55 protein-coding genes, 1 rRNA gene and 1 pseudogene (1 of these 57 running past the window's edge) are annotated in these 57,671 nt (G+C 45.1%); 26 read left to right on the top strand and 31 right to left on the bottom strand.

Annotation, left to right across the window (positions count from 1 at the left end; all coding sequences use genetic code 11):
- The 8 genes from atpE to mioC all read right to left on the bottom strand — a co-directional run.
- Window positions 1-105, bottom strand: partial view of a F0F1 ATP synthase subunit C gene (atpE, locus tag L5L77_RS15265; RefSeq protein WP_006083840.1) — the 5' end (the start) only. It extends 147 nt beyond the left edge of the window; only the first 105 of its 252 coding nucleotides appear in the window; the start codon lies at window positions 103-105; its stop codon lies beyond the left edge, outside the window.
- 64 nt (window positions 106-169) lie between these two features.
- Window positions 170-964, bottom strand: a complete 795-nt coding sequence (atpB, locus tag L5L77_RS15260; RefSeq protein WP_105250793.1) for a F0F1 ATP synthase subunit A — start codon at window positions 962-964, stop codon at window positions 170-172.
- A 12-nt stretch (window positions 965-976) separates the two neighbouring features.
- Window positions 977-1,360 carry an ATP synthase subunit I gene (locus L5L77_RS15255; protein WP_263186053.1) on the bottom strand — a complete coding sequence of 128 codons (384 nt, stop codon included), beginning with the start codon at window positions 1,358-1,360 and terminating at the stop codon, window positions 977-979.
- A 225-nt stretch (window positions 1,361-1,585) separates the two neighbouring features.
- Entirely contained in the window at window positions 1,586-2,464 is an 879-nt protein-coding gene (locus L5L77_RS15250) for a ParB/RepB/Spo0J family partition protein (protein WP_105250795.1), read from the bottom strand.
- Between the two features lie 9 nt (window positions 2,465-2,473).
- Complete coding sequence (locus L5L77_RS15245) at window positions 2,474-3,262, bottom strand: ParA family protein (protein WP_263186050.1); 789 nt, start codon at window positions 3,260-3,262, stop codon at window positions 2,474-2,476.
- Between the two features lie 73 nt (window positions 3,263-3,335).
- Window positions 3,336-3,956, bottom strand: coding sequence for a 16S rRNA (guanine(527)-N(7))-methyltransferase RsmG (rsmG, locus tag L5L77_RS15240; RefSeq protein ID WP_263186049.1), 621 nt, complete (start codon window positions 3,954-3,956; stop codon window positions 3,336-3,338).
- 117 nt (window positions 3,957-4,073) lie between these two features.
- A complete protein-coding gene (gene mnmG, locus L5L77_RS15235; protein WP_113941417.1) occupies window positions 4,074-5,963 on the bottom strand; it encodes a tRNA uridine-5-carboxymethylaminomethyl(34) synthesis enzyme MnmG in 1,890 nt (629 codons plus the stop codon).
- 439 nt (window positions 5,964-6,402) lie between these two features.
- Window positions 6,403-6,843, bottom strand: coding sequence for an FMN-binding protein MioC (gene mioC, locus L5L77_RS15230; protein ID WP_263223039.1), 441 nt, complete (start codon window positions 6,841-6,843; stop codon window positions 6,403-6,405).
- A 250-nt stretch (window positions 6,844-7,093) separates the two neighbouring features.
- Here mioC and L5L77_RS15225 point away from each other — a divergent pair, with 250 nt between their 5' ends.
- Complete coding sequence (locus L5L77_RS15225) at window positions 7,094-8,647, top strand: oligopeptide:H+ symporter (RefSeq protein ID WP_263186047.1); 1,554 nt, start codon at window positions 7,094-7,096, stop codon at window positions 8,645-8,647.
- 90 nt (window positions 8,648-8,737) lie between these two features.
- On the opposite strand, the gene mnmE is transcribed toward L5L77_RS15225, so the two are convergent.
- From mnmE to rpmH, 5 genes are all read right to left on the bottom strand, one after another.
- Entirely contained in the window at window positions 8,738-10,099 is a 1,362-nt protein-coding gene (gene mnmE / locus L5L77_RS15220) for a tRNA uridine-5-carboxymethylaminomethyl(34) synthesis GTPase MnmE (protein WP_263169512.1), read from the bottom strand.
- A 106-nt stretch (window positions 10,100-10,205) separates the two neighbouring features.
- A complete protein-coding gene (gene yidC / locus L5L77_RS15215) occupies window positions 10,206-11,834 on the bottom strand; it encodes a membrane protein insertase YidC (RefSeq protein WP_105250801.1) in 1,629 nt (542 codons plus the stop codon).
- A gap of 3 nt (window positions 11,835-11,837) precedes the next feature.
- Complete coding sequence (yidD, locus tag L5L77_RS15210) at window positions 11,838-12,092, bottom strand: membrane protein insertion efficiency factor YidD (protein WP_006083829.1); 255 nt, start codon at window positions 12,090-12,092, stop codon at window positions 11,838-11,840.
- Window positions 12,059-12,415, bottom strand: coding sequence for a ribonuclease P protein component (gene rnpA / locus L5L77_RS15205; RefSeq protein WP_105250802.1), 357 nt, complete (start codon window positions 12,413-12,415; stop codon window positions 12,059-12,061). The genes yidD and rnpA overlap by 34 nt, the downstream gene beginning before the upstream one ends.
- 15 nt (window positions 12,416-12,430) lie before the next feature.
- On the bottom strand, window positions 12,431-12,568 hold the full coding sequence (gene rpmH, locus L5L77_RS15200; RefSeq protein WP_006083827.1) for a 50S ribosomal protein L34: 138 nt from the start codon (window positions 12,566-12,568) through the stop codon (window positions 12,431-12,433).
- A gap of 445 nt (window positions 12,569-13,013) precedes the next feature.
- Here rpmH and dnaA point away from each other — a divergent pair, with 445 nt between their 5' ends.
- From dnaA to gyrB, 5 genes are read left to right on the top strand one after another with little or no spacing between them, the layout of a single operon-like run.
- The gene (gene dnaA, locus L5L77_RS15195; RefSeq protein ID WP_006083826.1) at window positions 13,014-14,402 is read left to right on the top strand and encodes a chromosomal replication initiator protein DnaA; all 1,389 of its coding nucleotides are present in this window, start codon (window positions 13,014-13,016) and stop codon (window positions 14,400-14,402) included.
- Between the two features lie 19 nt (window positions 14,403-14,421).
- Entirely contained in the window at window positions 14,422-15,522 is a 1,101-nt protein-coding gene (dnaN, locus tag L5L77_RS15190; RefSeq protein ID WP_105250803.1) for a DNA polymerase III subunit beta, read from the top strand.
- Complete coding sequence (locus tag L5L77_RS15185) at window positions 15,497-15,727, top strand: hypothetical protein (protein ID WP_263169510.1); 231 nt, start codon at window positions 15,497-15,499, stop codon at window positions 15,725-15,727. Before dnaN ends, L5L77_RS15185 begins: the two co-directional genes overlap by 26 nt.
- The gene (recF, locus tag L5L77_RS15180) at window positions 15,724-16,806 is read left to right on the top strand and encodes a DNA replication/repair protein RecF (protein ID WP_263169508.1); all 1,083 of its coding nucleotides are present in this window, start codon (window positions 15,724-15,726) and stop codon (window positions 16,804-16,806) included. The genes L5L77_RS15185 and recF overlap by 4 nt, the downstream gene beginning before the upstream one ends.
- A gap of 16 nt (window positions 16,807-16,822) precedes the next feature.
- Entirely contained in the window at window positions 16,823-19,240 is a 2,418-nt protein-coding gene (gyrB, locus tag L5L77_RS15175; RefSeq protein ID WP_263223038.1) for a DNA topoisomerase (ATP-hydrolyzing) subunit B, read from the top strand.
- A gap of 112 nt (window positions 19,241-19,352) precedes the next feature.
- Here the strand turns inward: gyrB and L5L77_RS15170 are convergent.
- Window positions 19,353-20,011 (bottom strand): annotated as a pseudogene (locus tag L5L77_RS15170) (glutathione S-transferase family protein).
- Between the two features lie 238 nt (window positions 20,012-20,249).
- Between L5L77_RS15170 and L5L77_RS15165 the strand changes: the two are divergent.
- From L5L77_RS15165 to L5L77_RS15150, 4 genes are read left to right on the top strand one after another with little or no spacing between them, the layout of a single operon-like run.
- A complete protein-coding gene (locus L5L77_RS15165) occupies window positions 20,250-20,552 on the top strand; it encodes a c-type cytochrome (RefSeq protein ID WP_212601140.1) in 303 nt (100 codons plus the stop codon).
- A gap of 1 nt (window position 20,553) precedes the next feature.
- A complete protein-coding gene (locus tag L5L77_RS15160; protein WP_263223036.1) occupies window positions 20,554-21,780 on the top strand; it encodes a sulfite oxidase in 1,227 nt (408 codons plus the stop codon).
- Window positions 21,780-22,163 (top strand): cytochrome C, encoded by a 384-nt coding sequence (locus tag L5L77_RS15155; protein ID WP_263203835.1) that lies wholly within the window; start codon window positions 21,780-21,782, stop codon window positions 22,161-22,163. The genes L5L77_RS15160 and L5L77_RS15155 overlap by 1 nt, the downstream gene beginning before the upstream one ends.
- Window positions 22,160-22,495 carry a c-type cytochrome gene (locus tag L5L77_RS15150; RefSeq protein ID WP_263223035.1) on the top strand — a complete coding sequence of 112 codons (336 nt, stop codon included), beginning with the start codon at window positions 22,160-22,162 and terminating at the stop codon, window positions 22,493-22,495. The genes L5L77_RS15155 and L5L77_RS15150 overlap by 4 nt, the downstream gene beginning before the upstream one ends.
- Window positions 22,496-22,588: 93 nt before the next feature.
- On the opposite strand, the gene L5L77_RS15145 is transcribed toward L5L77_RS15150, so the two are convergent.
- Window positions 22,589-23,509 carry a biotin-dependent carboxyltransferase family protein gene (locus L5L77_RS15145; protein WP_263223033.1) on the bottom strand — a complete coding sequence of 307 codons (921 nt, stop codon included), beginning with the start codon at window positions 23,507-23,509 and terminating at the stop codon, window positions 22,589-22,591.
- Window positions 23,510-23,842: 333 nt separating this feature from the next.
- Between L5L77_RS15145 and L5L77_RS15140 the strand changes: the two genes are divergently transcribed.
- Complete coding sequence (locus L5L77_RS15140; RefSeq protein WP_263223031.1) at window positions 23,843-24,883, top strand: HDOD domain-containing protein; 1,041 nt, start codon at window positions 23,843-23,845, stop codon at window positions 24,881-24,883.
- Window positions 24,884-24,970: 87 nt separating this feature from the next.
- Here L5L77_RS15140 and glyS read toward each other — a convergent pair whose 3' ends face one another.
- Window positions 24,971-27,040 (bottom strand): glycine--tRNA ligase subunit beta, encoded by a 2,070-nt coding sequence (gene glyS / locus L5L77_RS15135; protein WP_263186040.1) that lies wholly within the window; start codon window positions 27,038-27,040, stop codon window positions 24,971-24,973.
- A gap of 10 nt (window positions 27,041-27,050) precedes the next feature.
- Window positions 27,051-27,956, bottom strand: coding sequence for a glycine--tRNA ligase subunit alpha (gene glyQ / locus L5L77_RS15130; RefSeq protein WP_263169494.1), 906 nt, complete (start codon window positions 27,954-27,956; stop codon window positions 27,051-27,053).
- A gap of 117 nt (window positions 27,957-28,073) precedes the next feature.
- Here glyQ and L5L77_RS15125 point away from each other — a divergent pair, with 117 nt between their 5' ends.
- Window positions 28,074-28,664 carry a DNA-3-methyladenine glycosylase I gene (locus tag L5L77_RS15125; RefSeq protein ID WP_263169493.1) on the top strand — a complete coding sequence of 197 codons (591 nt, stop codon included), beginning with the start codon at window positions 28,074-28,076 and terminating at the stop codon, window positions 28,662-28,664.
- Between the two features lie 171 nt (window positions 28,665-28,835).
- Here L5L77_RS15125 and L5L77_RS15120 read toward each other — a convergent pair whose 3' ends face one another.
- From L5L77_RS15120 to fadB, 6 genes are all read right to left on the bottom strand, one after another.
- Window positions 28,836-32,024 carry an amidohydrolase family protein gene (locus L5L77_RS15120; protein ID WP_263192911.1) on the bottom strand — a complete coding sequence of 1,063 codons (3,189 nt, stop codon included), beginning with the start codon at window positions 32,022-32,024 and terminating at the stop codon, window positions 28,836-28,838.
- A gap of 244 nt (window positions 32,025-32,268) precedes the next feature.
- The gene (locus L5L77_RS15115; RefSeq protein WP_168827597.1) at window positions 32,269-32,715 is read right to left on the bottom strand and encodes an MOSC domain-containing protein; all 447 of its coding nucleotides are present in this window, start codon (window positions 32,713-32,715) and stop codon (window positions 32,269-32,271) included.
- A 48-nt stretch (window positions 32,716-32,763) separates the two neighbouring features.
- Window positions 32,764-33,009 (bottom strand): sulfurtransferase TusA, encoded by a 246-nt coding sequence (gene tusA, locus L5L77_RS15110; protein WP_168827595.1) that lies wholly within the window; start codon window positions 33,007-33,009, stop codon window positions 32,764-32,766.
- Between the two features lie 175 nt (window positions 33,010-33,184).
- Window positions 33,185-34,351 (bottom strand): diguanylate cyclase domain-containing protein, encoded by a 1,167-nt coding sequence (locus L5L77_RS15105; protein ID WP_131524506.1) that lies wholly within the window; start codon window positions 34,349-34,351, stop codon window positions 33,185-33,187.
- A gap of 243 nt (window positions 34,352-34,594) precedes the next feature.
- Complete coding sequence (fadA, locus tag L5L77_RS15100) at window positions 34,595-35,758, bottom strand: acetyl-CoA C-acyltransferase FadA (RefSeq protein WP_014609502.1); 1,164 nt, start codon at window positions 35,756-35,758, stop codon at window positions 34,595-34,597.
- 22 nt (window positions 35,759-35,780) lie between these two features.
- Entirely contained in the window at window positions 35,781-37,931 is a 2,151-nt protein-coding gene (gene fadB, locus L5L77_RS15095; RefSeq protein ID WP_263186036.1) for a fatty acid oxidation complex subunit alpha FadB, read from the bottom strand.
- 490 nt (window positions 37,932-38,421) lie between these two features.
- Between fadB and pepQ the strand changes: the two genes are divergently transcribed.
- The 4 genes from pepQ (at window position 38,422) to hemG (L5L77_RS15075) (ending at window position 42,448) form a co-directional block, all read left to right on the top strand.
- Window positions 38,422-39,744, top strand: coding sequence for a Xaa-Pro dipeptidase (pepQ, locus tag L5L77_RS15090; RefSeq protein WP_263186034.1), 1,323 nt, complete (start codon window positions 38,422-38,424; stop codon window positions 39,742-39,744).
- 27 nt (window positions 39,745-39,771) lie between these two features.
- Complete coding sequence (locus L5L77_RS15085; protein WP_263186032.1) at window positions 39,772-40,386, top strand: YigZ family protein; 615 nt, start codon at window positions 39,772-39,774, stop codon at window positions 40,384-40,386.
- Between the two features lie 77 nt (window positions 40,387-40,463).
- Window positions 40,464-41,921 (top strand): TrkH family potassium uptake protein, encoded by a 1,458-nt coding sequence (locus tag L5L77_RS15080; protein ID WP_105250821.1) that lies wholly within the window; start codon window positions 40,464-40,466, stop codon window positions 41,919-41,921.
- Window positions 41,922-41,923: 2 nt separating this feature from the next.
- A complete protein-coding gene (gene hemG, locus L5L77_RS15075) occupies window positions 41,924-42,448 on the top strand; it encodes a menaquinone-dependent protoporphyrinogen IX dehydrogenase (protein WP_263186030.1) in 525 nt (174 codons plus the stop codon).
- A gap of 63 nt (window positions 42,449-42,511) precedes the next feature.
- On the opposite strand, the gene L5L77_RS15070 is transcribed toward hemG (L5L77_RS15075), so the two are convergent.
- Entirely contained in the window at window positions 42,512-42,820 is a 309-nt protein-coding gene (locus L5L77_RS15070; RefSeq protein WP_105250823.1) for an ArsR/SmtB family transcription factor, read from the bottom strand.
- 199 nt (window positions 42,821-43,019) lie between these two features.
- Here L5L77_RS15070 and hemG (L5L77_RS15065) point away from each other — a divergent pair, with 199 nt between their 5' ends.
- Complete coding sequence (gene hemG, locus L5L77_RS15065; protein ID WP_263186028.1) at window positions 43,020-43,571, top strand: menaquinone-dependent protoporphyrinogen IX dehydrogenase; 552 nt, start codon at window positions 43,020-43,022, stop codon at window positions 43,569-43,571.
- Window positions 43,572-43,641: 70 nt separating this feature from the next.
- Here the strand turns inward: hemG (L5L77_RS15065) and L5L77_RS15060 are convergent, their stop codons facing one another.
- The 5 genes from L5L77_RS15060 to def are packed head-to-tail and all read right to left on the bottom strand — an operon-like array spanning window position 43,642 to window position 49,295.
- Complete coding sequence (locus L5L77_RS15060) at window positions 43,642-45,084, bottom strand: TrkH family potassium uptake protein (RefSeq protein WP_113941395.1); 1,443 nt, start codon at window positions 45,082-45,084, stop codon at window positions 43,642-43,644.
- 20 nt (window positions 45,085-45,104) lie between these two features.
- Complete coding sequence (trkA, locus tag L5L77_RS15055) at window positions 45,105-46,514, bottom strand: Trk system potassium transporter TrkA (RefSeq protein ID WP_105250826.1); 1,410 nt, start codon at window positions 46,512-46,514, stop codon at window positions 45,105-45,107.
- Window positions 46,515-46,529: 15 nt separating this feature from the next.
- Entirely contained in the window at window positions 46,530-47,816 is a 1,287-nt protein-coding gene (gene rsmB / locus L5L77_RS15050) for a 16S rRNA (cytosine(967)-C(5))-methyltransferase RsmB (protein WP_113941394.1), read from the bottom strand.
- Window position 47,817: 1 nt separating this feature from the next.
- On the bottom strand, window positions 47,818-48,774 hold the full coding sequence (gene fmt / locus L5L77_RS15045; protein WP_131524501.1) for a methionyl-tRNA formyltransferase: 957 nt from the start codon (window positions 48,772-48,774) through the stop codon (window positions 47,818-47,820).
- An 8-nt stretch (window positions 48,775-48,782) separates the two neighbouring features.
- Window positions 48,783-49,295, bottom strand: a complete 513-nt coding sequence (gene def, locus L5L77_RS15040; RefSeq protein ID WP_263223029.1) for a peptide deformylase — start codon at window positions 49,293-49,295, stop codon at window positions 48,783-48,785.
- 125 nt (window positions 49,296-49,420) lie between these two features.
- Between def and L5L77_RS15035 the strand changes: the two genes are divergently transcribed.
- From L5L77_RS15035 to hemF, 6 genes are all read left to right on the top strand, one after another.
- A complete protein-coding gene (locus L5L77_RS15035) occupies window positions 49,421-50,551 on the top strand; it encodes a LysM peptidoglycan-binding domain-containing protein (RefSeq protein ID WP_131524499.1) in 1,131 nt (376 codons plus the stop codon).
- Between the two features lie 83 nt (window positions 50,552-50,634).
- Complete coding sequence (gene dprA, locus L5L77_RS15030; protein ID WP_263180059.1) at window positions 50,635-51,651, top strand: DNA-processing protein DprA; 1,017 nt, start codon at window positions 50,635-50,637, stop codon at window positions 51,649-51,651.
- Between the two features lie 2 nt (window positions 51,652-51,653).
- Window positions 51,654-52,127: a DUF494 family protein gene (locus L5L77_RS15025; protein ID WP_006083793.1), complete on the top strand. Its 474-nt coding sequence runs from the start codon at window positions 51,654-51,656 to the stop codon at window positions 52,125-52,127.
- Window positions 52,128-52,246: 119 nt separating this feature from the next.
- Complete coding sequence (locus L5L77_RS15020) at window positions 52,247-52,810, top strand: type I DNA topoisomerase (protein ID WP_105253028.1); 564 nt, start codon at window positions 52,247-52,249, stop codon at window positions 52,808-52,810.
- A 147-nt stretch (window positions 52,811-52,957) separates the two neighbouring features.
- Complete coding sequence (locus L5L77_RS15015) at window positions 52,958-53,524, top strand: L-threonylcarbamoyladenylate synthase (RefSeq protein WP_105250832.1); 567 nt, start codon at window positions 52,958-52,960, stop codon at window positions 53,522-53,524.
- Between the two features lie 25 nt (window positions 53,525-53,549).
- Window positions 53,550-54,458 carry an oxygen-dependent coproporphyrinogen oxidase gene (gene hemF / locus L5L77_RS15010; RefSeq protein WP_263186024.1) on the top strand — a complete coding sequence of 303 codons (909 nt, stop codon included), beginning with the start codon at window positions 53,550-53,552 and terminating at the stop codon, window positions 54,456-54,458.
- 34 nt (window positions 54,459-54,492) lie between these two features.
- On the opposite strand, the gene L5L77_RS15005 is transcribed toward hemF, so the two are convergent.
- Complete coding sequence (locus tag L5L77_RS15005) at window positions 54,493-54,930, bottom strand: group II truncated hemoglobin (RefSeq protein WP_263186023.1); 438 nt, start codon at window positions 54,928-54,930, stop codon at window positions 54,493-54,495.
- 153 nt (window positions 54,931-55,083) lie between these two features.
- Between L5L77_RS15005 and aroE the strand changes: the two genes are divergently transcribed.
- Window positions 55,084-55,932, top strand: a complete 849-nt coding sequence (aroE, locus tag L5L77_RS15000; protein WP_113941388.1) for a shikimate dehydrogenase — start codon at window positions 55,084-55,086, stop codon at window positions 55,930-55,932.
- Window positions 55,933-55,937: 5 nt separating this feature from the next.
- The gene (locus L5L77_RS14995) at window positions 55,938-56,213 is read left to right on the top strand and encodes a DUF1488 domain-containing protein (protein WP_113941387.1); all 276 of its coding nucleotides are present in this window, start codon (window positions 55,938-55,940) and stop codon (window positions 56,211-56,213) included.
- A 134-nt stretch (window positions 56,214-56,347) separates the two neighbouring features.
- Here L5L77_RS14995 and L5L77_RS14990 read toward each other — a convergent pair whose 3' ends face one another.
- A complete protein-coding gene (locus tag L5L77_RS14990; protein WP_263186021.1) occupies window positions 56,348-56,896 on the bottom strand; it encodes a gamma carbonic anhydrase family protein in 549 nt (182 codons plus the stop codon).
- Window positions 56,897-57,443: 547 nt separating this feature from the next.
- On the opposite strand from L5L77_RS14990, the gene L5L77_RS14985 reads away from it, so the two are divergent.
- Window positions 57,444-57,671: ribosomal RNA gene (locus L5L77_RS14985) — 16S ribosomal RNA — on the top strand; the annotation flags it as partial.

Below are 57,671 nucleotides of genomic sequence, written 5' to 3'. Positions count from 1 at the left end.
CAAGAACTTACCGCCTAATAAGCCGAAACCGATTGCAGTACCAAGAGCACCCATACCAATCAGCAGAGCAACAGCGATAGCTGTCATGCCTAAAATCGTTTCCATCTGTATCTCCAGTATCTAAATCTATATTAGTTGATGATTTAGTTTAAAATTTCTTCAGCAATCCTTAATGATCTTCATGCGCCATGCTTAAATAAACAATGGTCAACATCATGAAGATAAACGCCTGCAGCGTGATAACCAAAATGTGGAATATTAACCAGCCCAGTTGCAGAGTCACACCTAGGGTAGATAATAACAAGTTGGTACCATACATCAGCGCAATAAGGATGAAGATCAACTCACCTGCGTACAAGTTACCAAAGAGTCGCAATGCCAATGAAATTGGCTTAGCAATCAAAGTAACAGTCTCTAATAGGAGGTTGACGGGTATCATTGCCTTATGGTTAAAGGGCTGTAGTGTCAATTCTTTAACAAACCCAGACACACCTTTGACCTTAATGCTGTAAAAAATAATCAGCACGAACACACCAATAGCTAAGCTAAAGGTAATGTTAACGTCAGTCGTCGGAACCGCTTTTAGATAGGGAATACCCATTAAACTTGCTGCGTGAGGCAGCCAATCTACAGGGATCATATCCATGAAGTTCATCATGAATACCCATACAAAAATGGTCAGAGCTAAAGGCGCGATCAGAGCATTGCGACCATGAAAACTTTCTTTCACGCTGTTATTTACGAACTCGACGATAATCTCAACAAAACATTGCAGTTTGCCAGGAACACCGGAAGTCGCTTTTTTACCAACGCTGCGGAAAATCCACAGGAACAGAACACCAAGACCAACCGAAAAGAACAACGAATCAATGTGCCATGTCCAAAAGCCTTCACCAACACTTAAGTTGGTAAGGTGATGTTGGATATAGCCCTGCGGTGTTAACGCTTCACCAGTTGCAGCCATGATTCATCCCACTTAACTTTGCTTGAAGTATAAAGGAGCTGTCCAATGCACGATTAGCGTCAGCACATAACAAACAAAAAGCGGCATAAAAGCGACCTTAAGATTGATAAACACAAACGAAAACATTGCGATGGTTAACAGCAACTTTACCGCTTCCCCCCAGTAAAAAGTCTTTATGACTTTTGCAGCTGAACTTGCTCCCGTGTGGGAGAAAGCGAGGGTTGCGAATACAAAATTAGGGAGCACAGCGATTGAACCACCTGCTAATGCAGAATAGCCAAACTGAGCTCCCCACACGGCGAAAAAGAGAATTGAAGCACCCCCAGCGACCGCCGCCTGCATCATCACCAATTTATAGGCTGACCACCGGCCACGACGCGCTAAAACTTTACTCAATTCATCCTCTCCGCATTCATACTTTTTGTTTCGATGACCGGATGACAAATACCCGTATTTATGTCGATGCACAAAAAGCTTGCGAAAGTATACCTTTTCACGCCTTCATTGCAACTTTGAGATAAGGAAAAACAACACTTTTAACGTGATCTCGCGCCAAACGAGTTAAAATGTAAGATTAGCATCTGTCACAAATTTACATTAAAAACTGTTAATCTACAGACATTAATGAATTTTACTAAGAATTCCGTCTAATTCAGCCAGATTCTGATAGTTAATTACAATTTTACCCGTGCCCTTACTGCTATGAGCGATCGAAACCTTGGCACCTAATCTTTCAATTAACTGCTGCTCTAAACGACAAACATCTTGATCTTTAGTCGTAGTTTCGGCTTGTTTAGGCGGATTTAAGGTTTGATTAATTAATCGTTCAGTTTCGCGAACGGTTAATTCCTTAGCGGCCACTAATCTCGCAAGATTTGTTTGTTCTTCTCCCTCAATTGCCAACAAAGCGCGAGCATGACCCATATCAATGTCGCCATACTCGAGTAGACGCTTAACAGGCTCATTTAAGCCGTTTAAACGTAACAAGTTAGATACACTCGCTCTGGATTTTCCCACAACATCGGCAACCTGTTGGTGAGTCAGTTCAAACTCTTGCATTAAACGTTGCAATGCAATGGCTTCTTCCATGGCATTTAAGTCTTCACGCTGGATGTTTTCAATCAAAGCAATAGCAACAGCGGCTTCATCAGCTACTTGCTTTACTATGCAGGGGATTTTATTCAAGCCAGCAAGTTGCGCAGCACGCCAACGACGTTCACCCGCAATGATCTCATACATGTTATTCGTTACTTGTCTCACAACGATAGGCTGAATAATGCCTTGGTTGCGGATAGAGTGTGCCAGTTCCTCCAACGCTTCGGGGGACATGTCTTTACGAGGTTGATACTTACCTGGCTGTAATAAGTCTAAATCGAGATGGATAAGCTCTTCTTTTTTATCGACAACATCAGCTTCGTCAGTGTGCTTTTTACTGGCGGCATGGCTGTTACTCAGTAGGGCATCTAACCCTTTGCCTAATCCTCTTTTCTTTAACGTCATGATGATCCTTTACGCTTGCTTAGCCTGAGTTTGTTGTTCTGAACGACGGATCATTTCACCCGCAAGCGCTAGATACGCCTTAGCGCCAGCACTCGATTTATCGTAATACATAGCAGGCGCTCCAAAACTTGGTGCTTCTGCCAGCCTCACATTACGTGGGATAACGGTACGATAGACTTTGTCACCAAAATGCTGTTTTAGCTGATCGGACACATCATTAGACAAACGATTACGCGGATCATACATAGTACGTAAAATGCCTTCGATGCCAAGTCCAGGATTAACCATAGCAGCAAGCTTAGTGATGGTATCAATCAGCGCAGTTAAGCCTTCGAGGGCATAATATTCACACTGCATAGGCACGAGTACAGAGTCGGCCGCAGACATAGCATTTACGGTCAACATGTTCAATGAAGGAGGGCAGTCGATGAAGATATAATCATATTGATCTTTGATCAGTGCGAGCGCGTTACGCAAACGAACCTCACGGGCAAAAAACTCCATCAATTTGATTTCTGCCGCAGTGACATCGCCATTACTGGCGATCAGATCATACTTACCTGCAGTGTTTTTAATGACGATCTCGTCGAAAGATTTTTCTTCAACCAATAATTCATAGGCTGTATTAGCTACGTCATACTTATCGACACCGCTCCCCATGGTGGCATTACCTTGAGGATCGAGATCGATCAATAATACTTTACGTTTTGTTGCTGCTAACGAAGCGGCGAGGTTAACGCAAGTAGTTGTTTTTCCTACGCCACCTTTCTGGTTAGCCACGGCAATCACTTTACCCACAATATCACCCTGTATGTAAATGCTGGTTTATTGCCCTTGCTTATAAATGATTTATTTATCACTTTTAAGCCTGTTATTCTTTGATTATCTTTAATAAATGTCTTTTTTCATCGAGTTTAGGCACCTTAAGCTCGATAACTTCTTTCACCACAAATCCACTGGGAATATGTTGCATCTCTTCATCATTCAACTGGCCTTTAAGTGCATAAAACTGTCCATGTTCGGCGGTGAGATGATGGCACCAAGTCAGCATATCTTGGATTGAGGCAAATGCACGACTTAATACGCCGTCGAATTTATCCTCCGGTTGATAAGCTTCTACGCGGCTTTCAACTGAACTGATGTTATGTATGCCTAATTCAAAGGACACTTGTTTTTGAAAACGAATACGTTTACCTAAGCTGTCCAATAACACAAATTGTTTATCGGGGTTCATAATGGCTAACGGGATCCCAGGTAAACCCGGTCCAGTGCCTACATCGATAAAACATTCACCTTGCAGGTGTTTTGAAACTACTAAACTGTCCATGATATGACGGATCAGCATAGCTTCGGGATCTCTCACCGATGTCAGGTTATAGGCTTTATTCCATTTGTTGAGCATGCCAACAAAATCAATTAGTTGTTTTTTCTGCTCGGCGGTGGCGGGCAAATTAATTTCGGCTAAATAAGCCTCTAACTGGGCAGATAACACTGAGCAACCTCAACAAATATACGATTATGAACGCGAAGGCTATTATGAAGCCCGAAAACGATGAAGGGAAGCCTGAATGCTTCCCTTCTATGACCTAAGCTGCGATTAAGCTAGCTTTTACGCACTCTTACGTAATAAGCCACGCTTTTTGAGGTGAACTAACAAAATTGAAATAGCCGCAGGCGTAATACCAGAGATCCGTGAGGCTTGGCCTATGGTTTCTGGTTTGTGGTTATTTAACTTAGCAATCACTTCGTTCGACAAGCCCGGTACCTCTTTGTAATCGAGCGTCAAAGGTAAACCTGTGTTCTCATTACGCACAGCTTTGTTGATCTCTTCCTGCTGACGTTGAATATAACCAGAATACTTAACTTGGATCTGAACTTGCTCAGCCGCCTGTGGATCTTCAAGCCCTGGACCAAAACCTTCGATCTGCATCAACTTACTGTAATCCATTTCTGGACGACGCAGTAATTCTTCAAATGATGCTTCGCGAGAGATCGGCGTATTCAAGTGTGGGTTTAACGCATGGATCAAAGGTGAATTTGGATGTACCCATTGAGCGCGCAAACGTTGTAACTCAAGTTCGATCGATTCTAACTTCTCACTAAATGCCGCCCAGCGAGTGTCGTCAACTAAACCTAATTCGCGACCTTTTGCCGTTAAGCGAATATCAGCGTTATCTTCACGGAGTAACAAACGGTATTCGGCACGGCTAGTAAACATGCGATACGGTTCTTTGGTACCCAGAGTCGATAAATCATCAACTAGTACTCCAAGATAAGCTTCGTCACGGCGTGGACACCAGGCTTCTTTGCCTTGCACTTGCAGTGAGGCATTCATGCCCGCTAACAAGCCTTGAGCACCTGCTTCTTCATAACCTGTAGTGCCGTTTATTTGGCCAGCGAAGAATAAACCGTTGATCGCTTTGGTTTCTAATGAGTTTTTCAGATCTCTTGGATCGAAATAATCGTATTCGATCGCATAACCTGGACGCATGATTTCTGCGTTTTCCATGCCTTTGATCGAACGTACTAAATTCAACTGTACATCGAAAGGTAAACTAGTAGAGATCCCGTTAGGATAGATCTCATTTGTATTTAAACCTTCTGGTTCGATGAAGATCTGATGCGAAGATTTATCCGCAAAGCGGTGGATCTTGTCTTCAATCGATGGGCAATAACGTGGACCAATACCTTCGATGACGCCTGAATACATAGGGCTTCTGTCTAAACCACCACGAATAATTTCATGGGTTTTTTCATTGGTGTGAGTGATCCAGCAAGAAATTTGCTTTGGATGGTGACTGACATCGCCCATAAACGACATCACAGGCAATGGAGAATCGCCTTTCTGTTCAGCCATTTGAGAAAAATCAATCGTGTTTGCATCGATACGTGGTGGGGTACCTGTTTTTAAACGGCCGACTCGGATCGGTAATTCACGTAATCGATTTGCTAAAGCAATCGCTGGTGGATCGCCTGCACGACCACCGCTGTAGTTTTCTAAGCCTATATGAATTTTGCCGCTTAAGAATGTACCTGTTGTTAATACAACAGCTGGAGATTCAAAAGCTAAACCCATTTGGGTAACTACACCAACTACTTGATGATTTTCAACAATTAAGTCATCTACTGCTTGTTGGAAAATACGTAAGTTAGGTTGGTTTTGTAATATATTTTGGATTTTTTGACGATACAGTGCACGGTCAGCTTGTGCACGTGTTGCTCGTACTGCTGGGCCTTTACTTGAATTTAAGGTTCTAAATTGGATCCCTGCATAATCGGTTGCGATTGCCATTGCACCACCTAAGGCGTCAATTTCTTTCACTAAATGGCCTTTGCCTATGCCACCGATCGCTGGATTACATGACATTTGTCCTAACGTATCGATATTGTGCGTTAGTAATAATGTTTTTGATCCCATTCTTGCTGCTGCCAACGCGGCTTCAGTTCCGGCATGACCACCACCAACAACAATAACATCAAACCGTTCATGAAAATGCATGCCACTACCTTCAATTGCTAAGAGACTCAGTACGAGCCGAGTATTTTAGCATTTGCTTCGTCTTAGGTGAATGATCATTTTACGCTGTTCGATCGAGATGATCCGGACTAATAGATCTTAAGATCTTTATATAGATCTTCTTATTATGTTTACTATTAGGATCGCGTTTTTCTGTGCATAACCCAAATTCATTATATAAATCATTAATTAGCGCGATCTTGATCCTGTGATCTGATCGCGATCTAATGTCATTAAACATGGGGATAGATCGCCTACTTATCCACAAGGCGGATCATTAAGCAGATCGGACTGTGAATAGTACAGAGGTTGATCAGATCTAAATAATAGCTTATCCACATGTTTATACTTTAAATAAGTAAATTGTGGATAAATAGGATCTAAACTGTACATAGATAGGGACCTTATCCAATAAGCGATCTTAAATATCCTGTTGCCATTGTGCTAACCATGCAAGGGCTGGGTCTTCCGGCACAGGATCAAGCTGTACATCGATCTGGATCTTATCCACAAAGGTTTTTGCATCGCAGTCTTGAATGGCCGAAATTAATTTTTCTGGGCCTTGGCAAAAGGTATCGTAACTTGAGTCACCAATTGCACATAAGGCAAAGTTTACTTGGCTGAGATCCGGTTTTTGCTCGGTAATTTCGTTGAAAAAAGGCTGAATATTATCTGGAAGATCACCAGCTCCATGAGTTGATGACACGATAATCCACAGTGCATGGGTGTCTATTTCGCACAATGTTGGGGTTAAATGAACTTGAACTTGGTGTCCTTGCTCCGTTAATTGGGCCATCATTTCGTCGGCAACATACTCTGCACTGCCCAATGTTGTACCAACGATTACTTCAATCTTTGCCATTATGATTTCTCAGTGTGTTGTTGTTTTTAAAACTAATTTCAATTAAATAGATAGCTGAATGGCTATTATTATGTTCATCATAAAGGAAATGTGGATAGGACCACAGAAGCAATATATGATTTTTGCAGTTTTTGCATCCTTTATATAAGGTTGGTTTCGCTTACATGTTACCTTTAGCTTCTTGATACATAATTAATATATTTAAATAGTTAATTTCATTTAAAATCAAATGATTATAATAGGATGATCCATGACAACACCCGTAAATGCGCCCCAGTGGCCACGGCAAATTCCTTACATCATAGCCAGTGAAGCTTGTGAACGTTTTAGCTTTTACGGTATGCGGAATATTCTTACCCCATTCTTGATGACAGCACTTTTGTTGTCTATTCCAGAAGAACTGCGCGGAACTATGGCTAAGGATGTGTTCCATTCCTTTGTCATTGGAGTGTACTTTTTCCCGTTACTCGGTGGTTGGATTGCCGATCGTTTTTTCGGTAAATACAATACTATCTTATGGTTAAGTTTAATTTATTGTGTTGGCCATGCATTTCTCGCTATTTTTGAACACAGTATTCAAGGGTTTTATACGGGATTATTTTTAATTGCGCTCGGATCGGGTGGGATTAAGCCCTTGGTTTCTTCCTTTATGGGAGATCAATTTGATCAAACCAATAAAACATTGGCGCAGAAAGCGTTTGATCTGTTTTATTTTACGATTAACTTTGGCTCCTTCTTTGCCTCGTTATCTATGCCATTACTATTGAAATATTATGGTGCTGCGGTCGCATTTGGGATCCCTGGTGTCTTAATGTTTATTGCAACTGTGTTCTTCTGGTTAGGTCGAAAACGTTATGTGCATATGCCACCCGAGCCGAAAAATCCCCATGGTTTTTTACCCGTTATTCGTACCGCATTGCTCACTAAAATCGCTGGTCAAGCCAACATAGGTTTAGTGTTAGCTTTAGTTGGGATAATTTCTGCAGCGTATGCCTTAGTGAATATTCCAACCTTAGGTATCGTTGCTGGTTTGTGTTGTGCGTTAGTGCTAGTGATGGGATTTGTTGGCGCTGGGGCTTCATTGCAACTCGAACGCGCTAGGGGGATCCATCCGGATATCGCCGTTGATGGGGTGCGTTCAGTACTACGGATCTTAATCTTATTTGCGTTAGTGACTCCTTTTTGGTCTTTGTTCGATCAGAAAGCGTCCACTTGGATATTGCAAGCCAATGACATGTCTAAACCGGAATGGTTTGAACCCGCTATGATGCAAGCTTTAAACCCATTATTAGTTATGTTACTGATCCCATTTAATAACTTTGTGTTATATCCGGCGATTGAGCGCATGGGTATAAAGTTAACTGCTTTGCGTAAAATGGGGGCTGGGATTGCCATCACGGGCGTGAGTTGGATAGTCGTTGGTAGCATTCAATTGGTGATGGATGGCGGCTCGGTATTATCAATATTTTGGCAGATAGTGCCCTATGCTTTGCTCACCTTTGGTGAAGTATTAGTCTCTGCCACTGGGCTAGAGTTTGCCTACAGCCAAGCGCCTAAAGCCATGAAAGGCACTATTATGAGTTTTTGGACCTTATCGGTGACCGTCGGTAACTTATGGGTGCTACTAGCGAACGTCAGTGTGAAAAGTCCGGCTGTGACCGAACAAATTGCCCAGACGGGGATCAGTATTACTGCATTTCAGATGTTTTTCTTCGCAGGTTTTGCCATCTTGGCGGCATTGATATTCGCGCTTTATGCAAGATCCTATCAAATGCAAGATCATTACCGCCACGTCGAATCATGAGTTAGTCGATGAGTGGAAATATTCAGTTGTAGATAAAAAATCAGCCCATATTGTATGGGCTGATTTATATGGAAATAATATTAAGGTTAGTTATTTTCCGATACAGAAAGAGCTGAAAATCTTGCCGAGTAAATCGTCAGAAGTGAAGCGGCCAGTGATTTCTGATAGTGCTAATTGGCACATGCGTAACTCTTCTGCCAGCAGTTCTCCTGCTAGATACACTTCTAATTGTTCTTTACCCAATTGCAGATGGCTTGCGGCGAGTTCAAGGGCTTCTAAGTGACGACGCCGGGCGATAAAGCCACCTTCGAGGTTACTCTGGTAGCCCATGAGTGATTTTAAATGCTGCTTTAACTGTTCAACACCTAAGCCCGTTTTAGCCGAGATCCGGTAAACACTATAACCTTGTTCTTCGGTCATCATTAAGTCTTCGCCAGTGAGATCGGCTTTATTGCGGATCACTGTCACACCTAAATTTGAGGGCAGGCGATCGACAAAGTCAGGCCAAATATCATGGGGATTAACGGCGGCTGTGGTGGTGCCATCAACCATAAATAACACCCGATCGGCATTGTTTATTTCATTCCAAGCGCGTTCTATGCCAATTTGTTCAACGGTATCTGTCGTATCACGTAGGCCTGCGGTATCGATAATGTGCAGCGGCATGCCATCTAAGTGGATGTGCTCACGTAATACATCCCGTGTTGTACCAGCAATTTCGGTAACAATAGCCGATTCTTTACCGGCTAAGGCGTTTAATAAGCTGGATTTTCCGGCGTTAGGACGACCCGCGATCACGACTTTCATGCCTTCGCGGATGATAGAACCTTGTTTAGCACTGGCTTGCACTAGGTCAAGTTTGTCGATGATTTTATAGAGTGCATTGGCAATTTTGCCATCACTTAAAAAGTCGACTTCTTCATCGGGGAAATCAATCGCAGCTTCTACATATAAACGTAGGTTAGTGACTTGATCCACCAGCTCATGGACTTCCTTAGAAAATTCACCCTGGAGTGATTGCAGCGCACTTTTAGCCGCTTGCTCACTGGTGGCATCGATAAGATCGGCAATCGCTTCGGCTTGGGTCAAGTCTAGCTTATCGTTCATAAAGGCTTGTTCGCTGAACTCACCGGGTTTGGCTATTCGAATACCACCGACTTCCATTACACGTTTGATCAGCATGTCTAGAACGATTTGGCCGCCGTGGCCTTGAAGTTCCAATACATCTTCGCCAGTAAAGGAATTGGGGCCTTTAAAAAACAGCGCTATGCCTTGGTCGATTACTTGGCCTGTTGCACTTTTAAAGTCGCAATAATCGGCATATCTCGTTTTAGGAAGATGACCCAATACGGCCATAGCCACATCACTGGCCTTGTTGCCTGAAATTCGGATGATGCCAACGCCGCCACGTCCGGGCGCGGTGGCTTGAGCCACGATAGTGTCAGTTGTCACGGAAATACCCACCAAACTAATATCTACCAAATCATGTAAAGGAAAAGGCGGCTAATTAAGCCGCCTTTAGTATTATTTTCACTTTATGCTTTGCTAAAGGTAGGGCTTATTTTAAGCCTTTTTTCTCAAGACCTGCATAAATAATCTTCTGCTGCGTGATGGCAACTATGTTACCTACTAACCAGTACAGTACTAGACCCGATGGGAACCACAGGAAGAATACGGTAAAGATTACTGGCATCCATTGCATCATTTTCACTTGCATTGGATCCATTGTCGGCGCAATTGGTTGCATCTTCTGCATTACAAACATAGAGACGCCCATCAGCAGCGGCAGTATGTAGTAAGGATCTTGTACTGATAAATCGTGGATCCACAGCATAAATGGTGCATGACGTAATTCGAAGCTTTCTAGCAATACCCAGTATAAGGCAATGAAGATTGGCATCTGTAAAATAATAGGTAAACAGCCACCCATAGGGTTAACTTTTTCTTTCTTATACAGTTCCATCATGGCTTGACCCATCTTTTGACGGTCATCACCAAAGCGTTCTTTCAAATCTGTCAGCTTAGGTTGCAGGTTACGCATCTTAGCCATTGAGGTGTACTGCGCTTTTGTCAGCGGGAACAGTAAACCACGAACGGTTAATGTGATCAGAATAATTGCCACACCCCAGTTACCGACGAATGATTGATAGAACATCAATAACCAGTGAATAGGAACCGCTAACCACCATAAGAAACCGTAATCGACCACTAGATTTAGGGTTTCAGAAATCGCTGACAGTGCCGCTTGATCCTTAGGACCTACATAGAACTGTGAGCTAATTTCTTGGCTGGCACCAGGTGCAATATCGTATACCGCGCCGCGGAAACCAATATTAGCTAGACCGCCAGCACTGACACTAGAAAAAATGGTGTTACTGTCAGTTGCGGGTGGCACCCAAGCTGAAACGAAATAGTGTTGTAACATGGCTGCCCAACCGCCTAAAGTGGCTTGGTTCAGGTTACTTTTGGCCATGTCGTCAAAGTTGTATTTTTCATAGCGCACATCATTCGTTGAGAACGCACCACCACGATAGGTAGGCATCATCATGCTGCTTTCAGATGGCTTGATCGTTTGTTTAATCTGACCGTACATCTGAACTTGCAGCGGTGCTGCTGAAGTGTTGTTGATTTTATAGTCAACATCTATGTTGAACTTACCGCGATGGAATACGAACACTTTAGTGTAAGTCACACCATTGTCAGCGATATAAGTTAACGGTACTTCTAAGGTATCTTGGCCTTCGGCTAAGGTATATTCAGTTGCCGTTGTGCTAAATGCGGCACGGCCTTTTGCGCTGCTATCGATACCATCGCGACCAATTAGGCCGCTTTGAGCGATATAAGTGAAATCATTCGTTTGCTCAAGCAATACGAATGGTTGATCTTTCTCTAGTTCTTTTTTGTGCGAAACTAACGCAGCAAAAACGATGTCACCACCCACTGGATTGATCTGAATGTCTAACTGATCTGTTTTTACCGTAATCAGTTTGCTGTTTGCAGTAACTGCAGCAGCAGGAACACCTGTATCAGCTTCTGGAACATCGGCACTGTGCGAGCTTGCCGCGTTCGCCACTAAGGACGATTCGGTTGCAACGGGTTTAGGAGCTTTGTCTGCTTGCCACTGTTGCCACAGCAAAAAGCTGACAAACAGTAGTCCTATGAGCAATATATTGCGTTGAGATTCCATAGCCTATTTATTACACCTATCATTTTTAGGGGGGACGGGATCACTACCGCCGGGATGTAAAGGGTGACATTTTAATATGCGTTTCAATGCAAACCAACAACCTTTCGCGGTTCCATGCACTTTTATTGCTTCAATAGCGTAGTGAGAGCAGGTGGGATTGAAACGGCATCGAGGGCCCAGTATAGGGCTTATGAATACTTGATAGCCACGAATTAACGTGGTCGCTAGCCATTGTAGCGGCGACTGAGTTTGCGCCATAGCTTTTCTATCAATTTGTTGATTTCAGCGTTTTCCATTTCCATCACGCCATTTCTGACAAGCACAACAATATCAAGATGAGGAATGTCGTGTTGATTTAAGCGAAAACTATCTCTGATCACGCGCTTAATACGGTTACGTTGATTGGCGCGTTTTACATAGCGTTTAGCAACAGTAAGGCCCATACGCGGATGTTGTTCCGTGTTAGGAATAGCGAGCAAGGTAATTTCAGCAGAAGATGCTTTGATGGGATTGGAAAATACAGATTTAAATTGCGCGGGAGTTAACAAACGTAACTCCCGCGAAAAGGTATAGCTAGTCAACTAGTTACCCACTTATTAAGCAGATAAACGAGCGCGACCTTTCGCACGACGACGTGCAAGCACCTTACGGCCGCCTACAGTAGCCATACGAGCGCGGAAGCCGTGAGAACGCTTGCGCTTCAGGTTGCTAGGTTGAAAAGTACGTTTACTCATGATGGCAATCCGTCTTTGTTATTAGTGAACATATCCTTATCTCTAGGATAGAGGTAAGGGCAAAAAAGAGGCCGAATTGTAATCACAATACTTAGTCACGTCAACAACGAAAGTAAGTAAGTGCTTTATTTCTGCCAGCGTATCCTTAGATCAACCCCCAGAATACACCATAAGATGTGGATAACTCTGTGTACGGACACTACATGTAGTAGTGCAGGGGATCTTCGAGCCGATCGAAGGGGCGCCATTATAGATCAATGTGGATCGCTTAATAAAGCAGGATTTGCGGTTAGTGCTGAATAAAAGGATCGTTTTGGATCTTTGATGATCGAGGATATCCACATAGAATGATCTCGCTGGGGATAAATATTTTTTAAGGATAGCGATCCTTGAGATCTCGCTATAGAATACACCTCTTTTTTGATGATCTTTTGGGGATAACTAAGTGGCTGTTTCACTTTGGCAACAATGTATCGGACGACTGCAAGATGAGCTTTCTGCTCAGCAGTTCAGTATGTGGATCAGACCGTTACAAGCCGAAATGGATGGAGATACTCTGGTGCTTTATGCGCCCAACCGCTTCGTGCTTGATTGGGTCAGAGATAAGTACATCAATATCATTAATCAGTTCTTTACTGAGCAAATGGGTAGCGACGCGCCTAAATTGCGTTTCGATATAGGTAGTCGTCCTTCGGCGAAAAAGCCTAGTGTTCCAGCACCGATTGCGCCAACTCGTGTAGCGAATACCCAAACTAAAGCGACGGTAGGCACGACGTTTAATGTCCAAGCCGAGCCTATGGCGAACGCGAATCACCGCAGTAACATTAATCCGAGCTACCAGTTTGATAACTTCGTAGAAGGTAAGTCTAACCAATTAGGTAAAGCTGCGGCGTTACAAGTGGCTGAAAATCCGGGTGGTGCTTATAACCCACTATTTTTATATGGCGGAACAGGTCTAGGTAAGACTCACTTGTTGCACGCTGTTGGTAACGGGATCATTAAAAATAATCCTAATGCCAAAGTGGTTTACATGCATTCCGAGCGTTTTGTCCAGGACATGGTTAAAGCGCTGCAAAACAATGCGATCGAAGAATTTAAACGTTACTACCGTAGCGTCGATGCCTTGTTTATTGATGATATTCAATTTTTTGCCAATAAAGACAGATCCCAAGAAGAATTCTTTCATACCTTCAATGCGTTACTTGAAGGGAATCACCAAATTATTTTGACTTCAGATCGTTATCCAAAAGAGATCGACGGTGTTGAAGACAGATTGAAATCGCGTTTCGGTTGGGGTTTAACTGTGGCTATTGAGCCACCAGAGTTAGAGACCCGCGTAGCGATCTTGATGCGTAAAGCTCAAGAGAGCGGCATTAATTTGCCCGATGAAGTGGCTTTCTTTATTGCTAAGCGTTTACGTTCAAACGTGCGTGAGCTCGAAGGGGCGTTAAACCGCGTTATCGCCAACGCTAACTTCACTGGTCGGCCAATTACTATTGATTTTGTTCGTGAAGCCTTACGTGACCTCTTGGCACTTCAAGAAAAATTAGTCACTATAGACAATATTCAGAAAACCGTAGCTGAATACTACAAGATCAAGATGGCTGATATGTTGTCTAAGCGTCGTTCACGCAGTGTCGCGCGCCCAAGGCAAGTGGCAATGGCGTTATCCAAAGAATTAACTAACCAAAGCTTGCCGGAAATTGGTGATGCTTTTGGTGGTAGAGATCACACCACAGTGTTGCATGCCTGTCGTAAGATTGCTCAGCTACGGGAAGAGAGCCACGACATTAAAGAAGATTATGCTAATTTGATTAGAACCTTATCTTCTTAAAACAAGGAATTTGGACACGATGAAATTCTCAATTGATAGGGATGCCCTATTAAAGCCGTTGCAATTGGTGTGTGGTGCGGTAGAAAGACGCCATAACTTGCCCATTTTGTCTAACCTCCTTGTAGAAGTAAGTGGTCACTCACTTAAGCTGACTGGTACAGATTTAGAAGTCGAACTCGTGGGCCAAGCTGTGGTTCACGGTGATATCGAAGAAGGTCGTACTACGGTTCCAGCGAAGAAACTGCTCGATATTGTTAAGTCTTTGCCAGAACAAAGCGAACTGAAAGTCGAACAACAAGATAATAAATGGTTGCTGCGCTCAGGCCGTAGCCGTTTTTCCTTAGCGACTTTGCCCGCAGAAGAATACCCTAACGTTGAAGCCTTCCAAGCTGAGATTGAATTTAGCTTGAAGCAGGGCGTGTTGAAGTCGATTATCGACTCGACGCAGTTTTCGATGGCTAACCAAGATGTACGCTATTACCTCAACGGTTTATTGTTTGAAACTGAAGGTAATGTGTTGCGTGCGATAGCGACCGACGGCCATCGTTTAGCCTTAAGTCATCGTACGATTGAAGCACAATTACCAGAAAAACAAGTCATTGTGCCCCGTAAAGGCGTAATTGAAATGGCGCGCTTATTGGAGTCTGACGATCTCGATATCACCATTGCTATTGGTGATAATGCTATTCGTGCCACCACGGCTAACACAGTATTTACCAGTAAATTAGTCGATGGTCGCTTCCCTGATTATCGCCGTGTATTGCCAAAGGGCGGTGATAAAATTGTGATTGCGAGTCGTAATCACTTGAAGCAAGCGCTGACGCGGGCTTCTATTTTATCCAATGAAAAATTCCGTGGTGTGCGTATTCAACTCGAAAATGGTTTGCTCAAGATCACCGCTAATAATCCTGAACAGGAAGAAGCGGAAGAAATCATTGATGTGGAATACAACAATCAGGCCTTAGAAATTGGTTTTAACGTCAGTTACTTACTGGACGTGCTCAACAACCTTAAGTCCGATGATGTGCGTATCACGCTCATTGATGGTAACTCCAGCGCCCTAATCGAAAACCATTTGGAAGAAGATTCCATGTATGTGGTTATGCCGATGCGCTTATAAACCATCGATTTTTACGTTACCCGTGTCTGTACCTCTGTCTTCGATGTCTATGCCGCTTAACGGCGGCACAGTGTTAAATGCACAGCATTGGCCATTCTTTCACTCATTTACCGATAGTCTTAGCCTGTGGCAGCGATTGAGTTGCTCGTTAAGTGCTATGAATCCTTGCCTACGCCGTTTACGCGGCTTAATGAGTAATGCATGAGCCTGACCCGTCTCAATATCGAAGCGTTTCGCAACATTCAGTCCGCACAGTTAATCCCCGCACCTGGGATTAACGTGATTTATGGTCAAAATGGCAGCGGAAAAACCAGTATTTTAGAGGCCATTTATTTCCTCGGTATGGGGCGCTCGTTTCGAAGCCATTTATCCCAACGAGTGATTAATCACGATGACGATAAATTAACGCTATTTGCGACTTTAAATTTAGCGCGCGGTGACAGTAAAATTGGTTTACGCCGATTTCGCAATGGTGAGACGGAAGTGAAAATCGACGGCGAAAAAGTCAAACGTCTGTCGACCTTAGCCGAAGCTTTACCTATTCAAGTGATCACACCTGAAAGCTTTTCTTTACTGTTTGAAGGCCCAAAATCCCGTCGACAATTTATCGATTGGGGCGCATTTCATGCTGACCCACAGTTTTATGGCGCTTGGACGAATGTTCGTCGCATTCTTAAGCAAAGAAATCAATTACTTAGGAACGGCTCAGCTTACAGTCATATTCAATTTTGGGACCAAGAGTTTGTGCGCTATGCCGAGCAGGTCACCGAAATACGAAACCATTATGTAGACTCGTTAAATGAGCTACTTAAGGGTATAATCGGGGAGTTTTTACCGAGTGTAGATGTGAAGGTTTCATTTACGCGCGGCTGGGATAGTAAAACGGATTTTGCAGAACTACTCGAAAACCAATATTCCAGAGATTTGGCCACAGGTCATACCGTCAGCGGTCCCCATAAAGCTGACCTTAGACTTCGTGTAGGCACTTTGCCGGCGCAGGATGCCCTGTCCCGTGGTCAATTGAAATTATTAGTCTGTGCACTGCGTATTGCACAGGGAAAGTTGCTCAAACAACAAATAGATAAAAACAGTATTTATCTTGTGGACGATCTTCCGTCCGAGTTGGATGCACAGCATAGGCAGCTATTGCTTAAGCAGTTAACGGATACCGGAGCACAAGTTTTTGTGACCGCCATTGATCCTGCTGCAATAGTCGATTCGTTACACACGCCTCCCAGTAGGATGTTTCATGTGGAACAGGGACGTGTAACGGTAATTGAATAACCATTGAGAGAATAATATGTCAGAGAATAGTTACGATTCTTCGAGTATTAAGGTCCTTAAGGGCCTTGATGCAGTACGTAAGAGACCTGGGATGTATATTGGTGACACCGACGACGGTACGGGTCTACATCATATGGTGTTCGAAGTAGTCGATAACTCTATCGATGAAGCCTTAGCCGGCCACTGTAGCGATATTACGATTACTATCCATGTAGATGGTTCGGTTTCTGTTAAGGATGACGGCCGTGGTATTCCGGTCTCTATCCATGAGGAAGAAGGCGTATCGGCGGCAGAAGTTATTATGACGGTATTGCATGCCGGCGGTAAGTTCGACGATAACTCCTATAAAGTGTCTGGCGGTCTCCACGGCGTGGGTGTATCGGTTGTAAACGCTTTATCTAAAAAGCTGCAAATGACCATTCGTCGTGCTGGCAAAGTATACGAGCAGTTTTATACTCACGGTGTGCCTGATGCGCCGATCAAAGAGATTGGTGATGCAACCAAAACCGGTACTGAAATCCGTTTTTGGCCAAGTGAAGATACCTTCAGCGATGTTGAGTTTCACTTTGAAATTCTGGCAAAGCGTGTGCGTGAACTGTCTTTCCTTAACTCAGGCGTGGGTATTCGTCTGGTTGATGAACGCGACAATAAAAATGAATTTTTCAAATACGAAGGCGGTATTAGCGCATTCGTCGATTACCTGAACCGTAATAAAACGCCAGTCAACAAAGATGTATTCCACTTTATGCAAGAGCGTGAAGATGGCATTACCGTTGAAGTGGCTATGCAGTGGAATGACGGTTATCAGGAAAATATTTTCTGTTTTACCAACAACATCCCACAGCGTGATGGTGGTACTCACTTAGTCGGTTTCCGTAGTGCGTTGACACGTAACCTCAACAGCTACATGGAAAACGAAGGCTATAACAAGAAAGGTAAAACCAGCGCGACTGGCGACGATGCCCGCGAAGGCTTGACTGCTGTTATCTCTGTTAAAGTGCCAGATCCTAAGTTCAGCTCGCAAACCAAAGACAAACTGGTTTCTAGTGAAGTGAAAACCGCGGTTGAACAAACCATGGGTGAGAAGCTGAACGATTATCTGCTGGAAAACCCAGCTGATGCGAAGTTGATCGTCGGGAAGATTGTCGATGCGGCCCGTGCCCGTGAAGCGGCGCGTAAAGCCCGTGAAATGACCCGTCGTAAAGGCGCACTGGATTTAGGTGGTTTGCCAGGTAAGCTGGCCGATTGCCAAGAAAAAGATCCTGGTCTTTCAGAAATTTACATAGTGGAAGGTGACTCTGCTGGCGGTAGCGCTAAGCAGGGACGTAACCGTAAGAACCAAGCGATTCTGCCACTGAAAGGTAAAATTCTAAACGTTGAGAAGGCCCGCTTCGATAAGATGTTGTCTTCTCAAGAAGTGGCCACACTGATCACGGCACTTGGCTGTGGTATTGGTCGCGACGAATATAACCCAGATAAAACCCGTTATCACAACATCATCATCATGACGGATGCTGACGTCGACGGCTCGCACATTCGTACTTTGCTGTTGACCTTCTTCTTCCGTCAAATGCCTGAATTGATTGAGCGTGGTTATGTGTATATTGCTCAACCGCCTTTATTTAAAGTGAAAAAGGGCAAGCAAGAACAGTATTTGAAAGATGAGCCAGCATTGACTCAATATCTAACGACTCAAGCATTGGATGGCACTATTGTGTACCCAACGCAAGGTGCGATTGGTATGTCAGGTGAGCCGTTAGAGCGTTTAGTGACTCAGTATCGTGAAGTGGAAGCCATTGTGGCTCGTTTAGAGCAGCGCTATCCAACGCATATTACTAACCGTATGCTTTACCACCCAATGATCACCAACGAGATGTTGGCCGATGAAGGCAAGATGAAAGAGTGGATCGATGCCTTTATCCATGAGCTGGTGGAAATGGAAAACAGCGGTGTACTGTATTCTGCTGAGCCGATTCTCGATCCTGAGCGTAAAGTGTATCTGCCTAAGATCACTATTCGTAAACACGGTATCGATACTAACTATCTGTTTACTTATGACTTCTTCCAATCAAGCGATTATCAACGTATCGGTAAGTTAGGTGCGGCGTTAGATGGCATGATTGAAGAAGGCGGCTATGTACAACGCGGCGATCGTGTTAAAGAAGTCGGCAGCTTCCTCGAAGCGCTAGATTGGACGATTTCTGAAGCCAAACGCGGCTTATACATTCAACGTTATAAAGGATTGGGTGAGATGAACCCAGAGCAATTGTGGGAAACTACAATGGATCCTGAATCACGCCGTATGTTGCAAGTCACGATTGATGATGCCGTGGGTGCCGATCAGTTGTTCACTTGTTTGATGGGTGATCAAGTTGAACCTCGTCGTGAGTTCATCGAAGCGAACGCATTGAACGTGGCTAACTTAGACGTGTAGTGCTAGATGTATAATATTAGACGTGTAATGCGTGTTAAGTGACTCGCGTTAGTACGTGAATGATTAAGGGAAAGCCAAGGCTTTCCCTTTTTTATCTCTATGATTTATCTCTTTATCGATCAATACCCGCTTCATCTGCTGCAACAATTTCAGTCTCTGCTTTAGCCGCATTAATCCACGCCTGCATTTCCGGACAGCTGATCACATGCTGCATATAGGCACGGCTTGCCTGCGAGACTTCAATATCGTAGGTAAGAAAACGCATAACCACAGGGGCAAACATCATGTCGGCAATCGACCATTGGCCAAATAACCAAATACCTTCGGAATTTGATGGGGCAAACTCGGCCATCTGTGCAGACCAAATCGCATCGATGCGCTCAATGTCTTTGCGGACCGCATCAGTGAGCTCAACATAGCGCCTCGCGCGTATGTTCATTGGTAGAGCGTTACGCACGGCATTAAAGCCTGAATGCATTTCACTGGCAATCGATCTAGCCTTGGCTTTTTGTTTAGGATCTTGCGGCCATGCGCTACCTGCAAGATAGGTGTCGTTGAGGTATTCACAAATTGATAGTGAATCCCATACCGTAATGTCACCATCGACTAATGTCGGTACTTTTAAAGTCGGCGAAATGGCTTTGAGTTGCTGATAGAAGCTGTCGGTATCGAGTTGCAGTAATACTTCGTTGAACTGCACGCCAGATTTTGCGGCCATTAACCAAGCTGTGACCAGCTAGAGTAATTTTTATTGCCGATATAAAGATCCATTGTTTGTCCTTGAGTGAAATGCAGAGTTTCTGCAAAGCTACTATATGGACTCATTTCACCTATGACTAATAAATATTTTACCCTTTCTACATCCGCTAATACGCGTCATTTCTCTTGAGCTTACGAGTCACTTTTATTGAATTTAAACGACTCACAGCATTGAGATAATTTAACCATATCTTAATTACTTTGTTCGATGGATTCTGTCGAGATGAAGGCTAATTGGCGAGATAAATGGATGTGGCAGCGAGTGATTTACCCCGTAAGTGCACTGATTTTTATGCTATCGGCGGTGGCAAACGCCGATGAGGCAAATAAGTTATTGAATATGTGTAAGGCCTGTCATGGCGAGTCCGGTGTGAGTCGTTTTGAGCATATTCCTAACATTGAATGGCAAAACTCAGAATACCTATTGAAGCAACTGCGAGCCTTTAAGGCGGGGGATCGCCAAGATCCCACTATGACTAAAGTCGCCCAACTCTTGACTGAGGCTGATATGCAGCTGATGGCGGATTACTTTTACCTCGGAAAGGATAAATAATATGGATCTTAATCGTCGGGTTTTTATTAAAGGTGCGGTAGCGACTTCTGTTTTATCTGCCTTACCCGTTAAGTGGGTATTTGCCGATCAGCTTCCCGCAGAGGTCATTCCTCTGGATATATCAGCATTAACTTGGACTAAGGGTGAGGACTTGCCGAGTTATTTCAAAGTGTTAAACACTCATCCACTGAATGCGTTTCCGCCGGAGCATAAGCTCGCTCCAGCTGTGACGCCTGCCGATGCCTCGTTTATCCGTTGGAATGGCATAGTGCCTGACTTTAAGGCGTTAGATGCTAAAACTTGGACTTTTCAAGTGGATGGTGAGTCTGTTATCACCCCAAAAACCTACACAATTGATGAACTTAAGCGTCGCTTTAAGCATTACACATTGCAGTTGCTGATTGAATGTGGCGGCAATAGTCGCTCTGGCTTTTTTCCTAGTACTAAGGGTAATCAGTGGAATAATGCTGGCGTATTTTGCTCCGAGTGGACAGGTGTGTTAGTGAGTGATGTGCTTAAGGATTGCGGTATTAAATCTGATGCTGTTTACACAGGCCACCACGGTGTTGATCGGCATTTGAGCGGCAAAGGTGAGGCGATTTCACGCGGCGTACCAATAAAGGCGGCGCTCGAAGAGCTTGGGCTTATTGCATGGTCGATGAATGGTGAGGACATTCCTTATCTACATGGATATCCCTTACGTATTGTGTTTGGTGGACGGCCAGGATCCGTTTCGCAAAAAGCGGCGACGGGGATCAGTGTGCGTAATAAAGTCCATGATGGACATAAAATGGAAGCACCAGCGTATCAACTCCCTAAATATCCGATAGCGCCAGGTGAGTCTGTTGATGATAAAGACTATAAAATCATTGAAGAAATGATAGTGAAGTCATTGATCACTCAACCCCAATCTGGAACCGAATTAGCTGTGGGTCAAAAGATGACTATCGCAGGCCATGCTTGGGCGGGATTGCGGGAAGTGGTTAAGGTGGAAGTCAGTTACGATTATGGCACCCGTTGGTTTGCCGCTGAATTAGAAAAATCTAAAAACATAACAGCATGGCAGCAATGGAAGATTGAATTGCAATTACCGTCGCAGGGCTATTATGAAATCTGGGCCAAAGCGACCGATAGTGAAGGTGATAGTCAGCCTGTCGTACAACCGCAATGGAATCCTAAGGGATATATGTTTAACGGCTGCCACCGTATTGCCGTTAGGGTAATGTGATGAAATCACATATCAATAAACTGATATTGCTTGGGTTAGTGGCATCCAGTATTTCGCTAGCTGCTGAGTATCCAGTGGACCCTAAATCGGGTTTGATCATGGCTCCTGGCTGGGAGTTAGTGAACTATCAATGTAATGCCTGCCATACCAGTATGATAGTCGTGCAAAACCACGGCGATAAAGCCTTTTGGAAAGAGACTTTGCAGTGGATGGTAGATACTCAGGGTTTATGGGACTTGTCGGATACTTGGGAGCCGACCTTGAGTTATCTAAGCACTCATTATGGGCAGGCTGAAATGGATATGACGATCTTCAGACGTCTACCTTTAGAACCGAGCCTGCAGCCTGCGCTAGTTAACCCTTTCCCTAAGGAGCCAAAATGAAAGTGATTATCATAAGTTTGATTGCACTATGTGGCTTATCCACAGAGGTTAATGGAGAGGTTTATCAAGCAGATATAGAGCGAGGTCAGGCATTGGCTACGGCACAGTGTGAGTCATGCCATGGCAATGCGGTGATCGCTATGGCCAAACAATTCCCAAACTTAAAGGGACAAAAATTAGCTTATCTTAATAAACAGCTCGTCGATTTTAAAACCGATGTACGACTCGATCCTTTGATGCAATCACAAGTCAGCGCGTTAAGCTCTGAGCAATTACAAGATGTGGCGCTGTTTTATAGCCAGCAAGTTACACCGAACCTAAGTGCGAATTAGCGCGAGTATAGTGCGTTATTTGAATAAAACCGATATAGGGTGTAGTTGGGAATACGGGGTGATATTTTGTAGATTTGATTATGCAGTGGTTCGTTAACCTAGGCTACGTTGTAGTCGGTAGAAGTAATCATGCCATTCCGCTTGTGCCGTTACCGCTTGTTCATCGTCAACCAATTCGAATTTAATTGTTTGCCCTGGGCGAGTTTGCGCGAGTTTCCACAGATCGGCTTCAATAATCACGGCTATTTGAGGATGATTGCTGGTGGTCTTAGCATCGGCAAGTAACACTAAAGGTTGCCCTGAAGCTGACACTTGAATGACTCCGGGCTTGACTGTATGGGATTGAACGGGAAATGGTTTTGCTAAGGTCAATATTTCCCCGTTGAGTATTGCACTTGCACGATTGCTTTCTGCTGAAAGTTGCCACTGTGTTTGCCAGAATGTTTGCTGAGATTTCAACGAGAAGGCTTGGGTGTGTTTTGTTGCGAGTGCGCGAATATGCCCATTCCAACTTTTTTGAATTGCGCCAACTTGCCTTCTTAGTGGATGAGCGGAACCTAAGGTCAGGCTATCGCCAGCTTCTAATGCGCGGCCATGAAATCCACCGATACCTGAGGTTAAATCAGTTGCAGCAGAATCCATCACTAACGGCACTTTAACGCCACCGTCAACCGCAACATAGGCACGCATGCCTTTATTTCCCCCTCTAAGACTGAGTTTTTGTCCTGCCTTAATAGAGTAACGCCAGCCGCAAACTATGGGTTTATTATCTATGCGCGCATCGAAATCGGCACCGGTTAAGGCAATCCAAGCATCACGTTTAAACAAAAAAATCGATTGTCCAAAGGTCAATTCCAGTACGGGTGTATTGTCTGGGTTTGAGAGTAGGCGGTTTGCTAAACACAGTGCAGGTCTATCTAAGGCACCTGCTTGGGTTACGCCTAAATGTCGATATCCCATGCGTCCGATATCTTGAACTGTGGTTAGTGCACCCGCTTTTATTACCTCGATCATCAAATTTTCCGTTGTTAGCTCGCGAGTAGATTGTTAATCAATTAAAGGGAGACAAAATATGTATCTCTTTATGAATGGTAGGCATATTGTCAGTTAAATGATGCTGAAATGTAAGTTTTTTGAGGTTTCAACTTGTAACCAAGATTGTCTTTGTAAAAGCAGTAATGGTGGGATAGAAGAAGTCCGAAATGAATTGAATATGTTACACTTAAGCTAAGTATTAGCCTCTCTACAATGCCTTAATACATGGCTTGAGCTGATCAAAATGGATTTATGATGGGCAATATTTAACTGACTTTTTAACAATTATTTATAATGACAGGTTGATGCTTCTTGATTAAATCACTTTTTAACAAACTCTTTAATATTCGTGATACGGCGACCGTTGAGAGACCCAAAAGTTTTTCAACGACGGACTTAGGTAAGTCGCTTGAACCTGCGCGAAAGCCAGCTAAACCTCTCGAAGACATTAGTGTGGTATCTGTGGATTTATCTGCACTCTTTTATAGTTTGTTATTTCCGACACGGGTTAAGGACACTGGCGGTGTAGCCAATAATCTTGAACGTCGAGTCATGACGGAGATAGAGCAGGCCTTGGCATCGCCACAAGTGATCGCCGAAAAAGTGTTAAAACTGCCGTCAAAAGTATTGGAGTTAGATCGTAAATTGTCCGACCCACAGTTTGATATTAAGGCTCTATTAGCACTTATCGAGCGTGATCCTTTACTGAGTGTGGAGGTGCTTAAGCTGTGCAATTCCCCTGCGTTTAAACGTAGTAATAGGGATATCACCAGTTTACAGCAGGCTTTGGTACAGCTTGGCCGCGAACAGTTGAGAAAATTTGTCACCACTTGTTTAGTGCGTGAAATGTTGGATATCAAACCAATCTATTTTCGTCGTTTCGGCGCTGAAATTTGGCGCCACTCGATGCAGGTCGCCTTTCTCGCCAGTGAGTTAAGCGATGAAGATCAAGATACGGCTTTTTTATTGGGCTTATTGCATGATGTCGGCAAGCTGGCCATTTTCAAAATGCTACTCGATGCGTTTGTGCAGGCGGAGCCCGGAGAACAGCCTAATTCTGGGTTATTTAGACAAGTGATGACGACGAAATCGTTAACCTTAAGTTCATTGCTCGCTAAGTATTGGCAGCTACCTAATACCTTTGAAACAGAATTAGATAAGCTCGCCAGTGTGAACTCGCGTCCGCAAGCTGGGCTCGCAGCTGTGGTATGGCGGGCGAATGTGATCAGCGAGATTTCTATGCTGCATCAAGCAGGGCAATTGTCTCCTGAAATACTGGCGAATTTACTGCAGCAAGTTAACTTAGATCAAACTCAATTTGATGGCTTACATCAACAACTGACGCAGTTCTGATTGGGCTGTTTAAGAAATCAGGACAATAAAAAACGCGCTATTGAGCGCGTTTTTTCTAAAGCGATAATTTAAAAAACGTTAGTATCGTTATTGCAGTAGTGATATATCCGCGACGTGCAGGAACTGCTCGCGTAGATTATTCAATAATGCTAAACGATTGTTTTTCAACGCTTCATCATCCGCCATGACCATCACATCTTCGAAGAACTGATCCACGCTTTCACGTAGGCCAGCTAACAAGGTTAAGGCTTGTTGGTAATCGGCATTGGCAAACAAAGGCGCCAATTGCGGTTGCAGCTCGTTCAACTTGGCTGCCAATGCTTGTTCTGCGGCTTCGGTTAACAGACTCGCATTGATCGTTGTCGGTAAAGCACCTTCAACCTTAGCTAGAATGTTTGATACACGTTTGTTCGCTGCCGCAAGTGCACTAGAAGCTTCTAGGCTTCTAAAGTGTGATACCGCATTGATACGGCTATCAAAATCAGCTGGGCGTGTTGGGCGACGTGCTAGCACGGCTAAGATCACATCAACACCAATACCTTTATCTTGATACCAAGCGCGGAAGCGTGCCATTAAGAACTCTAACACTTCATCGCTTGCATTGGCGTTGCTTAAGTTAGTACCGTGGAGCTCCTGAGCTTTAGCTATCAGCGTTACTAAGTCCAGTGGCAGTTTGTTCTCAACGATAATACGCAGCACACCGATGGCGGCACGGCGTAGGGCAAAGGGATCGGCAGCGCCTTTTGGTGCTTGGCCAATACCAAAGATGCCGACTAAGGTGTCGAGCTTGTCTGCTAATGCGACAGCGCAAGATACACCGGCATTAGGCACTGTATCGCCAGAGAACTTAGGCTTGTATTGCTCTTCCATTGCAACTGCAACGGCTTCGGTTTCACCATCGAGGCGGGCGTAGTGCATGCCCATAGTGCCTTGAGTGTCGGTAAACTCCATCACCATATTGGTCATCAAATCGGTTTTAGATAACAAACCTGCACGGGCTGCATCAACTGCATTCGCGCCAGTTTGTCCGGCAATAAAGGCGGCTAGAGCAGAAATACGATTTACTTTGTCTTTTAAGGTGCCGAGCTGTTGTTGGAACAGGACGGTTTCTAGGCTAGGTAAACGCGATTCCAGCGTGTGTTTTTTATCGGTATTAAAAAAGAACTCGGCGTCGGCAAGACGTGGGCGAACGACTTTCTCGTTACCAGAGATAATTTGCGCGGGATCTTTAGATTCGATATTGGCCACAAAGATAAAGTTTGGCAGTAACTTGCCTGCATCATCAAAGACTGGGAAGTATTTTTGGTCGCCTTTCATGGTATAGACCAAAGCTTCAGACGGTACACTTAAGAATTTTTCTTCGAAGCTGGCGGTCAATACCACAGGCCATTCAACCAAAGAGGTGACCTCTTCAAGCAGGCTATCTTCGATATCCGCTGTGCCACCAATCTTAGCTGCGGCTTTTTCGGCATCGGCTTTGATTAATGCTTTACGGCTTTCGTAATCGGCGATGACTTTACCTTTTTCTTTTAGGTCGGCAAGGTAGTGATCAGCGTGTGCTAATTCAAACTGCTTGAGCCCCATAAAGCGGTGACCGCGAACAGTGCGTGCCGATTTGATACCCAGCAATTCACCTTCAATCAACTCACTGCCTAACAAGATAGTGGCTGTATGAACGGGGCGAATAAATTGGGTTTTATTATTGCCCCAACGCATTGGCTTAGGAATGGGCAATTTATCGAGTGCACGTTGAGCCATAGCGGCGATCAAACTTTTGGTTTCGACGCCCTCAACTTTGGCGTTATGGACTAACCATTCGCCTTTATCTGTGACTAAACGTTCGGCTTGCTCAACGGTAATGCCATTACCACGTGCCCAACCTTCAGCGGCTTTAGTCGGTTTGCCTTCAGCATCGAATGCTGAACTCACGGCGGGGCCACGTTTCTCAACCACTTTGTCAGCTTGCGCAAGGGCAAGTTCAGTGACGTTAATTGCCAGACGACGTGGCGCTGCGTACCAAACGGCTGAGCTGAACGCTAAATCGGCTTTGGTGAGTTCTTCAGTAAAGTTAGCTAAAAAGGATTCAGCCAGTTTACGCAGTGACTTAGGTGGTAATTCTTCCGTGCCTAACTCTATGAGTAAGTTTTCAAAATTCATGTTTTTACCTCTACTTACACATTGGGAAGCCAAGCGCTTCGCGTGCCTGATAATAAGATTCAGCGACCGCTTTCGCCATAGTACGAACACGTAAGATGTAGCGCTGGCGCTCGGTAACTGAAATGGCATGGCGGGCATCGAGCAGGTTGAAGGCGTGTGAGGCTTTCATCACTTGCTCGTATGCGGGCAGAGGTAAAGGTTTTTCTAGCGACAATAAATGCTGACACATTTTTTCGCATTGATCGAACAAGGCGAACATAAAATCCACATCGGCGTGTTCGAAGTTATAGGTCGATTGCTCGACTTCGTTTTGATGGAACACATCGCCATAGGTGATTAGGCCCAGTGGACCATCGGTCCATACGAGATCATAAACACTATCTACGCCTTGGATATACATGGCCAGACGCTCTAGGCCATAAGTGATTTCACCTGTGACTGGGCTGCATTCGATGCCGCCGACCTGCTGGAAGTAAGTAAACTGAGTCACTTCCATACCATTAAGCCAGACTTCCCAGCCTAAGCCCCAAGCACCTAGTGTTGGTGATTCCCAGTTATCTTCCACAAAGCGGATATCGTGGATTTGAGTATCAATACCCAGTGCTTGCAGTGAGCCTAAATACAGCTCTTGAATATTGTTAGGTGAAGGCTTCAACACGACTTGGAATTGGTAGTAGTGCTGCAGACGGTTAGGGTTTTCACCGTAACGACCATCCGTAGGGCGGCGCGATGGCTGCACATAGGCACTGCTCATAGGTTCAGGCCCTAAAGAACGTAGGAAAGTTTGTGGGTGGAATGTACCAGCGCCGACTTCCATATCTAAAGGTTGAACAATTGCACAGCCTTGCTGTGCCCAATATTCCTGCAGGGTGAGAATGAAACCCTGAAATGTTTTTACGTCGTGTTTTGTCGTCATGTCTACTTGTCTACTGCCGTCAGCCTGAATAGAAAATGGGTTCGATTATACCTTGTAGATATCTGCTTATGTAGGTTATTTTTTACCTTCTTAATTAAAACAATAAGGTTATATACCATGGAAGAGATCCGCTGTGGCTGGGTAAGTGATGATCCCTTGTATCGTGAGTATCACGACAAAGTGTGGGGGCGACCTGTTTATGATCCAAAGGAGCTGTTTGCTAAGTTGTGTTTAGATGGTCAACAGGCCGGATTATCTTGGATAACTATCCTGAAGAAGCAACAAAACTATGAACAGGCCTTTGCTAATTTTGAACCTGAGATTATTGCGACTTTTGATGAGGCGAAAGTGGAGGAGCTCATGCTGGATCCCGGCATAGTGCGCAATCGCTTGAAGGTGAACTCTATCATCAAGAATGCCAAAGGTTATTTAGCATATACTGCCGACGGGAAGGATTTCTCTGCATTTTTATGGAGCTTTGTGGGCGGAAAACCCATAGTTAATCAGATTACGGCAATGTCGCAGGTTCCTGCACAAACACCAGAATCTGAAGCCATGTCAAAAGCGTTGAAGAAACTCGGATTCAATTTTGTCGGCCCAACCATTTGTTATGCCTTTATGCAGGCGGTGGGTATGGTGAACGATCACCTTGTCGAGTGTATTTCCTATCAGACCTGTGTTGATTCCTGTGCTGAGCATAGCCACTAGAATCATTAATCGTTGATCTGACTGATATTAAAGAAAACTCTTGTAGAGTATCCAAATACAAAAAAGCATGTTCCACGTGGAACATGCTTTTTGAGCTTCGCTGGAACTCATCTTGTTAAACTTAAACGGTCTCAACAGGAAAGCTATTTTCCTTAGACTTGAAAGTTGCCCTTAGAGTTTCTCAAAGAAAAACGGCTTACGCTGTGCTTTATCCCCATTAAGTTCATTCATAGTCTCTGCATCAAATAACTTACCATTGACCATAGTATGAGTGACTCTGTCGGTGACTCGAATGTCGGCTAATGGATCACCATCAATAACGATCAAGTCTGCGAGCTTGCCTTCTTTGATAGAACCGAGTTGCTGCTCCATGCCAAAGGTCGTCGCTGGATTAATGGTGGCCGTTTTCAACACTTCCATATTGCTCATGCCGCCTTGGGCAAACATCCACATTTCCCAATGTGCCGCTAAACCTTCACGTTGACCGTGGGCGCCAATATTTGGGTGAACCCCTAACTTATTGAGTTCGTTAGCCACCTTAGCAACATTGAAATGATTGTAGTGGCTCTCTGGTGCATGGGGGCGTCGCATTGATCTTGCTTGTAAAATATCGGCTGGCACATACATGGATAGGCGTGGATGTGCCCACACATCGGTTTTATCATACCAGTAGTTTTCACCAGAAATACCACCATAGGCAACCACTAAGGTTGGCGTGTAACCAACTTGAGTCTGGCTCCAAAACTGTTTGATATCATTATAGATTGAACCAACGGGGAGCGAGTGCTCAATCGTAGTATGTCCATCGGCGACCATGCTTAAATTATGTTGCAGCAAGCTGCCACCTTCAGGGACAACCATCATTTCAAGTTCACGGGCTGCGGCTATGACTTGCTGTCTCTGATTGCGGCGCGGTTGGTTATAGCTTTTTACGCTAAAGGCTCCGACTTTTTTCAGGCGTTCAAGATGGAATTTGGCATCATCCAGTGAGTCTATGTGCGATGTGTAGCCAGGCGCATTTGCGCCATAGAGTATGGTGCCGGTGGAGAATATTCGTGGGCCAACAATATTGCCTGCTTTTTGTTGCTCAGATGCGGCAAAGATTTCTGTAGTGTCATTCGATGGATCGTGAATAGTGGTGACACCCAAGGATAAGCCTGAATACAGCGCCCAGTTCTGTTGTGGCACAATTTCATCATCTGCTTGCGGTCCATGGGCGTGGGCATCGAATAGTCCTGGCATAATGGATTTGCCTTTGATGTCGATGATCTGCGCATCCTTAGGAATCGCAACATTGGCATCGCCTACGGCGACAATATGATTGTCTTTGACTATGACCACACCATTATCAATCACTTGGTCATTTTCCATCGTAATCACTTTACCACCGACAAACGCGATTGTTCCACGTGGAACATCGGCCTTTTCGGTAAAGCCTAAATCGATAATGCTTGGTTGTGCCTTTTCATCTTTGTTGCGATATTGAGTGTCAACCTTGGCTTGGTACAACTCGGGGCCAAGAGTCCAATATAGTTGGTCGCTTTTACTGTTCCAACTGATACTTTCACCCGCACGGGCACTCAATTGGCTTACGGGTAGATTGCTGGCATTGGGGCCAATCTCAACTGTCTCGCTGTGTTTAGCAAAAGGTGTTACCCAAACCTTGAATCGTTCAGCAAAGGCGAGTTGCTCACCATCGGGTGAAACCCTAAATTCAGTTGCATGTTTGCTGCTGTAATGAACCCGTTTATCGAAGCCGTCTAAGTTGATGGATGATAACTGCGGCGTTTCATCTTCGCTGCTATTCATAAAAAAGACGCGATCGGCATTAGCACCGAATTGAGCTTGATAGCCATCGGCACTGATCTTGCTATTTTGTTTACCTTTAATATCGACTTTATATAGCCCAGGTTCCTGCGACCAAGTTCTTGGTGTGAGGTTACCGCCTTGAGTTTTACGATACACTACGAGTTCACCATTGGGTGAAAAGGTGGGTTCGACATACTTTCCTGGCTCAGATGTTAGCTGCTTAGGTTTGCTACCTTTGGCGCTGATCACTTGCACTGTGCCTTGGTCTTGGTCATTCCAAGTGGTGAAAACAATATTTTTACCATCGCGCGACCATTGGGGATAAAGTTCTGCAATATTTTTGTCTAGCTCAGTCAAGCGTGACATTCTGCCATCGGGTAAGGATTTTAACCAAATTTTACCCAGTGCTTCGAAGGCGACTTTGCTACCATCCGGTGAGACCTGCGCCATACGTAGCATTTTTACATCGAAAACGTCTTTATCGATATCTTGCTTAAAGCGCACCGAGGGCTGTACGGCTAACTCAGTTTTTACACTAAAGGGGATATCTGTGAGTGTTTTATTGGCAACATTCAGACGATTAATTTTTCCCTTAGCCCAGAAGAAAATATCCTTGTTATCTTGTGTCCATGCCATTGTTGGATAGACGCCATGAATGGCCCAAGTCTCCTGCATATCACGGTCAAGTTCGCCAAACAGCTTAGTTGTTTCTCCCGACTTAAGGTCGAGTAGGTAGAGTGATGACTGGAAATCATCGCGCTTAATATAGGCGAGCTTAGTACCGTCTGGGCTCGGCGTTGGCCGAATCGCTCCACCCGTGTCTTCGATTAATACCTCAATCTCACCAGTTTGAGTATCGTAGCGTTTTATTTTGTAGATACCGTTGACCGAATCCTTTGAGTAATGGAATGTTTTACCCGGCGTGTCATCCTGACTAAAGTAGATATAGCGACCATCGGGTGAATACGCGGGTTCACCTAAATCTTTCTCATCATTAGGACGTTCGGTCAATTTAACGCCTTCACCACCCGCAACGTGGTATAGCCACACTTCGCCCGCACCCAAACTACGACTGGCGGTAAAGTGCTTACGGGCAACCAGATACTGGGAGTCTGGGCTCCAAGCTGGACTGTTTAGCAGCCTGAAGGTTTCTTGGGTGACTGTTCTTGGGTTTTTGCCATCAGCATCCATAATCCAAATGTTATCACCACCATCACCATCGGACGTAAAAGCAATGTGCTTGCCATCAGGGCTATAGACGGGCTGCATCTGCCAAGCTATGCCTTGGGCTAATGGCTTAGCTTCACCGCCTGTTACTGGAATTTGGTAGATGTCACCGAGTAAGTCGAAGACGATATGCTTACCATCTGGACTGACACTCAAGTTCATCCAAGTGCCTTCATTAACATCAACTTTGACTTGCACTAAGGGAGCATTCGCTGGAGCGTTAACATTCCAAGTCGATTCTTTCGTTTCTGTGGCGTTAACTGCGAGGGTATTCATCCCAAGAGTGAGGGCAATATAAAGCGGGGTAAGTTTAGAGTTCAACATGTCACTTCCTGTTATCGTTCTTATGGGCTACATGAGCGGTATTAATCACAAGATAAAGTTTTGTTAATACTTGGTGTAGTTATCGCATAAATAGATAGGAAGGAAAACGTAAATACTGTTTCAATTGATGTTCGAGCTAGAAAGCTGATATTTATATTAGGATTGGGACAACAGAAATAGAACCAAGTTATTTGGTTCTATTTATAGAGGAGTATGGAGAACTAGCTGAGATAGGCTGATTGGATTAGCTAGGAAAGAAAATTGCTATCTCATCACCTAAGTGGATCATAGCGTCATTCAATACCCTGCATGTTACACCTCCTCGCCAATCTGGGGTGAGTGCGGCTTCTAAACCAACATGTGCAATTTCCATTTTTTTACAAGGATCGGTCTCACCTGTAATTTCAAGTAGTAACTCACCAATCTGTAAATGTTTACCAACATCTGCACTGCTAAATACTAGACCATCAACGAGCAGATTTGCTCTGCGAGTCGTCCAAGGCAATTCTGCCTCGATAGCACGACAGGCTTGTTGCCATTGTAGTTTGGAAAGCACAGTGACTTGGCGTTTGCCTGGACGACCAAATACATCTTTCTCTACACCATTTAACTGGGTGACATTGGCACAGAGAACCTCATTCATTGGGCCGCGCTTTACAGTTTTATAGGCAATTGCCAGCAGTTTTGGCATAGTTCCTCACATCCTTTTTTAATGATTAAGTCGCTAAAACGATACGACTTAAAGTCCTTTTTTGATCAAATATTGGTATGGCGTCTGAGCCGTTTCGCTGGCGATAAGGGTGTGATCCATAAACTCACAGAAGCTTGGAATATCGCGTGTCGTTGCAGGGTCATCGGCAATGATCAGCAGTGTCTCGCCTGCAGCCATTTGTCTTACCGTTTTACGCACCATCATTACAGGTTCTGGGCAACGTAAGCCTATTGCATCGAGCCTATGCTGTGCGGTTGAGAAAGCGTCGTTCATATTACCTCTACTGAACGGTTAAGCAGAATTAGCTAATGTTACTCCAGCCCCCATGATAAACCAAGTTGGTGGTCTCAATTTGTGATGTGGTTTGATTGGTGTGCTTTTTGTCGTTACCAAAGCTAGAGATAAAATGTTCCACGTGGAACAAACTTATGGCTTATGATAATTAACATTACTCAACGGCTTTATCAGCAGCGCTTTGAGATTGAGAGATCGGATGGATGACAGCTGTACTATTCTCTGGTGCTAAATCATTTGCTGCCGCCATAGTTTGTTGCTGCAATTTGGACGCCCGTTTGTAGCTATACATTTTTTGATCGGCTTTATGAATTAAGCTATTGGCTTCTTCATATTCATAGGGGCCAGTATCTGTAATGCCAAAGCTTAAGGAAATATTGTTTAGACTGAGTTTTATTTTTTGATTAAACCGAGTGATGAAATTCTCTCGAGCTTGTTCCTCACGACAGTTAGGCATGATGATACAGAACTCATCTCCACCATATCGAAAACAATGATCTTCAGCACGAGTGGTTTCTTTAATCGCTTTTGCGACAGCACAAAGTACTTCATCACCTGATCTATGGCCTTGAGTGTCATTAAATAATTTAAAATCATCTACATCTAAGTAGATGACACATACTGGCTCGGCGCGTCTTTGGGCTGCTCTGAGTATGCGAGTTGCGGTTTCTTGCAAGTGCCTTACATTGAGTAAACCTGTTAAGGGATCGGTTTGCGAGAGTTCTTCTAACTGCTGCGTTCGCTCTTTGACTTTGCTTTCCATACTTTGGGCATATTTCTCGGCCTTATCCTTAGCGTTCTCAATCTCGGAGACTAAGCTGCGAATATAAGTATCGAATACTAGTGTGACATCAAACAGCACCAGTTTATCAATTGCGGCTCGAATACGTTCGGCTTGACGTACATCTTGTACTGAGCTGTTGATCACTGCATAGATCAACTCCTTGAGTGTGTGCACCGCAGACAGGTAAAGTTTGGGCTCAACACCAATGCGTTTATGGACTAACCCAATCCGCAGGCGATTGTTTACGTACTCAAGATCATAAACACCATTAAATAAATCAAGCACATATCTTCTCTGTGCGGTACGTAGGCGGGCAAGGGTGTCTGAGTCTCCAATCAAGAGCGCAATTTCTGACACACTGGTTTGTAAGCCGTAAAAGTCGTCGACGATTTTATCTATGTTTTCTTCAATGATGGGCTTAAAGGATTGCAGGGCCTTTACGTCCGCCCCAGTAAAAGAGAAGAGCGCCTTACGAGACTCGATTTCCAGCTCAGTGATCCGCATTTGTTCGAAAAGGGTCTGTTCCGTTTGTAGCATCTGGCATTACCTCTGGTAAAACAACGAATTGCATCCTTGCACTACACTGCCTAGATTTGGCTGATGATTGCTGCCACTTGTCGTCCACAATAGCCAGTAATGCCCTTGTAGTTAAGTCGATAACGGACTGATTTTCAAATGAACAGCAGAAGAAATGAGAAATATTAATATTTACGATGGCAGAAGATTTGGCATAAAAAAGCCGGAACAAGTTCCGGCTTTGATAATTATTTGATTAACGAATTAAACACGTTCGAACACAGTGGCGATACCTTGGCCTAAACCAATACACATGGTCGCTAAACCTAAGGTCGCGTCTTTGTCTTCCATCAAGTTGATCAGCGTCGTAGAGATACGCGCACCTGAACAACCCAGTGGGTGACCTAATGCAATCGCACCGCCGTTGAGGTTGATTTTGTCGTCAACCACATCCGCTAAGCCTAAATCTTTTACACAAGGTAAAGACTGAGCTGCAAACGCTTCGTTCAGTTCAATCACATCTAAATCGGCAACTGTGATACCAGCACGAGCCAGCGCTTTTTGCGTGGCTGGCACTGGGCCGTAACCCATGATAGCCGCATCACAACCCGCAACCGCCATAGAGCGAATACGTGCACGAATTGGTAAGCCAAGTGCGCGCGCTTTAGATTCTTCCATGATCAACATGGCTGAAGCGCCATCAGACAGTGCAGAAGAAGTACCCGCAGTGACAGTACCGTTGACTGGATCAAATACCGGACGTAGTGCTGCTAGAGATTCCATTGTGGTTTCTGGGCGAATGACTTCGTCTTGCAGTACTTTAATTAAGGCACCGTTAGCATCGTGACCTTCAATGCCATAGATTTCCTTGGCAAAACGGCCTTCAATCGTCGCAGCATAAGCACGTTGATGAGAACGTACTGCAAAAGCATCTTGCTGTTCACGGGTAATACCGTGCAGTTTACCCAGCATTTCAGCAGTTAACCCCATCATGCCAGAGGCTTTTGCCACGTTATTAGCAAGACCTGGGTGGAAGTCGACACCATGGCTCATCGGCACATGGCCCATGTGTTCTACGCCACCAATAATAAAGGTGTCGCCCATGCCAGTCATGATTGCACGCGCAGCTTGATGGATTGCATCCATTGATGAACCACATAGGCGGTTAACCGTCACAGCGCCAGCGGTCTTTGGAATGCCGGCTAATAGTGAAGCATTACGGGCAATGTTGAAGCCTTGCTCTAGGGTTTGTTGCACACAACCCCAAATCACGTCTTCAATTAGGTTTGGGTCGAGTTGCGGATTACGCAGCAACAGACCTTTCATCAATTCGGCAGACAGAGTTTCTGCACGTACATTACGAAATACGCCAGCCTTTGAGCGGCCCATCGGAGTACGGATGCAGTCTACGATAACAGCTTGTTTCATGATTAAATTCCTTTCCCGCTAATTAGGCTTGGTAGTAGCTACCGTTATTGGCTGCTAATGTACGCATCGCATCTGTGACTTGATACAGACCGCCCAAGTGAGCATATTTGTCTGCTAAGGCTACAAAGTTTGCGACACCCATGGTATCCAAATAACGGAACACGCCGCCTCTGAATGGCGGGAAACCTAAGCCATAAACTAGGCCCATATCCGCTTCGGCTGGTGATGCGACAATACCTTCTTCTAAACAGCGCACGGTTTCGATGATCATAGGGATCATAGTACGGGCAATAATGTCATCGGCTTCAAAGACTTTTAATTCGCCAAAGGCAGCTTTCAATAGGCCGTAGCTCGTTGGATCGACATCTTTCTTCGGTTTACCACGGCTATCGACTGAATAGACATAGAAACCTTTGCCATTTTTCTGGCCAAGACGTTTGTTCTCAAACATCACATCAATCGCATCAGTGCCTGATTTACCCATGCGATCAGGGAAACCTTCAGCCATAACGGCTTGGGCGTGATGACCTGTGTCTAAACCCACTACGTCGAGCAGGTAAGCAGGGCCCATTGGCCAACCGAATTGTTTTTCCATTACCTTGTCGATTGCAGCAAAGTCGCCACCTTCGGCAAGTAAGCCGTTAAAGCCTGCAAAGTAAGGGAAGAGTACGCGGTTAACGAAGAAGCCTGGGCAATCGTTTACCACGATTGGGGTTTTGCCCATTTTGCTGGCGTAAGCCACAACAGAGGCGATGGTTTCTTCAGAACTGTGCTCGCCACGGATAACTTCGACCAACGGCATTTTGTGCACTGGGTTGAAGAAGTGCATACCGCAGAAACGCTCAGGTTTCTTCATGCTCTTAGCGAGCAAGTTGATTGAAATCGTTGAGGTGTTTGACGCGATAATTGCATCTTCACTCACATAGCCTTCAACTTCGGCTAAAACCTGCGCTTTAATTTTTGGATGTTCAACAACGGCTTCAACGACGACATCACTGTGTTTGAGCGCAGCATAATCTAATGAAGGCGTGATGTTGTTCAGCACTTTGGCCATTTTTTCTGGCGTTGAACGGCCACGAGCAACTTGGGCAGACAGCAGTTTGGCGGCTTCATTGAGGCCTAAATCTAATGCTGGCTGGGCAATGTCTTTCATGACAATCGGTGTGCCTTTACTGGCGCTTTGGTAGGCGATACCGCCGCCCATAATGCCAGCACCTAATACGGCAGCGTTTTTCACTTCTTTGGCTAACTTACCCGCTTTTTTCGCTTTGCCTTTAACTAATTGATCATTAAGGAAGATACCGATAAGCGCTTTAGCAACGTCAGTTTTAGCGAGCTTGATAAAGGCTTGATGTTCGATTTGCAGTGCTTCGGTGCGGCCTTTAGTTGATGCTTGCTCAATTACGCTTACTGCGGCCATTGGTGCTGGGTAGTGTTTACCCGCAACAGCAAACACCATGCCTTTAGCTGTGGTAAATGACATCATGGCTTCAAGTTTTGGCAGCGTTAGGGCAGACAGCTTGCGGTTACGACGCGCTTGCCAATCTAACTTTTCAGCAACAGCATCTTTGAGCATTTGAATCGCAGCCGCTTCTAATGCTTCTGGTGCAACCACGGCATCTACAGCACCGACTTTCAGTGCATCTTCAGCGCGTTGGTCGTTACCTGTGGTGATCCACTCGAGTGCGTTATCTGCACCAATTACACGTGGCAGACGAACTGTGCCGCCAAAGCCTGGGATGATGCCGAGTTTAGTTTCAGGTAAACCGATTTTGGCTGTGGTATCTGCGATACGAAAATCCGTTGCCAGAATGGTTTCACAGCCGCCACCTAAGGCAAAGCCTTTGATTGCAGATGCAGTTGGGAAAGGCAAGTCTTCGAGTTTATTGAAGACTGCGTTGGCTTGTTCAACCCAAGAGAGTAGTACGGCGTCATCTTGTGCAAATAGGCCTAAAAATTCGGTAATGTCGGCACCCACAATAAAGGTATCTTTACTGGAGGTCAGCACTAACGCTTTGATATTGGAATTTTGCTTGATGCTGTCTAATGCGGCATCGAGCGAAGCGAGGGTTTCTCTGTCGAATTTGTTCACCGAACCGGGTGCGTTAAAGCACAGCTTGGCAATATTATCCTCGAGTAACTCAACTTGAATTGTAGGACTTTGGTAGATCATTGCTTGCTTCCTTTTGGCTTAAAAGTGATACCCACCATTATGTGTTGGTGCTAGTACGACTCTCTATCTCACAGCAGCTTCGGCCATCATTTGACCAGTTGTGTGCCAGTGTGCTTCGAAATTCGATAAATTACAACACCCAATTTAAACGACTGTTTAATTTCATGTCGGCTAGAGTGATTTTTCACCTTTGTGATACACTGCACAGAGTGTAGAACACCTAGAATGCGTTAAATCACTTTGCGGATAAATAGGTCTTTGTGGCTGTTTTCCTTAGACGTTTAAACGCTGCAGCCATGCTAGGGTTGAATAGAATTATTAAAAATAATCATGATGTTATCGCTTTAATGTTCTTTATTCAGCAGCCATGTATTTTAGATTGAGTGACAGTTTAACGTTTTGATTGAATCTGTTGTTCATGATCAGATTAAGATTATGTGGGCAAATTTGGCTCATAATATTAACTTTTATTCATTGCAGGAGATGACAAATGGATCAGTTGACTCATCACTATCGTGCCCATATTGCCGAGTTAAACCGCCGAGTCGCAGAGATTTTGTCTCGAGAAGCCTTGTCTGGTTTAGTGATCCATTCGGGTCAGCCGCATCGGATGTTTTTGGATGATATCAATTATCCCTTTAAAGCAAACCCGCACTTCAAGGCATGGTTGCCAGTGTTAGATAATCCGAATTGCTGGTTAGTCGTCAATGGTCGCGATAAGCCGCAGCTGATTTTTTATCGTCCTGTGGATTTTTGGCACAAAGTATCCGATGTGCCGGATATGTTCTGGACCGAGCATTTTGATATTAAGCTGTTAACTAAGGCTGATAAGGTCGCTGAGCTGTTACCTAAAGACACAGTTAATTGGGCTTATTTGGGTGAGCATTTAGATGTAGCCGAAGTGCTGGGTTTTACCAGTCGCAATCCCGATGCTGTGATGAGCTATTTGCATTACCACAGAACCACTAAAACTGAATATGAGCTGGAATGTATGCGCCGCGCCAACCAAATTGCGGTGCAGGGACATTTGGCGGCTAAAAATGCGTTTTATAACGGTGCGAGTGAGTTTGAGATCCAACAGCATTATTTATCTGCCGTGGGTCAGAGCGAAAATGAAGTGCCCTACGGCAATATTATCGCTCTTAATCAAAATGCGGCGATTTTGCATTACACCGCGCTCGAGCATCAAAGCCCTGCGAAACGTTTGTCTTTTCTTATCGATGCGGGTGCGAGCTACTTTGGTTATGCGTCTGATATCACTAGAACCTATGCATTCGAGAAGAATCGTTTCGATGAGTTGATCGCTGCGATGAATAAGGCGCAGCTGGAGCTCATCGACATGATGCGCCCCGGCGTTCGTTATCCTGATTTACACTTAGCGACTCACGCTAAAGTCGCGCAAATGCTATTGGATTTTGATTTAGCCACGGGTGATGCCCAAGGTTTGGTTGATCAAGGCATTACCAGTGCTTTCTTCCCCCATGGTTTAGGCCACATGTTAGGTTTACAAGTGCATGATGTGGGTGGCTTCTCCCACGATGAGCGCGGTACCCATATTGCGGCGCCCGAGGCCCATCCATTCTTGCGCTGCACCCGCATTTTAGCGCCAAACCAAGTACTGACTATGGAACCTGGGTTATACATCATAGATACTTTGCTCAATGAGCTTAAACAAGATAGTCGTGGCCTGCAGATCAACTGGCAAACGATTGATGAGTTAAGGCCTTTTGGCGGTATTCGTATCGAAGATAACGTCATAGTGCATCAAGATAGAAACGAGAACATGACCCGTGAGCTCGGTTTAGCCGATTGATGTTTGAAAATAGATTAGGGCGAATTCGTGCTCGAAAGTTATAACGTTCCCTGTGATGAAATCGTCATTGAAGAAGAGATAAAGCATAGTCGCTTTATCTCTTTTCTCTTTCATTGCGATAGCGTCGATAAATTAAAGTTAGTACTTACTGACATAAAGCGTGACTATCCCGGCGCAAGCCACTATTGCTTAGCTTTTGTTGCTGGCGCACCGGATGATAGCGTCTTAATTGGTTCGAGTGATGACGGTGAGCCCGCTGGCAGTGCAGGCCGCCCTATGTTAGCTGTGTTGCAAGGGGCACATATTGGCGAAGTTGGCGCCGTTGTCGTGCGTTACTATGGCGGTACTAAGCTAGGCGTAGGTGGACTCGTTCGGGCTTATACGTCGGGCTTAAGGCAAGGCTTGATTCAATTACCGACGCGACTCAAACAGTTACGGTATCCCGCCAAGTTGCATTGTGATTATGCGCAGTTGCGCGATGTCGAGCATCTATTACAGCAAGTGGATGCCGTGATCATCGATAAGCAATTTGCCGCAGCGGTCGATATTGTGTTTGAGATAGGGCGAGAGCAACAGGCATGGCTTTGTGAGTCACTGGCGACACTGAGTCAAGGAAGTTTGAGGCCCGAGTTTGAGCTGTGATGCCTGCGTAAATTATGCCAAAATAGCCCAAATGCTGAAAATACCTTTACAGCCAATGGAATAATTGAACTCGCGTAATGCAATATAAAACCATAATTAGAATCATAGGCCTGCTGATTGGTTTATTTTCAATCACTATGCTGCCACCAGCACTGATCGCTGTTTGGTATAACGATGGCGGCGGCACGGCGTTTATGCAGGCATTTTTTGTTAGCCTATTTATTGGTTTTTGGCTCTGGTATCCAAACCGCCACTGCAAAGAAGAATTGCGTACGCGAGAGGGCTTCCTGATTGTCGTGCTGTTCTGGACTGTACTGGGTTCTATTGGTGCCTTGCCGTTTATCTTTTCGAGTCAGCCAGACTTAAGCTGGACAGACAGCTTCTTTGAATCTTTTTCTGCGTTAACTACCACCGGAGCCACTGTCATTGTCGGGCTCGATTTCCTACCTAAGGCTATTTTGTTTTACCGCCATATGCTGCAATGGCTTGGCGGCATGGGGATTATTGTGCTCGCAGTAGCTATTTTACCTGTGCTCGGTGTGGGAGGAATGCAGCTTTATCGCGCAGAAATCCCGGGGCCAGTGAAAGACAGTAAGATGACCCCGCGGATAGCCGAAACCGCTAAAGCACTGTGGTATATCTATTTACTGCTAACGATTTCCTGCGCGACGGCTTATTGGTGGGCGGGCATGAGTATTTTTGACGCCATTTGTCATTCATTTTCGACCATAGCCATCGGAGGTTTTTCGACCCATGATGCCAGTATGGGCTATTTCGATAGTCCTACTATTAATCTTATTTGTGTGTTTTTTTTAATTGTTTCTGCGGTTAACTTTAGCGTGCATTTTGCGGCATTCTCACGACGTGGGATTAACGTTAGAGTCTATTTTAAAGATGCTGAATTTAAGATGCTGGTGGCGATTCAACTTATTCTCACAGCGATTTGCTTCTTCACGCTTTATCGTTCTGGTATTTATGATTCGCCAGAAGAAACCTTAGATCATGCTTTATTTCAGGCAGTTTCAGTTGCCACTACGGCTGGATTTGGCACTGATAGCTTCCATCTGTGGCCATTATTTTTACCCATACTATTAATGTTTTCGAGTTTTATCGGTGGCTGTGGTGGCTCAACTGCGGGTGGGATTAAGGTCATTCGAGTAATTTTACTGCTGTTACAGGGTTCACGTGAATTGAAACGACTCGTTCACCCTAAGGCAATGTTTTCGATTAGGATTGGCTCTAAAGCCTTACCCGACCGCGTGGTTGATGCTGTTTGGGGATTCTTTTCTGCCTATGCGCTGGTGTTTGTGATTTGTATGCTTGCACTCATGGCGATGGGATTAGATGATATTACGGCTTTTAGTGCCACGGCGGCATGCTTAAACAACCTAGGCCCAGGTTTAGGTGAGGTAGCGAGCAATTATGCCAGTATTGGTGATGGAGCCAAGTGGGTATTGGTCGTGGCTATGCTGTTTGGTCGCCTCGAAGTATTTACCTTACTGATTTTGTTTACGCCAACTTTTTGGAAGAATTAATCATGCAGACGTTAATAATCTATTCGACGATAGATGGCCAAACATTGGCAATTTGCCAAAAAATGAAGACGATTGTTGAACAGGCGGGAGAGCAGGTTTCGCTCGCCACATTAGAGCAGGCGGAAGCGTTGAGCTTAGTGGATTTTGATAAAGTGCTGATTGGTGCCAGTATTCGTTATGGTAAACATAGACCAGAGCTTTATCAGTATGTGAATCGCCACCATGCAGTGCTAGATACTAAGATTAATGGTTTTTTTACCGTTAACGTAGTGGCGCGCAAACCCTTAAAAAATACGCCTGAAACCAATCCTTATATGCAAAAGTTTCTCAAGCTTTCACTGTGGCAGCCCCAGCTGTTAGAAGTGTTTGCGGGCAAGATTGATTACCCTAAATACGGTTTCTTCGACCGGACCATGATACGTTTTATCATGTGGTTGACTAAAGGGCCAACGGATATCACAGGCACTTTTGAGTTTACCGATTGGGCAAAAGTCGATGCCTTCGGTAACCGTTTTAGCCAACATTAAAAACCATTAAGCCCTAATCACTTGCAAGAGGTTAGGGCTTAAATTTAGGCTAATTTTGCAGTGTTAGGCTGCGCAGTAGCGGCTATGCAGAATTGAAATCACTTGGGTGACTTGCTCGTTCTTGAGTTTATAGTAAACAATCTGCGAGCTCTTACGGGTATCCACGAGATCTTCTGCGCGTAATACGGCTAAATGCTGGGATAGGGCCGACTGGCTTAATGGCACTGTGGCGTTGAGCTCGGTTACGCTCAACTCTTTGTCTAGTAATAGACATAAAATCATTAGGCGATAAGGGTTCGCTATGGCCTTGAGCCATTTAGCCGCACTTTCCGCATTAGTTACCATTGCATCTACATCTATGTCATTTTGCATAAGGTCACTCACTTTATCGCTTTTGATTAGATAATTCTAATTGAACACATGTGTTTACGCAATCATACTGCTCGGCAATGCAGATCTCAATTTTTGCATCTCAGAATATGAGATACGACTGATTTGTGATCCTATCAGAGGTTTATTTAACGTAACCTTGCCACAATGGTGGTATTACTCAGTGGATCGGAAATTGCCTATGACACGCGTCCTCGTACTTTATTTTACCCGTGGTGGCCATACGGCCAAGATTGCCAGTGCAATTGCCGAGCAATTAAGATTTCGTGACGCTAAGGTTGACCTCATCGATATCAACAGTGCTGCAGCGACTTGTATTAATTGGCCTGATTATGATGTCGTTGCCTTAGGTGCCTGCGTGCTCTATGGCACCTATGATAAGAGCGTTTTTCAATTTATTGAGCAGCATGCACAGGCTCTGGGCGCATTGCCAAACAGTTTTTTCTGCGTCAATGTTGTGGCGAGAAATCCTGAAAAACGTATCCCTGCAAATAATAAATATCTGCAAAAGTTCATAGCGTTATCGCCATGGACGCCTGCTGATCTTAAAATTATTGCGGGCAAAGTGGATTATCCTTCATGGCCTTGGTATGACAGATTGGCGATTCAGTTGATTATGAAGATGACTAAAGGTCCAACTGATCCTAAGTCAGTTATCGATTATACCGATTGGGCAGATGTGAAAGTCTATGCCGATCATCTGCTTGAATTAGTCGACATTACCGTTATTTAGGACGGGTCAGGCTTAATAAAAAAGGCGCTTAACAAGTTAAGCGCCTTTTTAGTATTTAAGCTCTACTGAATTAGTACTTCCAGAAACTCGGGTGGAACAACACCGCCACGGTTAAGATTTCTAAACGACCGAGGAGCATGCCGAGTGACAACGCCCATTTAGCGACATCGGGTAGCGTTGAGAAGTTACCTACAGGTCCAATAATCGGGCCTAAACCAGGGCCCACGTTAGTGACTGCCGTAATCGCGCCAGTGAAACTGGTCATAGGATCGAGACCCGTGAGCACTAAAATCACTGACAAGCCCACAATCACCATCACAAACAGCAGTACGAAAGTGATCAGAGAGCGCACGATATCATCACTGATGATGCGGTTGTTGTAACGTTCCCTAAAGATACCGTTTGGATGACATTGCTGTTTCAATTGCTCGCGCATAATGGCCCCAGCAATTTGAAAACGGAAGATCTTAATCCCGCCCGAAGTTGAGCCAGAGCAACTACCGACAAACATTAAAAACAGGAAGGCGATATTGGCAAAGGCGCCCCAAGCACCGTAGTCCGTTAAGCCATAACCTGTAGTGGTGACTACCGATACCACGTTAAAGCTGGATAAACGCAGTGCATCTAGAAGCTCAATGTCGCGGGTTTGCCACAGCCAGAAGCCAATAGAACAAGATACAAACGTGAGGAAAAATAAGAATCCTTTGACCTGAGCATCGTTCCAAATCCGTAGATCCCTTTGCTGTATGGTTTGTACAAACATGAGCAGTGGCAAGCCTCCTGCTGCCATAAAGAAAATCCCAACCCAGTGTGCAGAGTTGGAGAACGCCGCCATTGAACTATCTGAGGTCGAGTAGCCACCAGTCGAGAGGGTGGTCATTGCATGATTGATGGCCTGAAACCAAGTCATTCCCGCCAGATGATAGGCAACACAGCAGATACTCGTTAGTAAAATATATATAAAGAATAAATACTTAGCCATGCTTTGGGTGCGAGGTACTGCTTTATCGCTCCAATCGGATGATTCAGTGCGGAATAGCCGCATCCCGCCAACGTTTAAGAAGGGTAGAATCGCCACCGCCATTACGATAAAACCAATCCCACCTAGCCATTGCAATAAAGAGCGCCAGATTAAGATACTGTGATCCATAGTATCCAACCCTGAGAGTACAGTAGAACCTGTGGTCGTGATGCCGGACATGGTTTCAAAGAAGGCGTCGGTATAACCAATACCGTGATAAAGGGTAAATGGCATGGCCGCGAATAGGCTTACGATCAACCATGTTAGGCTGGTTAGCAGGAACATATCGCGGATATTGAGGTTAATGCTTTTGCTCTGGCCATTGTGTAAACACAGGCTTGAGCTAATGCCTGTGACTAATGCCGACACCATAAAAGAGCCCACGGTTTCCTCACCTTTGTATGCGGCGAGGAGCAGTGGGATCAGCATGAAAGCTGTCAGCATGGACAAAAACAGCCCTAAAATAAACAATAGCGGTCTAAAGTTCAGCATAAGTTGGCTTACTAAGGTTCTTAGAAGAAGAAAGCACTTGGTTGGAAAAGCTTCTCGACTTCGCCGACAAACTTTTTATTCACTAAGAACAAGATCACGTGATCCCCTTGCTCTATCACGGTTTTGTCGTGGGCCATCAGCACTTCATCATTGCGGACAATGGCACCAATCGTTGTCCCCGGTGGCAACTTAATATCACCAATGGCTTTGCCAACGACTTTAGAAGTGCTGGCATCTCCGTGGGCGATGGCTTCAATTGCCTCGGCCGCCCCACGACGTAGAGAGTAAACGTTACAGATATCACCCTGACGAATATGAGTTAATAGTGCTGAAATCGTCGCTTGTTGTGGTGAGATTGCAATATCGATGTTGGCTTCTTGCACTATATCCACATAGGCTTCGCGTTGAATAAGCACCATGACCTTTTTCGCGCCCATCCGTTTTGCTAGCAGGGCGGACATAATATTGGCTTCGTCGTCATTGGTGACCGCAATAAATACGTCGGTTTGGTCTATGTGTTCTTCGAGCAGTAATTCTTGATCTGAGGCATCACCGCAGAACACTGTGGTATTTTCCAGCTGCTCCGATAAGGCTTCTGCACGTTCTAATTTATGCTCAATCAGTTTGACCGAGTGGGTGCGCTCAAGGCGTTTTGCTAAACCTAGGCCTATGTTACCGCCACCGGCGATCATAATGTTGCGGTAGGAGTTATCGAGCTTTTGCATTTCGCTCATGACAGCGCGAATATGGCGACTGTCTGCAACGAAGAAGACTTCATCATCGGCTTCGATAATGGTCGTTCCGCGAGGCATAATAGCGCGGCCTTGGCGGAAGATCGCCGCGACCCGGGTATCAATATTGGGCATATGCTCGCGAAGTGCCGCTAATGCATTTCCCACCAGTGGGCCGCCGTAATAGGCTCGAACAGCCACTAGGCTCAAGCGGCCTTCGGCAAATTCAAGCACTTGTAATGCGCCTGGATATTCTACGAGTCGCTGGATGTAAGCGGTCACTAACTGTTCAGGGGCGATTAATTCATCGATTACGAAGCCGCCGCGGGGGCGACCGTCGCTATTTTTGGTTTCACTGTCGATAAAGAGTTTATCGCGCATCGCCAAATACGGTTCTGAGCGGATACGGGCAATTTTAGTCGGCGTACCAAAAAGGGTATAGGCAATCTGGCAGGCAGCCATATTACATTCATCACTATTGGTTACGGCGATAAGCATGTCGGCATCTTCTGCGCCCGCTTCTCTAAGCACATCAGGGTGAGCGGCATGGCCCGCTACGACGCGAAGGTCATATTTATCTTGCAGGGCGCGTAATCTGGATTTGTCATAATCGACAATGGTGATGTCATTGTTCTCACCCACCAAATTTTCGGCCAAGGTTCCCCCAACTTGACCCGCACCTAATATGATAATTTTCATGGCCTTGCTTACTTCCTAATCAGTCGCTTTCAATAAACGGGCATAATAAAACCCATCCATATTGTCTTGTCCTGGCGTGATTTGCCAACCTATATCCTGTGGCGAATTTTGCTGGGCAAGTGTGTCTAGCTTAGCATCTACCGTTCTATCTAAAAACGCACTGATCTGGTCGCGGTTTTCCTGCGGTAAAATCGAACAAGTGGCATAAAGAAGCGTGCCACCGGGTTTTAGCCACTTCCAGCAATGATCGAGAATTTGCTGTTGTAGTTCAGCCAATTCTTCAATGTCATGGTTTTTTCGCAACCATTTAATATCGGGATGGCGGCGGATCACTCCTGTGGCTGAGCAAGGCGCGTCCAGTAAGATACGATCAAATTGTCCGCCTTGCCACCATGAGTCTATGTTGGCCGCATCACCATGTATAAGCTCCGCTTTTAATGATAAGCGGTCAAGGTTCTGTTGCACACGTTCAAGGCGTTTGGCATCAAAATCAACAGCCACTAATTTGATACTCGGCTCAAGTTCGAGTAAGTGACAACTTTTGCCACCGGGTGCCGCGCAGGCATCGAGTATTAATTCATTCGATTGCGGGGCAAGTAAGGTCGCCGCCCATTGTGCCGCGCCATCTTGTACTGATGCCGCACCTTCATGAAAGTGTGGCAGTGTGGCGACATCCTTTGGTTGCGCTAGGAGAATGGCATCGGCACTGCTGCCTTCGCTCGCTTCAATGTCGATTTCGGCTAGGGCAGCGAGGTATTCGGCACGGCTCTGGGATAAGCGATTGTTACGCAGCCACATGGGCGGGCGTTCATGGCTTTGTTGAATGATGTCTTGCCACTGCTCGGGATAGGCTTCTTTTAAGCGCTTAATTAACCAAGCGGGTGTGTTATAGCTTAAGGTATCTGATCCAGTACTTAGCGGCGATAGCTGGCGCTGAATATTGCGCAGTACACCATTAACCACTTTGACCATGCCTTCAAATTTTAATTGGCGACAGGCTTCGGCGGTTTCTGAAATTGCGGCGTGGCTTGGAATACGAGTGAAGTACAGTTGATAGCAACCTACTATCAGGAGCTGGTGGATAATCCTTTGCTTACCTTTGAGTGGTTTCGCTAGGCATTCACTGATGCGTTTTTCTATTTGCGGCAGAGTGCGCATCACGCCATAGCAGATCTCGGCAAGTAGGGCTTTATCTTTGCCGCTGGCAAGATGTTTTTGTTGATCAGGCAATGCCACTGACAGTGACACGCCTTTTTCTAATACTTCGAAGATGGCTTTCGCAGCCAGCGCGCGCAAGTTCATACTATTGTGCCTCGTTTGCGAGGCGAGTATTCGGGCTAAACCATTCACCTCGAGCATTGAGAATATCGGCAACATTGAGCGGCTTTTTCCCTGGCAGCTGCATACTCAGCAGGGTTAACACACCATCAGCGGTGGCGACGTCTATGCCTTTTTTGCTGGCGCTGATAATAGTACCTGGAGCGGCTGTGCTGGTGGTTTCGCTGACTTGAGTTTGCCACACTTTTATAGTGTTACCTTGGTGCTCAAAGTAACTCACAGGCCAAGGATTAAAGGCACGGACTTCTTGCCATAACTGTTTAGCGGATTTATTCCAGTCGAGTCTGGCTTCTTCTTTGCTGAGTTTTTCTGCGTAGTTTGCTAAGGCTTCATCTTGTTTTTCAGCGGCTAAGGTGCCATTTGCCAAACCTTCGAGTGCTTGCAATAGGGCAACGGGACCTTGTTCTGCCAGTTTCTCGTAAAGGCTGGCTGACGTGTCGTTATCTTCGATTGGCAGATAGGTTTTAAGCAGCATGTCACCAGTATCTAAACCCACATCCATCTGCATAACGGTTACGCCAGTTTCTTTGTCGCCGGCCCAAAGTGCGCGTTGGATCGGTGCTGCACCGCGCCAGCGTGGCAAAATAGAACCATGAACGTTAATACAACCTAAACGCGGTGTATCTAACACAACTTTTGGCAAGATCAGACCGTAAGCGACGACCACCATGATATCGGCGTTGAGTGCGGCAAGTTCTTGTTGCGCGGGTTCTTTACGTAATGAGCCGGGTTGAAACACTGGAATACTATTGGCGATAGCGAGTTCTTTTACTGGGCTGGCGGTCAGTTTCTTGCCGCGGCCAGCGGGTCTATCGGGCTGAGTGTAAACGCCAATCACATTGTGGTGTGAGTTCAACAGTGCTTGTAAGTGGCGAGCGGCAAAATCCGGTGTTCCGGCAAAGATGATGTTGAGTGGTTTCAAATCTGATCCTATGCTTCTTTGGCGTCCAATCGGGCCGCTTTTTCAAGTTTTTGTTTGATCCGCTGACGTTTTAGCGGCGACAAATAATCGACAAACAATTTGCCTTTGAGGTGATCCATCTCGTGTTGAATACAAATGGCAAATAGCTCATCGGCCTCGACTATAAATTCGTTACCGTGCCTGTCTAAGGCTTTTACCGTGACAAATTCGGCGCGATCGACTTTGGCGTAAATCCCCGGAACCGACAGGCAACCTTCTTCATTGCAGAAGTCACCGCTGCTGGCGATAATTTCGGGGTTGATAAACACTTTGGGTCGTTCGACTTTATCCTGTAAGTCCATGACAATAAGTTGTTTATGGTAATCAACTTGGGTCGCGGCCAGACCGATACCTTTTTCTTGGTACATGGTTTCGAACATATCATCAATTTGAGTCTGCAGCTCGGCATTAAACTCTGTGATGGGTGTGGCTTGTGTTCGTAATCTTTCGTCAGGGAATTGTAATACTTTTAATAGTGTCATACATAAACTCTTAACAAGTCTGTCAAATCTCTGCCAGTTAGTTATACTGACTGATGCTAATGAGTTAATTTTAATCTTTAGTGCCTACCAATAACAGTAAAAGCTCAAACTAAGAGTTAAACAACATGGAAATACCCATGAAACGGTTAATTTTACTCGCGTTAATGACATTCAATTGCACGTTTGTTGCCGCAGATACCCTGACGCTTAAGGCGGGGCATCCTGAGTCATATGTAGTGAAAAAGGGCGATACTCTTTGGGATATCTCCGCCGCGTTTCTGAATGACCCATGGAAATGGCCGAGTCTTTGGGATGTAAACCCACAGATTGCTAACCCCCACCTTATTTACCCTGGCGATCAACTCACTCTAGTATTTATTGATGGTCAGCCCCGCCTTGTGCGTAATGGTGCTACTGTCGATAGTGCTAAACCCCATGTAAGAAAGAGTCCCGAGGGACGTGTCATTGCTAAGAGTAATGCTATTCCAGCCGTTGATTTAGCCTTGATTGAACAATATTTAGTGCAGAATCGGGTCGTCGAGACTCACTGGCTTACTGAGCAACCTATGGTGCTGGCAGGTGAAAGTCCATCGCGTCACCATATTGTGGGTGATGTGATTTATATTGATGCTGAACTGCCAATAAACCAAAAGTATGGTATTTACGAACGCGGTCGCGAGTTTTTCAATAAAGAGTCAGGCGAAGCGTTAGGACAAGAAGCCATTTTGTCGTCTACTGGGCAAGTGATTGAGTCTGGTAAGGTTTCAAAAATTAAGTTGCTAACGAGCTTTCGCGAAACCAAAGCGGGCTTCAGAGTATTGCCGATGGAAAGTGATTCCTTGATGTCAGCTTACTTTACTCCTAAACCTGCGGAATTAAAGATACCGGCTTTAGTGTTAGCGACAGAATCAAATTTGCGTGAAGCGGGTAAGTTGAATGTCGTGTACTTAGATAAAGGCACTCAGGATGGCGTCGAGCCTGGGGTGGTATTTTCTATTTATCGTGATGGTGAGGTTATTGTTATCAACAATGATGGTATGCCGGTTCCTGCAATTGAACGTACTGCCTATGATAACCTAATGGCGTCAGTCTCTTCGGATCGTGCAGTTAAGATGCCGGATGTTTATCATGGTAAGTTGTTAGTGTTTAAAGTGTTTGATAAGGCGAGCTTAGGTTTGATTGTCTCCACCGAGCGGCCTGTTCGTGTCGACGATAAGTTAATCGCCCCAGAATCTTTAGCCTTAAGAGGTCTATAATCTCTGAAAATTTGGTCGATTGGTTAGTTGTTTGTGCTGTATCTGGGCTAGGACCCGCTCGGATCCAACAATTATTAACGCACATGGAAGTGGACGACCTCAGACAAAGATTAGAGCATGAGAGACAAGCGCTACCTTTATCTGATCATCTGCTCCATAGCCTTGTTATTGATTATCAAAAAGTGGATGTCGCCCTCGAATGGCAACAGCAAGCCGCCGATCATCATCTGCTTTGTTTCTCTGATCCGCTTTATCCACCATTATTAAAACAACTCTCAGATCCGCCCGCCGTCCTGTTCGTTAAAGGTTGCTTAGAGGCGTTAGCCCTTCCTTATCTTGCGATTGTTGGCAGTCGTAATGCTTCTCCTGGCGGATTACAGGTCGCTTACCAACTGGCTGCTGAGATGTCCTCAATGGGATTTGGTATCTGTAGTGGCATGGCGATGGGGATTGATGGGGCGGCCCATAAAGCCTGTGTTGACCATCAAGGGCGCACTATTGCCGTACTAGGAACGGGCATAGAGATCATTTATCCACGAAAACATCGACAGCTTTATCATGATATTCAGCGGCAAGGCTGTATACTTAGCGAGTTTTGGCCTGATACTGGTCCCTTTGCGGGTAATTTTCCGAAACGAAATCGCATTATTAGCGGTCTATCTTTAGGTACTCTTGTGGTTGAAGCCTGTCGCAAAAGCGGCTCTTTAATCACTGCTAGGTTGGCGATGGAACAAGGGCGTGAGGTGTTTGCCGTTCCGGGCTCAATCTTAGGTGGTTACCATCAAGGCTGTCATGATTTATTACGTGATGGAGCAAAGCTTGTGGAAACTGCTGCCGATATAGTGGAAGAGTTGGCAAGTTTAACCGCTTTCCACCTTGAAGAATTGAAGTTATGCCACCATATACAGCAAGGCGAGATTTGTAATTTGCCATTTTCGTCTCTGTTAGCTAGTGTAGGTTATGAAACTACATCAATTGATGCAGTCGTTGAACATAGTGGAAAAACGATAGATCTGGTGTTAGAACAAATGCTTGAACTTGAGTTGCAAGGTTGGGTAATAGCAGTACCCGGTGGTTACGTCAGAGTAAAGAGGAGCTAGCCATGTTTGATATCCTCATGTATCTATTTGAAAACTATGTTCACAGTGAAGTTGAACTACTAGTTGATGAAGACGAGTTAACCAAGGAACTCACTCGTGCCGGATTTCATCAATCCGAGATTTTAAAAGCGTTAACTTGGTTAGAGCGCTTAGCTGAATTACAAGAAGGGGATAAACCTTATCTTTGTAATCACGATCAGCATTCGTTTCGTATCTATACGAAGGACGAAATGGACAAGCTGGATGTAGAATCCCGCGGTTTCTTGTTGTTTTTAGAGCAAGTTAAAGTGCTGAATGTCGAAACCCGTGAAATGGTGATCGATAGAGTGATGGAGTTGGATGAACCAACCCTGATTTTAGAAGATCTCAAATGGGTTATCTTAATGGTGCTGTTTAATGCTCCTGGCCATGAGTCCGCTTATGAGCAAATGGAAGATTTGATCTTCGAACAGCCTGAAGGCCGACTGCATTCTTAATTGTTGTGAAAGATGAATTATGAGAGAAAGGAGGCTAAGACCTCCTTTTTTGATGCCATAAATTCCTTGATGGCACTGCGCTTGATATCCTAATGCGCTACGACAGGTGGTGAATGATTATGTCTAAGATTGATGAACAATTATTTAGTGCCCACGAACACGCACTGGAAAAAGAATACGAACTTTGTCCCGAATGTGGCAGCGAGTTATCGGTCAAACACAGTAAGCACGGTGGTTTTATTGGCTGTAATAATTACCCTAGCTGTAATTACACTCGACCCTTAGTGCAGCACGAATCTATTGAAACTCAAGTGATTGAAGGTTCTGTATGCCCTGAATGCGGTCACGAACTGGCGGTAAAGTCAGGGCGCTTTGGGATCTTTATTGGGTGTACTCAATATCCTAGCTGCACGCATATTGAAAAACAGGATCAAGCGAGTGACAAGCCTGACATTCCTTGCCCTGAATGCAAAGCGGGTAAGCTTGAGCACAGAACGAGTCGCTTCGGAAAGAGTTTTTATGCCTGCAGTGCTTACCCTAAGTGTAAGTTTATTGTGAATTATCCTCCGGTTGCTGAAGCTTGCCCGAGTTGTGGTTTTGGGATCTTAGTCGAGCGTAAAGGTGCGGCTGGGATGCGTTTAGAATGCCCGCAAAAAAGCTGTAAATACAAAAGACCACTTTAGTTTATTGTGTGACCTGCATCTTAATATTTGGCCGATGAAAGTGGCTTGCGTATAATCCTCGGCTGACCGCTGATGGGGCGGTCAGTATTCGAATTTATCCAATAATTTGATTGTTGAAATCGACAATACTCAAAAGGTGATCCTAAGATGTTGCAGCTGCACCCATCTGACATAAAAGATATTGTGCTTAACGGTGGTGTCATCGCTTATCCAACCGAGGCTGTTTATGGCCTAGGTTGTGACCCTGATAACGACACTGCTATCCAAAAGTTATTGGCGGTAAAACAGCGCCCATGGCAAAAGGGACTGATCTTAGTCGCCAGTGATTTTCAGCAGCTTTTAGCTTATGTTGATGAATCACAATTAACGGCTGAGCAGCTCGAGTTTGCATTTTCCAAGTGGCCGGGGCCTTTTACCTTTGTAATGCCAATCAAAGCGCAGGTTTCAAAATACCTCTGTGGTGAATTTGACTCTATCGCAGTGCGAGTATCTGCCCATACTGGGGTGCAAGCCCTGTGCCGCGCGCTCAATAAACCTTTAGTGTCGACTAGCGCTAACCTTGCGGGTGAAGATCCAGCATTAACTGCCGATGAAATTCTCGCAGATTTTACAGGTAAAATTGATGCACTCGTATTAGGTGAACTCGGCGAACAACGTCAGCCCTCGACCATTATCGATGCGCGAAGCGGTAAGATTTTACGAAATGGACAATGAGCAAACCAATAATAAGGATAACAAGATGAGTGTGCCTGATGTTGCAGTGGTAAAAGCGTTTTTAATCGATCTACAAAACCGAATTTGTGCTGGTTTACAGGCGCTGGATGGCCAAGCCACGTTCGCCGCCGATTCATGGACTCGCGCCGAAGGCGGTGGTGGTACGAGCCGAGTATTAACCCAAGGTGCAGTGTTCGAGCAAGCTGGGGTTAACTTTTCCCATGTGACTGGCGCTGCTATGCCTGCGTCGGCTACGGCGCATCGCCCTGAGTTAGCGGGCCGTAGTTTTGAAGCTATGGGCGTTTCTTTAGTTATTCATCCTAATAATCCTTATATCCCAACGACTCATGCCAATGTGCGTTTCTTTATTGCTCAAAAAGAGGGTGCCGATCCCGTGTGGTGGTTTGGCGGTGGCTTTGATTTAACGCCTTATTATCCTTTCGAGGAAGATGTGCGCGAGTGGCACCAGACTTCTAAGGATATTTGCGCGCCTTTCGGGGATGAGGTTTATCCCAAGTATAAGAAATGGTGCGATGAGTATTTCTTCCTACCGCATCGTAATGAAACCCGCGGCGTGGGTGGATTGTTTTTCGATGACTTGAATCAAGCAGGATTCGAGCAAAGCTTTAGCTTTATGCAAGCTGTAGGTAATGGTTTCTTAACGGCCTATGCGCCGATTGTCGAGCGTCGTAAAGAGGCTGAATTCGGTGAGCGTGAGCGCGAGTTCCAACTCTATCGTCGTGGTCGTTATGTTGAGTTCAACTTAGTCTACGACAGAGGCACTTTGTTTGGCCTACAGACGGGCGGCCGTACCGAGTCTATCTTAATGTCAATGCCGCCATTAGTGCGTTGGCAATATGCTTATACACCAGAGGCGGGAAGCCCAGAGGCAGATTTGTACGATAACTACCTCAAACCCCGTGACTGGGTTTAGCCATTAATCTTAAAGAGTGGATGCGATGTCCACTTTATTGATTACGCATATGATCAGCCAGAGTTGAAATCGCCTCAAAGATGGCGGCTCGATGCTCTGGCTTATTAATGTTTTCTTCAATCGCAAATTTCATACAAAACAGCCATTGATCCCGCATCGCCTCATCGACGGCGAAATGCATGTGTCGTGCTCGCAATGCGGGATGACCATATTTCTGCTGATAGAGCTGCGGCCCGCCGAGCCAACCACTTAAAAATTCGAACAACTTCTGCTCTGATTCTGCGATTGGCGCCCTATGAATAGCAAATAGTGTTGTCGTTTCTGCCGAGCTTGCCATCTTCTGATAAAAACTCTTTGCGATAGCACGTATCACCTGTTCGCCGCCGATTAAATCATAGGCGTTAGATTGACTCGGATCGCGATCATCCTGTGGCGGAGTGTGTTTACTAAAAATCTTTTTAAGCCAGTTCATTGGAATAGTCGTTCACTAAAATAGAGAGTATTGAGCCGATGGCGCATTATAGCGTGAAACCCAACGTGAAATTTAGTTGAACATAATTCGTCTTGCCTAGGCTCAAAAGCGCGGTAGACTGCAAAGCCATTGAACCTAAAATTTAATATCGCTATGACAGACAGATACGCAGTGTTTGGCAATCCAATTAGCCACAGTAAATCGCCGTTCATTCATGGACAATTTGCCGCGCCCACCCAAGAGTTATTAACCTATGAAGCCATTCTTGCTCCGGTCGATGGTTTTGAAGCCTCACTGACGGCGTTTTTCAATGCGGGCGGCAAGGGCGCGAATGTGACAGTGCCTTTTAAGGAGCAAGCTTTTGCGCTGTGTGACAGTCTCAGCCCAGAGGCCAAGCTTGCTGGCGCGGTAAACACCTTAAGTTTATTGGCCGATGGCACTATTCGCGGTGATAACACCGATGGTTTAGGGCTGGTGGCCGATCTCATCGCTAACTTAGGCAGCCTGCAAGATAAGCGCGTGTTACTTATTGGTGCTGGTGGTGCGGCGCGCGGTTGTATTCTGCCGTTATTAAATGCGGGAATTGCGCAGATGATCATCAGTAATCGCACTCACACTAAGGCACAGCTTCTGGTCGATATCTTTACTTCGGTGGATAACGGTGCTTTCGCAAATAGAGTCACCGCCGTAGAAATGAATGAGCTTGTGGGCGAGTTCGATGTCATCATCAATTCAACCTCGGCCAGTCTTGCGGGCGAGTTGCCAACTTTGCCAGCGCATATCATCACCACCCAAACTGTTTGTTATGACATGATGTATGGCGCCTCGGTCACCGCGTTTAACCAATGGGCGCTATCTCAAGGTGCAGCTAAGGTTATTGATGGGCTCGGCATGTTAGTCGGACAAGCGGCTAAGAGTTTTACCCTATGGCGAGGTATCGAGCCCGATACTCAAGTGGTATTAAATCTTTTGAGGGATAAACTAATGGCCGAGCCTAAGTAGGAAGCATGAATCAAAGTATTCTTTTTCCCGAACTGCAATATTGGGACGACGCCCACAAGCGAGTCTGCTTTATCGCGCAGTCACAGGGGATGAACATTAAGTGCTATATCAGTGTGAATAAGTTAGCCGAGCTGAATGATTTCTCTGAACAGCCGAGTGCCAATGAAGCCGCCGCTATGCTGGCATTGTTTGATGCGGTGAGATTTGATGCCGAAGAAATGGCGGAAGACTTAATTGAAGCCGAAGAGTTTGATGAGTTTGGGGCAGTACACTTAGGCTAAACTTATCGAACTCAGATAGTTTTCTGAATCAGCGAATAGCAAAAGGCGGTAGAGACTCAATGAGTCTCTACCGCCTTTCTTATATAGCTATAGTGACACTAAGCGACTAACTATAAGAGATTAGCTATAAGTGATTAGATGTTCTGTAACTTAACTAAGTATTCGTTTTTCAGTCTGACATAGTTGTCGGCAGATTCTGGCAAAAAGGCAATTTCGGCTGGCGTTAATGGGCGAGCCTGCTTAACTGGGCTGCCTACATATAAATAGCCACTCTGTAATACCTTGCCCGGTGGCACTAAAGAACCCGCACCTAAGATCACATCATCTTCTAAAATCGCACCGTCGAGAATAATCGCACCCATGCCTACTAATACTCGGTTACCGACTTTGCAACCGTGAAGCATAGCCTTGTGACCAATAGTCACATCATCACCAATAATCAGTGGATGACCATCGGGACGAGCAGCTGACTTACGCGTTACATGCAATATGCTACCGTCTTGTACGTTCGAGCGTTTACCAATACGAATATGGTTAACATCACCACGCGCCGCCACCATAGGCCAAATACTGGCATCAGTATCTAACGCAATATCGCCAACAAGCACCGAAGCTTCATCTACATATACGTTATTGCCTAATTGAGGATGAATACCTTGGTAAGTTCTGAGTGGCCCTGACATAGAAAAGTCCCTAATTGAGTGGTTTTTAGCATTATAAAGGTTAAAAACTAGCGGGTCAGGTCAAATATCCAACGAACAGTGAGAAAATGACAATTATCTTAAAAATAGGGGTTGCGGACTTTCTCAATCTCCCTATAATGCGCATCCACTGACACGGCAGACAGCGAAAGCCAGCTGACGAGTTAGGTTGAATTGAGTCGCTTTTAAGCACTTAATTCAACGGCAGCAAGAAGTTGTAAAAAACTCCTTGACGCGAAACGGGAAATGCGTAAAATGCACGACCCTGAGCTGATGAAGTATCAGCACGACCCGCCTGCAACGGTATGTGGTCAACGCTCTTTAACAAGATAAAACAAGAAATCTGTGTGGACACTCACAGGTGTTGAGTTAATCGAAACTGCTTAACCTTCGGGTTGGCAGTCAAAAATTTAAATCAATGTAACAATGAGTGTTCATAGTAATATGTACAGTTTGTTTCTTTAGCGAGAAACAAAAAAATCAGAATTCATTGAGCCGCTGAAGTCGCAAGACGGAAGCAACAAAACTTTAATTGAAGAGTTTGATCATGGCTCAGATTGAACGCTGGCGGCAGGCCTAACACATGCAAGTCGAGCGGCAGCACAAGGGAGTTTACTCCTGAGGTGGCGAGCGGCGGACGGGTGAGTAATGCCTAGGGATCTGCCCAGTCGAGGGGGATAACAGTTGGAAACGACTGCTAATACCGCATACGCCCTACGGGGGAAAGGAGGGGACCTTCGGGCCTTCCGCGATTGGA

This window comes from Shewanella sp. SM29 (assembly GCF_025654245.1).
In the GTDB taxonomy this organism is placed as follows: Bacteria; Pseudomonadota; Gammaproteobacteria; order Enterobacterales; family Shewanellaceae; genus Shewanella; species Shewanella oncorhynchi.
The sequence above is the reverse complement of the archived record's forward strand: the minus strand, read 5'-3'. Positions and strand labels throughout refer to the sequence as shown.

Bases quoted from the DNA above. Each gene is read 5' to 3' on its own strand.
- L5L77_RS15150 (WP_263223035.1), top strand. From the start codon at position 22,160: ATGAAAGTGATTATCATAAGTTTGATTGCACTATGTGGCTTATCCACA.
- L5L77_RS15165 (WP_212601140.1), top strand. From the start codon at position 20,250: ATGTGGCAGCGAGTGATTTACCCCGTAAGTGCACTGATTTTTATGCTA.
- trkA (WP_105250826.1), bottom strand. From the start codon at position 46,514: ATGAAAATTATCATATTAGGTGCGGGTCAAGTTGGGGGAACCTTGGCC.
- L5L77_RS15005 (WP_263186023.1), bottom strand. From the start codon at position 54,930: ATGAACTGGCTTAAAAAGATTTTTAGTAAACACACTCCGCCACAGGAT.
- recF (WP_263169508.1), top strand. From the start codon at position 15,724: ATGAGCCTGACCCGTCTCAATATCGAAGCGTTTCGCAACATTCAGTCC.
- L5L77_RS15080 (WP_105250821.1), top strand. From the start codon at position 40,464: ATGCAATATAAAACCATAATTAGAATCATAGGCCTGCTGATTGGTTTA.
- rpmH (WP_006083827.1), bottom strand. From the start codon at position 12,568: ATGAGTAAACGTACTTTTCAACCTAGCAACCTGAAGCGCAAGCGTTCT.
- L5L77_RS14990 (WP_263186021.1), bottom strand. From the start codon at position 56,896: ATGTCAGGGCCACTCAGAACTTACCAAGGTATTCATCCTCAATTAGGC.
- def (WP_263223029.1), bottom strand. From the start codon at position 49,295: ATGACACTATTAAAAGTATTACAATTCCCTGACGAAAGATTACGAACA.
- L5L77_RS15025 (WP_006083793.1), top strand. From the start codon at position 51,654: ATGTTTGATATCCTCATGTATCTATTTGAAAACTATGTTCACAGTGAA.
- L5L77_RS15035 (WP_131524499.1), top strand. From the start codon at position 49,421: ATGGAAATACCCATGAAACGGTTAATTTTACTCGCGTTAATGACATTC.
- tusA (WP_168827595.1), bottom strand. From the start codon at position 33,009: ATGAACGACGCTTTCTCAACCGCACAGCATAGGCTCGATGCAATAGGC.
- L5L77_RS15115 (WP_168827597.1), bottom strand. From the start codon at position 32,715: ATGCCAAAACTGCTGGCAATTGCCTATAAAACTGTAAAGCGCGGCCCA.
- rsmB (WP_113941394.1), bottom strand. From the start codon at position 47,816: ATGAACTTGCGCGCGCTGGCTGCGAAAGCCATCTTCGAAGTATTAGAA.
- L5L77_RS15020 (WP_105253028.1), top strand. From the start codon at position 52,247: ATGTCTAAGATTGATGAACAATTATTTAGTGCCCACGAACACGCACTG.
- L5L77_RS15145 (WP_263223033.1), bottom strand. From the start codon at position 23,509: ATGATCGAGGTAATAAAAGCGGGTGCACTAACCACAGTTCAAGATATC.
- aroE (WP_113941388.1), top strand. From the start codon at position 55,084: ATGACAGACAGATACGCAGTGTTTGGCAATCCAATTAGCCACAGTAAA.
- gyrB (WP_263223038.1), top strand. From the start codon at position 16,823: ATGTCAGAGAATAGTTACGATTCTTCGAGTATTAAGGTCCTTAAGGGC.
- yidC (WP_105250801.1), bottom strand. From the start codon at position 11,834: ATGGAATCTCAACGCAATATATTGCTCATAGGACTACTGTTTGTCAGC.
- L5L77_RS15155 (WP_263203835.1), top strand. From the start codon at position 21,780: ATGAAATCACATATCAATAAACTGATATTGCTTGGGTTAGTGGCATCC.
- hemG (WP_263186030.1), top strand. From the start codon at position 41,924: ATGCAGACGTTAATAATCTATTCGACGATAGATGGCCAAACATTGGCA.
- fadA (WP_014609502.1), bottom strand. From the start codon at position 35,758: ATGAAACAAGCTGTTATCGTAGACTGCATCCGTACTCCGATGGGCCGC.
- pepQ (WP_263186034.1), top strand. From the start codon at position 38,422: ATGGATCAGTTGACTCATCACTATCGTGCCCATATTGCCGAGTTAAAC.
- L5L77_RS15125 (WP_263169493.1), top strand. From the start codon at position 28,074: ATGGAAGAGATCCGCTGTGGCTGGGTAAGTGATGATCCCTTGTATCGT.
- L5L77_RS15070 (WP_105250823.1), bottom strand. From the start codon at position 42,820: ATGCAAAATGACATAGATGTAGATGCAATGGTAACTAATGCGGAAAGT.
- L5L77_RS15250 (WP_105250795.1), bottom strand. From the start codon at position 2,464: ATGACGTTAAAGAAAAGAGGATTAGGCAAAGGGTTAGATGCCCTACTG.
- dnaN (WP_105250803.1), top strand. From the start codon at position 14,422: ATGAAATTCTCAATTGATAGGGATGCCCTATTAAAGCCGTTGCAATTG.
- glyS (WP_263186040.1), bottom strand. From the start codon at position 27,040: ATGAATTTTGAAAACTTACTCATAGAGTTAGGCACGGAAGAATTACCA.
- L5L77_RS15105 (WP_131524506.1), bottom strand. From the start codon at position 34,351: ATGCTACAAACGGAACAGACCCTTTTCGAACAAATGCGGATCACTGAG.
- mioC (WP_263223039.1), bottom strand. From the start codon at position 6,843: ATGGCAAAGATTGAAGTAATCGTTGGTACAACATTGGGCAGTGCAGAG.
- mnmG (WP_113941417.1), bottom strand. From the start codon at position 5,963: ATGCATTTTCATGAACGGTTTGATGTTATTGTTGTTGGTGGTGGTCAT.
- hemF (WP_263186024.1), top strand. From the start codon at position 53,550: ATGAGTGTGCCTGATGTTGCAGTGGTAAAAGCGTTTTTAATCGATCTA.
- dprA (WP_263180059.1), top strand. From the start codon at position 50,635: ATGGAAGTGGACGACCTCAGACAAAGATTAGAGCATGAGAGACAAGCG.
- atpB (WP_105250793.1), bottom strand. From the start codon at position 964: ATGGCTGCAACTGGTGAAGCGTTAACACCGCAGGGCTATATCCAACAT.
- L5L77_RS15015 (WP_105250832.1), top strand. From the start codon at position 52,958: ATGTTGCAGCTGCACCCATCTGACATAAAAGATATTGTGCTTAACGGT.
- L5L77_RS15120 (WP_263192911.1), bottom strand. From the start codon at position 32,024: ATGTTGAACTCTAAACTTACCCCGCTTTATATTGCCCTCACTCTTGGG.
- hemG (WP_263186028.1), top strand. From the start codon at position 43,020: ATGACACGCGTCCTCGTACTTTATTTTACCCGTGGTGGCCATACGGCC.
- glyQ (WP_263169494.1), bottom strand. From the start codon at position 27,956: ATGACGACAAAACACGACGTAAAAACATTTCAGGGTTTCATTCTCACC.
- L5L77_RS15225 (WP_263186047.1), top strand. From the start codon at position 7,094: ATGACAACACCCGTAAATGCGCCCCAGTGGCCACGGCAAATTCCTTAC.
- L5L77_RS14995 (WP_113941387.1), top strand. From the start codon at position 55,938: ATGAATCAAAGTATTCTTTTTCCCGAACTGCAATATTGGGACGACGCC.
- L5L77_RS15160 (WP_263223036.1), top strand. From the start codon at position 20,554: ATGGATCTTAATCGTCGGGTTTTTATTAAAGGTGCGGTAGCGACTTCT.
- L5L77_RS15060 (WP_113941395.1), bottom strand. From the start codon at position 45,084: ATGCTGAACTTTAGACCGCTATTGTTTATTTTAGGGCTGTTTTTGTCC.
- fadB (WP_263186036.1), bottom strand. From the start codon at position 37,931: ATGATCTACCAAAGTCCTACAATTCAAGTTGAGTTACTCGAGGATAAT.
- L5L77_RS15185 (WP_263169510.1), top strand. From the start codon at position 15,497: ATGTGGTTATGCCGATGCGCTTATAAACCATCGATTTTTACGTTACCC.
- yidD (WP_006083829.1), bottom strand. From the start codon at position 12,092: ATGGCGCAAACTCAGTCGCCGCTACAATGGCTAGCGACCACGTTAATT.